Genomic DNA, 57,493 nt, shown 5'->3' with positions numbered 1-57,493 from the left:
CCATTTTCTCGCATTTTTTCCGCCGAAGGTGGGGTAAATGCGCTCCTGGCCTCACGCTGGTTTCAGCAGGCCATCCAGCGCCTTGATCGGGCGGCGCTCGGCATCTTTTGTGACGCTTCCGCTCGGTGGCCGGATATGTTTGCTGACCTCGACCATCAGCACGCCACCGGCCATGATCGTCGGCAGCCGCTGCCCGGTTTTCTCGATCAGGCCGCCGGATTTCAGCCAGAAGCGGCGGAAGGACGGCGGCAGGTACAGAGCAGAACAATGGGTTTCCGGCAGGAAATGATGTGCCCGAAGCTGGTTTTCCAACTGAGACGCGGAATATGGGCGTCCGTACCCGAACGGCGTCCGGTCTGTCCGTGACCACAGGCCCGCACGGTTCGGCACCACAAACAGCGCCCTGCCCCCCGGCCCCAGCACCCGCCAGCATTCGTCCAGCAACTGGCTGGGCCGTTCCGAGGTTTCCAGACCGTGCATGACCACCAGCTTGTCCACGTGGCCGGTTTCAATGGGCCAAAGCGTCTCTTCCGTCAGGACGGACACGTTCGGCATCCCTGCGGGCCAAGGCATCACGCCCTGCGGCCCGGGCATCAGCCCGATCACCCTCCGCGCATCGGCCAGATAGGGCCGCAGCAACGGCACCGCAAAACCGAACCCCGCAACGGTCTGGCCCTTGGCCTCGGGCCACAGCTTGGTCAGCCGCACCCGGATCGCCGCCTGCGCCGCACGGCCCAGTGTGCTGCGGTAGTAAAAATTCCTCAGATCCTGCACATCAAGATGCATTGCGGACACCCGGTCAATCGGCTTAGCTGGGCGCAGTCTAGCAACGAAAGGGCAAAAGGCCATGCCTCTTGAGATCGTCACTATCCCCTGTCTCAGCGATAATTATGCCTTTCTGGCGCATGATGCCGGCAGCGGCGACACCGCTCTGATCGACGCGCCCGAGGCCGGGCCGATTCTGTCAGAGCTGGACAAGCGCGGCTGGAAGTTAAGCCACATTCTGCTGACCCACCACCATTTCGACCATATCGACGGCGTGCCCGCGATTCTGGACCGGCACCCGGCCACCGTGATCGGTGCCGCAGCCGACGCGCACCGCCTGCCGCCGCTGGATCAGCAGGTGAAAGACGGCGAAACATTCGAAATCGGGGGCGAGCCGGTTCAGGTGCTGGACGTGTCGGGCCATACAATCGGTCACGTGGCCTATTACATGCCGCAAAGCGCAGCGGTTTTCACCGCCGACAGCCTGATGGCCTTGGGCTGCGGTCGCCTGTTCGAAGGCACCGCGCCACAAATGTGGGCCTCTCTCAGCAAACTTGCCGCCCTGCCGGACGAAACAATCGTGTATTCTGGCCACGAATACACACAATCCAACGCCAAATTCGCCATCACCGTCGATCCCGACAACGCTGCGCTGCAGAAACGCAGTGACGATATCGACCGCGCCCGGGCCGCCGGACAGCCCACGGTTCCGTCCTCTCTGGCGCTGGAAAAGGCCACGAACCCGTTTTTGCGCGCCAAAGACACGGCGATTCAGGCGCATTTGGGGATGGAAAATGCTGACCCAGCGTCAGTTTTTGCAGAAATTCGCGCTCGAAAAGACCGGTTTTAATGCTTAAATGCCCCTCTTCACGGTCACGGTCACAGGAAATTAGACTGTCAAGAGGAAGAAAACCCTTGAAGCCGCGCCACGATCAACCAAACTCTAATAGTATGAGGACATGGTTGGGATGGGGTTCCGGCCAAAAACCCACCCCCTTCTGACCCAAGACAGAGGAGCACCAGCGTGCCTTCATTCTCGAGCACATTGGAACAAGCCATCCACGCGGCCCTGGCGGCTGCGAATGAACGGCGACATGAGTTTGCTACGCTAGAGCATCTGCTGCTGGCGCTGCTGGAGGAACCCGACGCGATCCGGGTCATGAAAGCCTGCAGTGTCGATCTGGACGAATTGCGCAGCACTTTGGTCGAATTCATCGACGAAGACCTGTCAAATCTGGTCACCGATATCGACGGGTCCGAAGCGGTGCCGACAGCCGCCTTCCAGCGGGTCATTCAGCGCGCCGCGATCCACGTGCAAAGCTCGGGCCGGACCGAAGTGACCGGGGCCAACGTACTGGTCGCCATTTTTGCCGAACGCGAAAGCAACGCCGCCTATTTCCTGCAGGAACAGGACATGACCCGCTACGACGCGGTGAACTTTATCGCCCATGGCGTGGCCAAGGACCCGGCTTATGGCGAAAACCGCTCAGTCTCGGGTGCTGATCAGGTTGAAGAAGAGGTTCAGGCAAGTGCGGGCGAAGGCGAGCAAAAGGAAAGCGCGCTTGGGAAATACTGCATTGATCTGAACGCAAAATCCCGTGCGGGCGAAGTTGACCCGCTGATCGGCCGCGCCGATGAGGTTGAGCGTTGCATTCAGGTTCTCTGCCGCCGCCGCAAGAACAACCCGCTGCTGGTGGGCGATCCGGGCGTGGGCAAAACCGCCATCGCCGAAGGTCTGGCGCATAAGATCGTGGCTGGTGAGGCCCCGGATGTGCTGGCCAATACCACGATTTACTCGCTGGATATGGGCGCGCTGCTGGCCGGAACCCGCTATCGCGGCGATTTCGAGGAACGTCTGAAAGCCGTCGTGACCGAGTTGGAGGATCACCCCGACGCAGTGCTGTTCATCGACGAGATTCACACCGTGATCGGCGCGGGCGCAACCTCGGGCGGGGCGATGGATGCGTCGAACCTGCTGAAACCCGCCTTGCAGGGCGGCAAGCTGCGCACAATGGGATCGACCACGTACAAGGAATTCCGCCAGCATTTCGAAAAAGACCGCGCGCTGAGCCGCCGGTTCCAGAAGATCGACGTGAACGAGCCCTCGGTCGAGGACAGCGTGAAAATCCTGCGCGGCCTCAAGCCATATTTCGAAGAGCATCATGAGATCAAATATACCGCCGACGCGATCAAAACGGCGGTGGAACTGTCGGCCCGCTATATCAACGACCGCAAGCTGCCTGACAAGGCCATAGACGTGATCGATGAGGCCGGCGCGGCCCAGCATCTGGTCGCGGAAAGCAAACGCCGCAAGACCATCGGCGTGAAAGAGATTGAGGCCGTCGTCGCCAAGATCGCCCGCATTCCGCCCAAGAACGTCACCAAGGACGATGCTGAGGTTCTGAAAGACCTTGAAGCCTCGCTGAAACGGGTGGTGTTCGGTCAGGACCTGGCGATCGAGGCCTTGTCCAGCGCAATCAAACTGGCGCGGGCCGGTCTGCGTGAGCCTGAAAAGCCCATCGGCAACTACCTGTTCGCCGGTCCGACCGGTGTGGGCAAGACCGAGGTGGCGAAGCAACTGGCGGATACGCTGGGTGTGGAGCTGCTGCGCTTCGACATGTCGGAATACATGGAGAAACACGCTGTGTCCCGTCTGATCGGCGCACCTCCGGGCTATGTCGGGTTCGATCAGGGCGGCCTGCTGACCGATGGCGTCGACCAGCATCCGCATTGCGTGCTGCTGCTGGACGAGATCGAAAAAGCGCATCCGGACGTGTTCAACATCCTGCTGCAGGTGATGGACCACGGCGAGTTGACCGATCACAATGGTCGCACGGTGAACTTCCGAAACGTGGTGCTGATCATGACCTCGAACGCAGGCGCGCAGGAACAGGCCAAGGCCGCCATCGGCTTCGGCCGTGACCGTCGCGAGGGCGAGGATACCGCTGCGATTGAACGCATGTTCACGCCGGAATTCCGCAACCGTCTGGACGCCGTGATCTCCTTCGCGCCGCTGCCGAAAGAGGTCATCCTGCAAGTGGTCGAAAAGTTCGTTCTGCAGCTTGAGGCGCAACTGCTGGATCGCGGTGTGACCATCGATCTGACCCCGAAAGCCGCCGAATGGCTGGCAGACAAGGGCTATGACGACAAGATGGGTGCCCGTCCGCTGGGCCGCGTCATACAAGAGCACATCAAGAAGCCGCTGGCCGAGGAGTTGCTGTTCGGCAAGCTGGCCAAAGGCGGTGTGGTGAGCGTTTCGGTCAAGAAGGGCGAGTTGAACCTGGAAATTCTTGGGCCGGATCAACGGCGCATTCCGGGTGACAAGCCTCCGCTTCTGACTGCGGACTAGGTGTATCACCGAACTGATATCGAAAGCCCGCTGTAACCTCAGCGGGCTTTTTTCATGTGTTGACGTTTAGCGCCCGACCATGTCCTCCATTGGCCGCCAACCATGTTTCGGCTGCCTGTCCCGCACATTGAACTGAAACCAGTTGCCGCCGCCACCGGGACCCTGATCATGTTTCCGATCAATCGGCAAACCGGCCAAAGCGCAGTACAGCAACGTCCCCACGCCACCATGCCCCACAAACAAAACATCCCCCTGCCCCGGTTCAGACAGGCACTCTGACACCGCCTTCAAAATACGCGCCTGCGCATCGACGGCCCTTTCCCATCCGCGCACGCTGTCATCGGGATTGGCGAAAAACTGATCGACCACAGTTTCAAATTCCTCCGGCGGCAAAAACCCCGTCGCGCTGCGGTCGTTTTCGTGCATGTCCGGGCGGATTTCCAATTCCACGCCCAAAGCATCAGCCAGCGGAGCAGCCGTTTCGAGGGCCTTCGTCTCGGCGCTGCTGACGATCCGCATTGTCCGCTCCAGCTCGCCCGGACGACACGCGAGATGATCAACCCGGGACCGTCCGGTTTCGTTCAGCGACCAGTTCGGTATGTCCACGGTCGGGTCAATCACCACCTGCGGATGGCTAAGGTATCGGGCGAAGCGCTGCTCAGCCGCCACAGCCCTATCTTTCAGTCAGTTTCAGTTCGATCCGCCGGTTCTGCGCCCGCGCCTCGGGCGTGTCTGCGGGATTGACCGGCTGGAACTCTCCGAACCCGTTGGCCGCGAGGCGACTGGGCGGAATCCCCAAAGCATCGACCATGTAGCGCACCACCGACAAGGCGCGGCCCTGGCTGAGTTCCCAATTGTCCCGGTACCGCCCCGATCCGGCCAGCGGCACGTTATCGGTATGCCCGTCGACCCGGATCACCCAGTTCAGACCGGGCGGAATTTCCGCCGCCACGGTGCGCAGGATGTCGGCAACCTTGGCGACCTCCTGACGACCCTCGGATGACAGGATCGCCGAGCCCGTTGCAAACAGCACCTCGGACGAGAACACGAACCGGTCGCCTTCGATCCGCACGCCCTCCTGATCGCCCAGCACGTCGCGCAGCCTGCCGAAGAATTCCGAGCGGTAGCGCTGCAAATCCTCGGCCTGCGCCGCCAGTTCCTGATTTTGCCCGGCCAGCGCTTCGGCCTCGGCCTCAAGACGCTTGCGCTCGGCCTCTTCCAGCAGGCGCCGGCGGCGCTCTTCCGAGGCGGCGCGGGCCAGAGCGGCGTTCAGGTCCTGACCCAAGGTCTGGATCTGCACCTCGGCGGCGGCATTGCGTTCTTCGAAATCATCCAGCAGGGCTTGCAGCGATCCCAATTGCCCGCGCAGGGCCGCGACCTGCTGGTTCAGCAAGGCGGCCTCACGCTGCGCCTCTTCCGAGATCGCCTTTTCGTCCGACAGCGTGTCGCGGGCGACGGCCAGCAACGCCTCGCGTTGGGCGGCCAGCGCCTGTTGTTCATCCGCATCTGCCTGAGCCTGCGACTGAGCCTCTAGCGCGGCCTGCAACTGCGCTTTCAATTCCTCGGCGTTCAACTCTCCGAACTGACGTTCCAGCTCGGCCTTGGCGGCCTGAGCGGCGGCCAGCAGGGTCAGGGTCTCTTCCGCCTCCTGCCGCTGCGCTTCCAAGGCCAGCGTCATTGCGGTCAGTTCCGCATCCGCATCCTGCAGACGGTTGCGCAGGTTTTCGGCAGCGGCGGCTTCTGCCAGCCGGGCGGCCTCTTCATCCGTCAACTGTTGTTCCAGATCGGCGATCTGAGCGGCGCGATCCTCGCCACTTTGCTCCAGATCAGCCACCAAGGCTTCCAGCGCTTCGCGACGGGCGGCGGCCAGACGAGCCGCCTCGGCCTGTGCATCAATTTCATCGCGGCTTTGCGCGAGCGCCAGGTTCAGCGCTTCCTGCTCGGTCAGCAGCTTTTCCCGTTGGGTTTCCAAAGCGGCGATGTCACCGAAAGCCCGTTCCTGATCGGCCAGCAAAGCGGCCACCTGCGCCTCGAAATCAGTGATGCGGGTCTGCGCCTGATCCAACGCGGCGGCCTGACGGTCCCGTTCGGTGGTCAAAGAAGAAATCAGCGCCTGCGCCTGCGCCAGATCGTCCTCGGCCTGCGACAGCGTGGTGTTCAGCGCCCCAAGCCGCGCCTGCAACCGGCTGTTTTCCCGCTCTTCCAGCCCAAGCGCCCCGGCAAGGGCCGCGATCTCATCGGCGAGGGTAGTCAGTTCATCCTCCTGCCCCGAGATGGTTTCGCGCAGCACGAACTGGATCACCATGAAGATAGTCAGCACGAAGGTCAGCACCATCAGCAGCCCCGTCATCGCATCCACGAAACCGGGCCAGACCGAGCCCTGGAAGCGTTGACCGGTGCGGCGGGACAGGGCCATGGGTTACTCTCCGTCCGGCGAGCTGCGCACCGCGCCGCGCGGCAGGGTCATGGCCTTGACCAGCAGTTCGATATCCTTGCGGAACTCGTTCATGCTCTCCTGCCGGCCGGCAGAGATTTCTTCGAGGATGCGCAGCAGTTGTACGTCCATTGACCGCAGGCGCATGCGGCTTTCAGCATCGATCCCTTCGCCTGCCCCATGATCGCGCATGTGATCCAGCAGAGCGTCCTGCCCCAAGGCCACCCGTTCCAGCGCGGCGGTGACGCCTTCGGTCTCGGACTGCCTTGTGTTCATCTGGCCGATCGCATCAACCAACTGGCCCAGCTTGGCCGAAACCTCGGCCCGGTCCAGTTCCTGCGCCGAAAACAGGTCCTGCAAGGCATCCATCTGTTCCGACATCGCGTCCAGAACCGGGGTCAGAACCTCAATCTCGGGCCCTGCGCCATCCTCGACACCGGCAAAGCCAACGCGGGTGATGGACGAAAGCCATTCTTCGAGCTCGCGGTAGAACCGATTCTGACCGTGCCCGGCGAACAGTTCCAACAGACCCACGATCAACGAGCCCGCCAGACCCAGCAGTGACGAGCCAAATGCCACGCCCATACCCTGCAACTGCGCCTCAAGACCCGTCATCAGACGGTTGAAGACGGCCAGACCTTCCTCACCCTCCTGCGGGTTCAGGCTGCGGATCGTGTCGACGATGGCGGGAACCGTGGTGGCCAGCCCGAAGAACGTGCCCAAAAGGCCCAGATAAATCAGGACATTGGTGATGTAGCGCGTGATCTCACGCTCTTCTTCGACCCGTTCGGCCACGGAATCGAGAATAGACCGGGTCGAACTGCTGCTGATTTGCGACCGCGCGCCCCGCTCTCGCAGCAGCGAGGCCAAAGGGGCCAGAAGCTGCGGCGTTCTCGCGTCTTCGCGCACGACGCCGCCGACAAAGGCCTCGATCCAGCGCACAGACCCCATTAACTGCGCGACCTGATAGAAACAGGCAAACACACCAATGACGAAGACCAGCAGGATGAACCCGTTCAGGTAAGGATTGGCGTAGAAAACCGGCAGCACGTAGGGCAGCGCCATAAAGACCCCAAGCCCTGCAAGGCCAATTGCGATCAACATCATCACAATCTGACGAATGGGATGCGAGAAATGGGGTCTTACGCCCTGTCGTGCCTGCGCCATGCGCGTGGTTCCCGGTACTTGCCTGCTCTGGCCCGAATCTAGCGAAGTTCCGCCGGTGACGCCAAGGGTTTATGCGGTAAGGGCGCGCACCCGTTGCGACAACCACTCAAGATCGGGATCGCGCAGCCCGATCTCGGCCAGATGTTCGGCTGTATTGTACAGGTACTCGGTGTTCGGCCCGCGCCCGCCAACCGCGTGCGCAATGATCTGTGCCTGCTCTTCCAACGGCATGCCACCGCAATACTGTACGTGGTGGGCATCGATGACATAGGTAACGGCATTCACCACCTCACTGCCCTGCAGTTCCACATCCAGCATCCGTTCCAGATAGGCCGACGAGATCAACTCGCGCTCGCGCAGTTCGTGCAGCGTGCGGTCCTCGTGCCCGGCTTCGACCGCCAGGGCCAAACCCTTGCAATGCGCGCCTTCCTGTTCATCCAGCGCCAGCACAAGGCCCGGTTTTTCCTCGGTTCCGCGATGGTGGATGGAGCTCATGCAAAATGATCTTGCATAGCCGTGCAGCGTCGCTTGTTCGCTGCGCGCCACCGGGAAACCCGGATTCCACAGCAGCGATCCATATCCGAAAACCCACATCGTCATTGCACTGGTCCTTGCCCGTTTAGGCCTATAAACATCAATTTCAGGGCAGGAAAAAGGGCCATTCCTCATGCGCCGTCTGATACGCGTGTTCATTTTTGCAGGTGTCGCATGGAGCGCCTATTGGTTCATCGCCGGATATGGCCTGCGCAATGCGATCACCGGGTGGTTCGATCAGCAGCAGCAACTGGGCTGGCAGGCAGATTTTTCGGACGTCGCCACCGCAGGCTATCCCACGCATCACACGACCCGGCTGAGCAACCCGGCCCTTGCGGACCCGGTCAACGGCACCGCCTGGAGCGCCGACTGGATCGAGTTTCAAAGCCCCGCCATCTGGCCCGGGCGGCAGGTGCTGCGCTTTGCCGACACGCCGCAGCGGCTGTCTTATTTCGACCAGACCGCGACCATTATGGCCGAAGATCTGACCGCCGAGTTGCAACTGCAGCCCGGCGTCGCGCTTGTCGTGGAAAAGCTGGCCCTGACCGCTGGCCCCTGGTCCGTCACCGAAGACACCGGCGCCGTCGCGGCTGGTGAGACCTTTGGCCTTGTGATGGCGCAGACCGACCGGCCCGAGGCCTATGCCATCACCGCCGAAATGGACGGCTTCACGCCCGGGGAAGATTTGCGCAAACTGATGCGCTCGGCCACGACCCTGCCGCAGGCTTTCGAGGCGCTGGAACTGGATATGGTCGCAACCTTCGACAAGCCCTGGGACCGCAGCGCGCTGGAACGGGGCCGTCCGCAGCCGGTCGCCATCGATCTTGATCTGGCCGAGGTCAAATGGGGCGAGTTGCGCCTGTTTGCAACTGGACATCTGGACGTGGATGCGCAGGGCATCCCAACCGGCGAGATTGCGGTAAAGGCTGAAAACTGGCGTGACATGATCGCGATGGCCAACGCCGCCGGTGCATTGCCCGATCAGGCGGTGAACCCGGTGACAACGGCACTGAACTTTCTGGCAGGTCTTGGCGGCAACCCGAACGCGCTGGACGTGCAATTGAATTTCCGCGACGGATTTGTCGCCCTGGGTCCGATCCCGCTGGGCCCCGCCCCGCGCCTGATCCTGCGCTAGCGGCAGTAGGGTCCGGTGCGATAGCGCGCCGTATCCAGATGGAAATGGTCGCGGTGGTAACGATCCGAATTGGGGCCCAACACAGTGCCGAACGGCCCGCAGGCCCCGCGCCAGATCTTCTTGAGCTGCTTTTGTGACGGGTTCTTGCGCCAGCCGTCATAGACGGTGACAACCTCTCCGTCCGCCATCACGAAGCCCGAGATATCAATGGCGCGGCCCTTGCCATGTTCAGACACCCGGGCGCCCTTGCGGTTGTTGCGGGTCCGGCAGGCGTAATGCGCCGCCACCTGTAGCTGCACCACCGGCCCGCGCCGCTTGAAAGTCGGTTTCACCGATTTGTCGACCCATTTGTTCAGCGCAATCGCCGTTCCGCAGTCCATCGTCGACGGTCGGCTCAGCTGCACCCCCGAGACCGAGGTGATCTGCACCGCATCCTTGACCCCGCACGCCTTGATCCGGCCCGGCACTTTGCCGACCGCTTTGCCCTGAATGTCGATATCTCCGCAAACCGACCCCTTGCGCAATTTGCGCTTCTTGAACAACACCTGCTGTTCCAGTGATTTGGGCCGCATGTATGGCGTCAGAGAGGTATCGGGGCCGAGCAGCGGCAAATCCGCCGGGCGCGCGGCAACAGCCTGAATTTGCGGCGAGATCGGGCGGGTTTCCGGCCTGATCTTTGCAATGGCGACTGCTGGCTCTGCCGTGGGCAGCGCTGCCGAAGCCAGCGCCATATCCGAATATGCCGCCGGACGCGCGGCGGGGATCAGAGACTGTTCCAGAGGCGCGGCCTGACCTGTTGCGGCGCAGACCACCGCCAAACCGATCAGAATTCGCCCCCAAAGCCCTGTCATCAGTTTGATTTCCCCCGTCCGAAATCGGGGGCATCCGTATCCTGCCCCGCGTCGATGATGCCGCGCCGGATCGCGCGGGTACGGGTGAAATAGTCGAAAAGATGCTCGCCGTCACCTGTTCGGATGGCGCGCTGCAGGGCAAAAAGTTCCTCGGTGAAGCGCCCGAGGATTTCCAGCGTCGCGTCCTTGTTGGTCAGAAACACGTCGCGCCACATGGTCGGGTCAGACGCGGCGATGCGGGTGAAATCGCGGAAACCGGCGGCCGAGTACTTGATCACCTCGGTATCCGTCACCCGGCGCAGGTCATCGGCCACACCAACCATCGTGTAAGCGATCAGGTGCGGCGCATGAGAGGTCACGGCCAGAACCAGATCGTGGTGATCCGCGTCCATCTCATCGACATAAGACCCCATGCCCTCCCACAGCGCGCGCAGGCGGGAAATGGCGTCGGGGTCCGAGCCTTCGACCGGGACCAGCAGGCACCAGCGGTTGTCGAACAGTTCGGCAAAACCGGATTCCGGCCCCGAATGCTCGGTCCCCGCTAGCGGGTGCGCGGGGATGAAATGCACACCTTCAGGGATGTGCGGAGAGACGTCCTGAATGACATGCCGCTTGACCGAGCCAACATCCGTAACCGTCGCGCCGGGCTTCAGCGCCGCCGAAATCTGGCTGGCGACCGCGCCCATCGCGCCAACTGGCACACACAGTACCACCAGATCGGCCCCTTCGACCGCCTCTTGCGCCGTGTCGCAGACCCGGTCGCACAGCCCGATGCGGCGGGCGGTGTCGCGGGTGGCCTGAGACCGGGCATAGCCGGAGACCTCGCCCGCCAGACCGGCGCGTTTGATGGCCCAGAACATGGAAGAGGCGATCAGGCCCAGCCCGATCAGCGCCACACGGTCGTAAATCTGGCTCATGCGGCGCCCCCTTTGAACGCGGTAATGGCTGCAACCACGCGGCGGCAGGCCTCTTCATCGCCCACGGTGATCCGAAGGGCATTCGGCAGGTTGTAGCCCGCGACCCGGCGCACAATCAAACCCTGGGTTTTCAAGTAATCGTCGCAGGCCTCGGCCTCGGCCTGATCGGCAAACCGCGCGAGGATGAAATTTGTGCAGGACGCATCCGAAGGCACGCCGATCTTGGCCAGCTCCTCTGCCAGCCAGACCCGCAGGCGAGCATTCTCGGACTGGCAGAAGGACAGGAATTCCACATCGTTCACCGCCGCCTCAGCCGCCGCCAAAGCGGTAAGCGACAGGTTGAACGGCTGGCGCACACGGTTCAGCACGTCGATAATCGGTCGTTGCGCATAACCCCAGCCCACCCGCATGCCGCCCAGACCGTAAACCTTTGAGAACGTCCGGGTCATGATGACGTTGTCGTGCCGGTCGACCAGAGCCGCGCCGCCATCGAACCCATCGACAAATTCCGCATAAGCGCCGTCCAGCACCATCAGAGAGGTTTCCGGCAACGCCTGCGCCAGTCGCTCCAGTTCCTCATCCGAGATCATCGTCGAGGTCGGATTGCCCGGGTTGGTGACAAACACAATCCGCGTCTTGCCCGTCACCGCGTTCAGGATGGCGTCCACATCGACCTTGCGGTCGCGCTCGGCCACCATGATCGGCGTTGCTCCGGCCATCCGCGCGATGATCGGGTACATGGAAAACCCGTGCTCGGTATGGATGACCTCATCCCCCGGCCCGGCATAGGCCTGGGCGACGAATTGCAGCACCTCGTCACTGCCGACGCCACAGACGAGCCGCGCCGGATCAAGCCCGTGCCGCGCCCCGATTGCCGCACGCAGGCTGGCATGATCGGTGCCGGGATAGCGATGCAGGTTGGCCACGCTGTCGCGCGCTGCCTCAATCGCCTTGGGGCTTGGACCAAACGGGTTTTCGTTCGAGCTGAGCTTGATCACGTGCTTCACACCCGCCACATGCGACTGGCCGCCCTGATACAGCGCGATGTCCATAATGCCGGGTTGCGGGGTGATCTTTGTCATGAAAGGCTCCGTTGATTGCGCCCCTCATACCTGCCTCAACGCCTTGAGAAAAGCGGCAATTCCGTCAGGCGGGATTGAAGCGGGACGTTGCCGTGTTCGGTGAGGATTTCCGGGCCATATGTGCAGCCTGACCAGCACCAAAAAAAGAAAAGGCCGCACCCAAACGGCGCGGCCTTTCCAAATTCGAAACGTCGGCGAAGATCAGTTCTTCGCGTAGAATTCGACAACCAGGTTCGGCTCCATCATGACCGGGTAAGGCACATCGCTCAGGCCCGGGGCGCGCACGAAAGTGGCGGTCATTTTCGAGTGATCGGCGTCGATGTAATCAGGCACATCACGCTCGGCCAGAGCAACGGCTTCCAGAACAACAGCCAGTTGCTTGGACTTGTCGCGCACTTCAATCACGTCGCCTTCTTTGACGCGGTAGCTGGGGATGTTGACCCGCTTGCCGTTCACTTTGACGTGGCCGTGGTTCACGAACTGACGCGCGGCAAAGACGGTTGCTACAAATTTGGCGCGGTAGACGACGGCGTCCAGACGGCGTTCCAGCAGACCGATCAGGTTTTCACCGGTGTCGCCGTTCACACGCACGGCTTCGGCGTAGATGCGGCGGAACTGCTTCTCGGTCAGGTCGCCATAGTAGCCTTTCAGCTTCTGCTTGGCGCGCAGCTGCAGACCGAAGTCCGACAGTTTGCCCTTGCGGCGCTGGCCGTGCTGGCCGGGGCCGTATTCACGACGGTTGATCGGGGATTTCGGACGACCCCAGATGTTTTCGCCCATCCGGCGGTCGATTTTGTACTTGGCAGACGTGCGTTTGGTCACGGCTGTTCTCCTTCGTTATGTAGAGCACTCCCTTGGTAAGGGAGAGGTCGAGTGAAGGGCGTTGTCCTCTTGAGGTTCCCCCCATGACAGGCATCCCCTTGCGGGGGCCACCAACACCAATGAAGCCGCGCTTATATCCGCCGAAATTGCAGAGTCAACAGGCTACGCCCACGACCGTTGAATTTTGTAAAAACATGCCGGGCAACCGGATGCCGCTTATTTGCCATCCCGACAAACGCGGGACTTACCGTGACGGAAAGGCAACAACCGTCGAGGGACGCTCGATGCTTGCCATTTGCGGCAGCTCGATTTCGGTGATCTCGCTGATCCAGAAATCCTGATGTCGCGGCGGGCAGGTCCCTTCAAAAACCAAAGTCGGGGCGCTGTCTTCCGCATCGACGACCATGTCCGCACTGAACCGCTGCGCGCCGTTCGACAGAACAACGGTTCCAACAACCTGACCGGACAGATCGCAGCCCCCCGAGGCCTGACCGCTTGTGCAGGCCACGACTCCACCTGCAATCCCGGCCTGCTCAAGGCTCTGGCCGGCAACGGCACCAAGCGCCACCGCCTGCCCCCGCCAGGACCACGCCGCCCCAACGACCAAAAAGGCCAGAGGCGCAGCCTCGAGCCCGTCAAGTTCCGTTTGTTTCCAAGATATGGCTACACGACCGTTTGATCCGGTTCTCATTTGCCTGCTCGCACCCTTAAGACTACCCACCACTTAATCACATTGTAGTATCAGCCCTGATTCCGGCGGAAAAGAGACCGAAATGCAGCAATCAGATGAATGTTGCAGAACGGAATCAGGGGGCTGAGCCGGTTCGGTGCTAACGTATTGAAAACCGGCCCTTTGCCTGTTTTTCGACCTACAGCACTAACCGCATTTCGAATGCCCGCAACTGCGGCAGGTCATGCATCCTTCGATCATGACCATGTCAAACTGGCCACAGGACGGGCAGGCTTTGCCACGTGGCGCATCCATGTTGACCACCTGCGCCTGCGGGTCGGATTTCAGGCCCATGCCCTCGCCTTCCAGAAAGCCGATGCTGATCATGTGCTGCTCGATCACGCCGCCGATCGCGGCCAGAATCGACGGGATGTATTTACCCTTCACCCAGGCCCCGCCGCGCGGGTCGAACACAGCTTTCAGTTCCTCGACCACAAAGGACACATCCCCGCCCCGCCGAAACACGGCCGAGATCATCCGGGTCAGCGCCAGCGTCCAGGCGTAATGCTCCATGTTCTTCGAGTTGATGAACACCTCGAACGGGCGGCGGCGGCCTCCGTGGACGATGTCGTTGATCGTCAGATAGATCGCGTGTTCACTGTCGGGCCATTTCAGCTTGTAGGTCGATCCCTCCAGCGCCTGCGGGCGGTCCAGTGGTTCGGACATATACACGACCTCACCACCATCGACCTGATGCGGCGCATCGGCGCTTTCGCCCGGTGCCTTGTCGTCGCTTTCCGAGACTGTCAGGACGGAACCGGTCACGTCATTCGGGCGATAGGTGGTGCAGCCTTTGCAGCCCTGATCCCAGGCCTGCATGTAGACATCCTTGAAGGCGTCAAAGCTGATATCCTCTGGGCAGTTGATCGTCTTGGAAATCGAACTGTCGATCCATTTCTGCGCCGCCGCCTGCATCTTGACGTGATCGGACGGAGACAGCGTCTGCGCGTTGACGAAATAGTCGGGCAATTCGGTGTCACCGAACTTGTCGCGCCACATCTGCACCGCGTAGTCCACCACCTCTTCCTCGGTGCGCGAGCCGTCCTTTTGCAGCACCTTGCGGGTATAGGCATAGGCAAAGACCGGCTCGATCCCCGAAGACACGTTGCCTGCGTACAGGGAGATCGTCCCGGTCGGCGCGATCGAGGTCAGCAGCGCGTTGCGGATACCGTGTTCGCGGATCGCGTCGCGCACATCGTCATCCATCTGCTGCATGGTGCCGCTGGCCAGATATTTCTCGGCATCGAACAAGGGGAACGCGCCTTTTTCCTTCGCCAAGTCGACCGACGCCAGATACGCGGCGCGGGCGATCGCGTGCAACCAGCGCTCGGTCTGACGCGCCGCCTCGTCCGAGCCATAGCGCAGGCCCAGCATCAGCAGCGCGTCGGCCAGACCGGTGACACCCAACCCGATGCGGCGCTTGTCCTGCGCTTCGGCCTCTTGCTCGACCAGCGGGAATTTCGAGGCATCCACCACGTTGTCCATCATGCGAACCGAGGTCGCGACCAGCTCTTGCAGCGCGGCCTCATCCAGATGGGCCGCGTCCTCGAACGGTTCGGCGACAAGACGCGCCAGATTGATCGAGCCCAGCAGGCAGGCACCATAAGGCGGCAAGGGCTGCTCGCCGCAGGGATTGGTTGCCGCGATGGTCTCGACATAGCTCAGGTTGTTGGCCTGATTGATCCGGTCGATGAAAATCACGCCCGGTTCGGCATAATCGTAAGTGGCCTGCATGATCTTGTTCCACAGATCGCGGGCCTGCACGGTGTGATAGACCTTGTCGCCGAACACCAGTTCCCACGGGCCGTCGGTCTTGACGGCCTCCATAAACGGGTCGGTGACCAGCACCGACATGTTGAACATGCGCAGGCGGGCGGGGTCGGACTTGGCGGTGATGAACTGTTCGATATCCGGGTGATCGCAGCGCATCGTCGCCATCATCGCCCCCCGACGCGAGCCTGCGGACATGATCGTCCGGCACATGGCGTCCCACACATCCATGAAAGACAACGGTCCCGAAGCATCCGCCGCAACCCCTTTCACATCCGCGCCACGGGGCCGAATGGTCGAGAAATCATAGCCGATGCCGCCCCCCTGCTGCATGGTCAGCGCGGCCTCTTTCAGCATGTCGAAGATGCCGCCCATGCTGTCGGGCACGGTGCCCATGACGAAGCAGTTGAACAACGTCACCTGCCGCGCGGTCCCTGCACCTGCGGTGATGCGACCGGCGGGCAGGTATTTGAAATCCTCCAGCGCCGCGTAGAACTTTTCTTCCCAATGGGCCGGATCATCCTCGATCCGCGCCAGATCGCGGGCGATGCGCCGCCAGCTGTCCTCGACCGTCTGGTCGATAGGCGTGCCATCCGCCTGTTTGAAACGGTATTTCATATCCCAGATCTGCTCGGCGATGGGGGCGGCAAAGCGGCTCATTGGTGATTCCCTGTGCTAAATGAGGTTGCAAGCCTATCACCCACTACACCTTGATGAAAGTGAATACCGAGCTACAATATCAAGCAGTGCTTTGGGACGACTCTGTGGGAAAGCTGTGGATAAGTACGTAAACCTCATCAAACTGTCTGTCGGATCGGAAAGCGTCGACACGCTGATCGCGTGGCAGGACAGCTATCGCCAACGGTTCGAGGATGGGCTGCCGCGTCACGTCACCCGCATGTGGCCCAAGCGCGAGGCCGAGATTCTGAACGGCGGTTCGATCTATTGGGTGGTCAAAGGCGTGATCCAATGCCGTCAGCGCATTCTGCGGCTCGATGAGGTGCGCGGCGATGACGGCATCCGCCGCTGCGCCATCGTGCTCGACCCCGAAGTGCACCGCACCCAGAACGCCCTGAAACGCCCGTTCCAGGGCTGGCGCTATCTGAAACCCGAGGACACCCCCGCCGATCTGCCCAAATCCCGCGAACAGGACGATGCCCTGCCCGACGATCTGAACCGCGCGCTGGCGGATATCGGCGTGCTTTAACCCAGCCGATCCAGCAGCGCGTTCAGAACCGCCTTGGTCTCGGGGTCACATTTGGCGACCCGGCTGCGCCACAGCGTGGCCTGAGATTGCAGGATCAGCCCGTCCGACAGGATTTTCAGGTGGTTCGCCCTCAGGGTCTCTCCCGTAGACGTGATATCGGCAATCGCCTCGGCGGTTTCGTTCATCACCGTGCCTTCGGTCGCGCCCTGGCTGTCGACCAGCGTGTAATCCGCCACGCCCGCATCGGTCAGGAACTCGCGCACCAGGCGGTGATACTTGGTAGCGATCCGCAGCCGGTGGCCGTGGGTCTTGCGGAACGCCGCCGCCGCCGCATCCAGATCGTCCAGCGTATCCACATCGACCCAGCAGGTCGGCGTGGCAATGATCAGGTCGGCCTTGCCGAATCCAAGCTGCGAGATCTCTTCGACCTGCTGTTCCCAGCGCGGCAGTTTCTCGTGCACCAGATCGATGCCGGTGACGCCCAGATGAATGCGCCCGGCAGCCAGTTCGCGCGGGATTTCTCCGGCCGACAGCAGGATCAGCGAAACGCCGTCGATCCCTTCGACCTTGCCCGCATATTCCCGGTCCGACCCGCTGCGCGACAGGGTGATGCCGCGTTTGGCGAACCACGCGAATGTCTTGTCCATCAACCGGCCCTTGGAGGGCACGCCAAGTTTCAGGCTCATCGCAGGTCCCCTTCCACGTCCAGCATCAGGTCGGGGCGGATCACGCCGCCAATGGCGGGAATTTCCGCCCCATTGCCCAACTGCCGCGTCAGCGCGTCATAGCGCCCGCCGGTGGCGATGGGGGGCAGATCGGGGCGGCCTTCGGCATAAAAGCCAAAGACGAAGCCGTCATAATATTCCATTGAGGTCCGGCCATAGGCGGCCTCGAAATCCAGCGTATCCACATCGACGCCGCGCGCCTGCAGGGCCGCGATCCGCGCTTCGAGCCGGTCCAGCGCCGGGGTGATCTGCGGCAGATCGACGGCCACGTCCCGCAGTTGTTCCAGGGCAAAAGGCATGGTTTCGCGCACGTTCAGCAGCGTTTCCAGCCCGGCCAGTTCGTTGTCCGAAATCGGAGGCGTCTCGCGATCTTCGCGCAACGCCTCGATCCGCGCCTCAATCTCCGCAGCACGCCGTTTACCGGTCATGGGCGCGTCGAACTGCATGGGGTCGAGGGCATCCAGCAGTTTTGTCCGGTGCTCGGGCTCGGGCTTTCGCCCGGCGAAGCGATCCAGCAGGATACGGAACCGGCGCGGACGCCACAGATGACGCATCAGCGCCGCCTTGCGCCGATCTGTCGTCCGCAGGCCCTGTACTGCGGCGGTCAGGATGCCGATATCGCCGGTTGCCGCCCGCAGGGGCAGCCCGCGCAGTTGCAGCGCGAACAGAGAAAACACCTCGGCATCCGCTCCGGCGGGATCGTTGCGGTCAAAGACCTCATACCCGACCTGAATGTACTCGTTGGCGCGGTCGGGGTCGTGTTCCTGCCGCCGGAACACCTCGCCGGAATAGGTGTAACGCGCGGGCTCGGCGCCTTCGCGCATGTGCATCTGCACCACGGGCAGGGTGAAGTCGGGGCGCAGCATCTGCTCGCCGCGCAACGCGTCCGAGGTCACATAGGCGCGGGCACGGATATCCTCGCCATAGAGGTCCAGCAGCATGTCCGCCGGTTGCAACAGCGGCGGGTCCACGACCTGCGCGCCTGCGGCCTCGAACCGGACACGCATCATCGCGGCGCGGGCCTGTATCTGGGAACGGTTGGCCATGGCTCAGTCCTGACTGTCCAGAATCTCTTGCACCTTGGCGACCAGATCACCGCGCGGCACCTGGAACTGACTGGGGCGTTCTTTCCATTCCTCCAGCGTGGCGCTTTCGGCGATCTTCGCGCCCAGGATCAGGTCCTTGATCTGCACGATGCCACCCGCCTTTTCGTCACCGCCTTCAATGACCGCAATCGGCGCGTTCCGCTTGTCCGCGTATTTCAGCTGATTGCCGAAATTCTTGGGGTTGCCCAGATAGACCTCGGCCCGGATACCCGCATTGCGCAGCTCGGCCACCATCGCCTGATAGTCGGCCATCCGGTCGCGGTCCATGACCGTCACCACCACGGGACCTGTCGCCTGCGCAGCGATCCGGCCCTTTTCGCGCAGGGCGGCCAGCAGGCGATCGACGCCGATCGAGATACCTGTCGCGGGCACTTCCTGCCCGGTGAAGCGCTTGACCAGATCGTCATAGCGACCGCCGCCCGAGACCGATCCGAACTGACGTTTGCGGCCTTTCTCGTCGAAAATCTCGAATGTCAGTTCTGCCTCATAGACCGGCCCGGTGTAATAGCCGAGGCCCCGCACGACCGAGGGGTCGATCTCGATCCGGTCCGCCCCGTAGCCGCCCGCATCCAGCAGCGCGCCGATCTGTTCCAGCTCGGCAATCCCATCCGCGCCGATCTTGCTGTCGCCCACAGCGGCGCGCAGGTTGGCCAGCGTTCCGGCGGTATCTGCGGCTTTCGAGGTCAGGAAGGCGATCACCGGTTCGGCCTGATCGTCGCTCAGACCCACACCATCGATAAACGCGCCCGAGGCATCCAGACGGCCCTTGGTCAACAACTCGCGCACGCCAGCCTCACCCACCTTATCGAACTTGTCGATGGTGCGCAGAACGTTGTCGCGGGCGGCGGCGTCTTCGCCTAGGCCCATCGCCTCGAGCACGCCATTCAGAACCTTGCGGTTGTTGACCCGCACCAGATAGTCGCCGCGCGGGATGCCGACGGTCTCAAGCGTATCCGACAGCATCGCGCAGATCTCGGCATCCGCCGCCATGCTGGCCGTGCCCACCGTATCCGCATCACACTGATAAAACTGGCGATACCGCCCCGGCCCCGGCTTTTCGTTGCGCCAGACCGGCCCCATCGCATAGCGGCGATAGGGCGTCGGCAGATCGTTGCGGTGCTGCGCATAGACCCGGGCCAGAGGCGCGGTCAGGTCATAGCGCAGGGCCATCCAATCACCGTTGCCGCCTTCGTCGAACTCCTGCCACGCGAACACGCCTTCGTTGGGGCGATCCACATCGGGAAGGAACTTGCCCAGCGCCTCGACGGTCTCGAGCGCGCTGCTCTCCAGGGCGTCAAAGCCATACCGATGATAGACGCCCGCAATCGTCCGCAGCATCTCGGTGCGCTGCGTGACTTCCTCGCCGAAATAGTCGCGGAATCCCTTTGGCGTTACGGCCTTGGGGCGGGGCTGTTTCTTGGGCTTGGCCATCTGGGCGTCCTTCGCGGTCATCTTCCGCGCGCGGTCTATCCCATGGCCCGCATCGGGGCAAGGCGCGCTTTCGCTGGCCTTGCCGTCACAGGGTCGCTATGACCGGCATATCAAGGAGTCCCACATGCAGCATCTGGAAGAACAGATCGCCCACCTGACCCGCACGGTCGAGGATCTGAACGCAGTCGTCACCCGGCAACAGGACGAGATCGACCGCCTGACCCGCCGCGTCGAAATGCTGTTCCAGCGCGAGGCTGAACGGGCGCAGGATGGATCGGGCGGGATTGTCTATGGCGACGAACGCCCGCCACATTACTGAGCGTTTACAACCCCAGCGTCACCTTCACCGCGTTGTCGACCACGCCGCCCAACAGGGCGTTTTTGTCGGCAGCGCAGCCTTCGGACAGAGCGGCGATAAAGGTTTCGCGCAACTGGGCTTTTTCCTCGTCCGTGGTCGCGTGATCGTCGATATTGATCTGACGGTTATAAAGCGACAGGGCGGTCATCTTTTCAACAACGGTCACGACAAAGGCTTCGTCCCCATCCGCCTCTTCCGCGATCGAGGCGCATGTGTAGTGCATCAACGGCAAAGCGTCCTGAACCATTTGTTCAGCGGCCTCGTCAGCCGCGACCGCAACCGGCAAGGATAGGCACAGGGATGCGAATACAGTCTTTAATGGCTTCATCATCGCGCTCACTTCCAGTTATGTCCGATAATCGCCCCGGCCACGCCGCCGATTGCCGCGCCCTTTCCATCGCCGATCAGGGCTCCGACACCAGCGCCGATCAGCGCACCTTCAATGGTCTTCTTCTTTTTGTCATCCGCCAATCCGGCCGATGCCAAAGCAAGCGATGCCGCTGCCGCCATCGCAACCGTCCTGAACCCGAGACCTGAAATCGTCATGTGAACGCCCTCCCGTGGCCAATGCCCAAACAATCCTTCTGCGCCCAGCCTAGCGGGGCGCTAACTGTCTGGCAACAAAGCCCGGCGTCAGATTTCTTCGACCGAGATCACACCTTCCAGAGATTTGATCGCCCCCTTGATCTGCGGGTTGATCGGGAAGTCATGGCCCAGATCCATCTCGACCTCGCCGGGCAGCCCCGGTGCGATCAGCAACAGCTGGATCGGACCGCGTGCGGCGTTCTTGGCCGCATCCGCCGCGTCGGCAAGCACCTTGGCGACGGTGGGCAGGGCCTGCGCCTCGTCCAGAAAGATGCGCAGACCGGTTGCCCCCGCATCGGCCACAACCGAATCCACCGGTCCGACCGACCGGCCCAGCAGTTTAAGCTGATCGGCCTCCATCGTCGCCTCGGCGGTCAGCACCACCTGCGCGCCGGTTTCCAGAAACTCGCGGCTTTTCTCCAGCGTTTCCGAGAACAGCGTGACCTCATACGCACCTGTCGGGTCCGAGAGTTGGGCAAAGGCAAACCGGTTGCCGCGCGCCGATTTCCGCTCCTGCCGCCCGGCAACAACGCCCGCCATTTTCGCAATCAGCGGACCCGAGCGGGCCTTTTCCGTCACTTCATCCAGCGTCAGCACTTGTTTGCGTTTCAGCGCGGGCATGTAGTCGTCCAACGGGTGGCCGGAGAGGTAGAAGCCGATGGCCTTGAACTCTTCGCTCAGCCGTTCTGCAGGCAGCCAGTCGGGACTGGGCGACAGGCGCGGTTCGGGCAGATCATCGCCCGCCTCGCCAAACAGCGACACCTGGTTCGAGTTCTTCTGGTCATGAATGGCCGCCGAATACTGCACTAACGGGTCAAGGCTTTCGAACACACGGCGGCGGTTCTTGTCGAGCTCGTCAAAGGCCCCAGCCCTCGCCAGCATCTCAAGCGGGCGTTTGCCGACCTTCTTCAGATCGACCCGGCGGGCGAAGTCGAACAGGTTGACAAAGGGCTTGTCGCTTTTTTCATCCTGCGCGCCCCCGGCGCGACGCCCCTCGACCACCAGATTCATCGCCTCGACACCGACGTTTTTCAACGCGCCCAGCGCGTAGACCAGTTCGCCATTCACCACGTCAAACGTCGCCTGAGACCGGTTCACGCAAGGCGGCACATAGGGCAATTCCAGCCCCTTGCGGACCTCTTCAAAGTAGACGGCCAGCTTGTCGGTCAGGTGGATATCGCAATTCATTACACCCGCCATGAACTCGACCGGGTGGTTCGCCTTCAGCCAGCCGGTCTGATAGCTGACCACCGCATAGGCGGCGGCGTGGGATTTGTTGAAGCCGTAATTGGCGAACTTGTCCAGCAGGTTCCAGACCTCGGTCGCCTTGGCCTCGTCCACATTGTTCTCAGCCGAACCTTTGAGGAATTTGGGCCGCTCGGCGTCCATCGCCTCCTGAATTTTCTTACCCATCGCGCGGCGCAGCAGGTCGGCACCGCCCAAGGAGTACCCCGCCATTTCCTGCGCGATCTGCATCACCTGTTCCTGATAGACGATGATACCCTGGGTTTCGTCCAGAATATGGTCGATGGACGGGTGCAGCGTGTCCCGCTTGCTCAGCCCGTTCTTGACCTCGCAGAACTTGGGGATGTTTTCCATCGGGCCGGGACGGTAGAGCGCGACGAGGGCGATGATATCCTCGATACAGTCCGGCTTCATCCGCTTGAGCGCATCCATCATGCCCGAGGATTCCACCTGGAACACCGCCACCGTCTTGGCCGCTGAATAGAGCTTATACGTTGCCTCGTCATCCAGCGGGATGGCGTTGATCTGGTTCTCGGCCCCGTCGGCAGGTTCATAAAGTTCGGTGCCATCGGCGGCGACGTGCAAAGGCCGCCCGGACTTGAAGATCAGGTCCATCGCATTCTGAATCACGGTCAGTGTCTTCAGACCCAGAAAGTCGAACTTCACCAGCCCGGCCTGTTCCACCCATTTCATGTTGAACTGGGTCGCGGGCATGTCGGACCGGGGATCTTGATAGATCGGCACCAGCGCATCCAGAGGCCGGTCCCCGATCACCACCCCCGCCGCGTGGGTCGAGGCGTTCCGCAACAGCCCTTCGACCTGTTGGCCATAGGTCAGCAGCCGGTCCACTACCTCTTCGTTCCGGGCCTCTTCGCGCAGGCGGGGTTCGTCTTTCAGCGCTTTCTCGATAGAGACGGGTTTGACCCCTTCCACCGGGATCATCTTGGACAGGCGATCCACCTGTCCATAGGGCATCTGCAACACCCGCCCGATATCGCGCACGGCAGCTTTCGACAGCAACGCACCAAAGGTGATGATCTGCCCCACCTTGTCGCGCCCGTATTTTTGCTGGACGTAGCGGATCACTTCCTCACGCCGGTCCATGCAGAAGTCGATATCGAAGTCGGGCATCGAGACCCGTTCAGGATTCAAAAACCGTTCGAACAGCAGCGAATAGCGCAGCGGGTCAAGGTCGGTGATCGTCAGCGCATAGGCCACCAAGGAGCCCGCGCCCGAACCCCGCCCCGGCCCCACCGGGATGTCATGATCCTTGGCCCATTGGATAAAGTCGGCAACGATCAGGAAATAGCCCGGAAAGCCCATGCCTTCGATGATGCCCAACTCAAACTCCAGCCGTTCCTTATACTCCTCAATCGGTACGGCATGAGGGATTACCATCAAACGCCTCTGTAAACCTTGAGTGGCCATCCGGCGCAGTTCAGCGACCTCATCATCGGCAAACTTCGGCAGGATCGGGTCGCGGCGATAGGCCATAAAGGCGCAGCGTTTGGCGATTTCCACCGTGTTCTCGATGGCCTCGGGCAGATCGGCGAACAGGGTCACCATTTCCTGCTGCGACTTGAAATAATGCTGCGCGGTCAGGCGGCGGCGGTCGTCCTGCTGATCGACATAAGCGCCTTCTGCGATACAGATCAGAGCGTCATGCGCCTCGTACATGTCCGAGGTCGGGAAATAGACGTCATTGGTGGCGACCAAAGGCAGGTTCTTGGCATAGGCCATCTCGACATGGCCACGCTCGGTCAGGCGTTCGGCCTCGGGCTGGCCATCCTCGCCCGGATGGCGCTGCAGTTCGATGTAAAGACGATCGGGGAACATCCCGGCCAGCCGGTCCACCAGAACCTCAGCCGCCGGGCGCTGGCCCTGCTGCAACAGCATCCCCACCGGTCCATCCGGCCCGCCGGTCAGGCAGATCAGCCCGTCCGAGCGCGCGGCCAACTCGTCCAGCGTGACCTGCGGCAACTGCCCGCTCTTGTCTACATAAAGGCAGGAGCTGAGCTTCATCAGGTTCTCATACCCAGCCTCGGACTGCGCCAGCAGCACCAAGGGCGCGGGCGCTTTCGGCTTTTCCCCCGGCTGTGCCTGCACATAGGTCAGATCGACCTGACAGCCCATTATCGGCTGAATACCGGCCCCGCTGGCGGTCACGGAAAATTCCAGCGCCGAGAACATCGAATTTGTGTCCGTCACGGCAACGGCGGGCATCTCGGCCTTCTCGCACAGCCCCGGCAGCTTTTTCAGCCGCACAGCGCCTTCCAGCAATGAATATTCGGTGTGAACGCGGAGGTGAATGAATCGAGGAGTACTGCTCATGACCGCTACGCTATCCCAGCCAGCGGCGCTGCAAAAGCGGGAACCGCTGTCCTGAGAAGCTAAATAATTCACCTCTGATTATTCGGCTTTTCCAGAAGGTGCTTCGGGGGGCACCGAGCGCACAGGGCAGAAAACGGTTTTATTTCAACGGGCTGAAGACTCAACACATACGCAACTTGACCGCCAGCAGGGCCTAATGATGTATCGCCCAGGCAGTTTTTCTTGCCAGATCAGCCGCGCTGTTTCTAACATCGAACGGCAAGCTACTCGCCCGCCACTCTTTCTACGTCGCATCGAAGGAGGGCCAGAGGGGCGCAACCGGGTAAGGCGACGGGTTTCTCGAATGAATATCACGTTTCTTCTGAACGGAGAGACAGTGGAACTGGCGGATGTCGATCCGACAGCGACCCTGCTGGACTGGCTGCGCGAGGATCGCGGCCTGACCGGTACCAAGGAAGGCTGCAACGAAGGCGATTGCGGGGCCTGTACCGTCATGGTGACGGATGAGGATGGCCACAAAGCGCTGAATTCCTGCATCCTCTTCCTGCCCCAGCTGCATGGCAAGGCGATCCGCACCGTCGAAGGGGCCAGCGGCCCGAATGGCGAGGCGCATCCGGTCCAGCAGGCGATGGTGGACCTGCACGGGTCGCAATGCGGCTTCTGCACCCCCGGTTTCGTCATGTCGATGGTGGCAAGCCACGCAAATGGCGCAACCGATCACGACACCCAGCTTGCCGGCAACCTGTGCCGCTGTACGGGTTACGCGCCGATCATTCGGGCGGCGCAGGTTGTCGAGGATCAGCCCGTGCCGGTCTGGGTCAAGGACGCGCCTGTTGCTGCACAAAACACCTCGCCCATGCTGCCCGGATCATCCGACGCTTTGGCCGCGGCTTATGCCCAGAACCCGGACGCCACCCTGATCGCCGGTGCGACGGATGTGGGCCTCTGGGTCACCAAACAGCTGCGCGATCTGGACCCGGTGATCTTCCTGAACCGCTGCGATGACCTGAAACAAATCACGATCACCGACAGCGAAATCCGTTTCGGCGCGATGGTCGACATGAACCGGATGGGCGAGGCGCTGGCCGATCTGCATCCCTCCTACGCTGAAATGATCCACCGCTATGCCAGCGTTCAGGTGCGCCACGCGGCCACCGTGGGCGGCAATATCGCCAACGGCTCGCCGATCGGGGACAACCCGCCCGCGCTGATTGCTCTGGATGCGACCCTGCATCTGCGCAGAGGCGATGAGCGCCGGTCCATCCCGTTGGAAGAATTCTTTATCGACTACGGTAAACAGGACCGCGCGCCCGGTGAGTTTGTCGAGGCCGTCAGCTTCCCCCGTCAACCGGACAGGCTAAAGACCTACAAGCTCAGCAAGCGGTTCGATCAGGATATCTCGGCCGTCTGCGGCTGTTTCAATATCACCGTTTCAGAGGGCACCGTCACGCAGGCGCGTATCGCGTTTGGCGGCATGGCCGGCATTCCGAAACGGGCAACCCATGTCGAGGCCGCGCTGATCGGCAAACCCTGGACGCGCGAGACGATTGACGCCGCGCTGCCTGCCTTTGCCGACGATTATTCACCACTCACGGACATGCGCGCCTCGGCAACCTATCGTCTGGAAACCGCCAAAGCGATTCTGGAACGGTATTTCCTGGAAGATCAGGGTGAAGTGACCAATGTGCTGGAGGTGTCGGCATGAGCGTGACCAAATCCCTCCCCCATGACACTGCCCCTCTGCATGTGGCAGGCGCGGCGCGCTATGTGGATGATATTCCGACGCCCAAAGGCACGCTGCATCTGGCCTTTGGCCTCAGCCCGATTGCCAAGGGTACGATCACCGCGATGGACCTGTCGGCGGTGAAAGAGGCCCAAGGCGTTGTCATGGTGATGACCGCCGGGGACCTGCCCTTTGCCAACGACGTTTCGCCCTCAATCCACGATGAACCACTCCTGTCGGACGGCGCGGTGCATTATATCGGCCAGCCGGTGTTTCTGGTCATCGCCACCAGTCATCTGGCCGCGCGCAAGGCCGCGCGTCTGGGCAAGATCGACTATGCCGAAGACACCCCGATCCTGACGGTCGAAGAGGCGCTGGCCGCCGACAGCCGGTTCGAGGACGGCCCGCGTATCTACGCCAAGGGCGATGCCGATGCGGCCATCGCCAATGCCGCCCATGTGATCGAAGGGTCTTTCGAACTCGGCGGGCAGGAGCATTTCTATCTCGAAGGTCAGGCCGCTTTGGCCGTGCCGAATGAAGGCGCGGATATGCTGGTGCATAGCTCGACCCAGCACCCGACCGAGATCCAGCACAAGGTGGCCGACGCTCTGGGCGTTCCCATGCACGCTATCCGGGTCGAGACCCGCCGCATGGGCGGAGGGTTCGGTGGCAAGGAGAGTCAGGGCAACGCGCTGGCCGTCGGTTGTGCTGTCGCCGCGCGCGCCACCGGCAAGGCCTGCAAGATGCGCTATGACCGCGACGATGACATGATCATCACCGGCAAGCGCCATGCCTTCCGCATCGCGTACAAGGCCGGGTTCGGTGAGAACGGCCATATCCAAGGCGTCTCGTTCCACCACTACGCCATCTGCGGCTGGGCACAGGACCTGTCCCTGCCTGTCGCGGACCGCGCCATGCTGCATTCGGACAACGCCTATCTGCTGCCCAATGCCCGGATCGAGAGTCACCGGCTAAAGACCAACACCCAATCCGCCACCGCCTATCGCGGCTTTGGCGGCCCGCAGGGAATGGTCGGGATCGAACGGGTGATGGACCACGCCGCCTATGAAATGGGGCTGGACCCGGTCGAGCTGCGCCGCCGGAACTACTATGAACCGGCGCATGCGGTAGCCGAGACCGAACCGGCGGAGAAACCGCTCGGCCACCCCGATCCGCATGAGGACCTGACCAGCCGCGGCGCGGTTGAGATGGGTGACGCCCCGGTGCGCCCTCTGCCCGCCGGTGGCAACACCACGCCCTATGGCATGGAGGTCAGCGATTTCGAACTGCACGGCATGACCGAGGCGTTGCTGAAATCCAGCGACTACGCCGCGCGCAAGGCCGCGATTCAGAAGTGGAACGCCGAGAACGGCGTGATCAAGAAGGGCATCGCCTTTTCTCCGGTCAAATTCGGCATCTCCTTCACGCTGACTCACCTCAATCAGGCAGGCGCACTGGTGCATGTGTATCAGGACGGCTCGGTCCACCTGAACCATGGCGGGACCGAGATGGGTCAGGGTCTGTTCCAGAAGGTAGCGCAGGTTGCAGCCGCGCGCTTTGGTATCCCGCTGGAGATGGTTAAGATCACCGCTACCGATACCGCCAAGGTCCCTAACACCTCGGCCACGGCGGCATCTTCGGGCAGTGACCTGAATGGCATGGCTGTGAAAGCGGCCTGCGATACGATCCGCGACCGGATGGCCGATTATCTGGCGGAACGGCATCAGGCCGATCCCTCCACCGTGACATTCTCGGACGGGCAGGTTTCGGTTGGCGCAGAACGCTACAGCTTCGCTGAGGCAGCGGCGATGGTCTATCAGGGCCGTGTCAGCCTGTCGGCCACGGGTTTCTACAAAACCCCCAAAGTCAAATGGGACCGGATCAAGGGCCGGGGCCGTCCATTTTTCTACTTCGCTTATGGCGCCGCGGTCACCGAGGTCGCCGTGGACACCCTGACCGGCGAGAACCGCATCCTGCGCACGGATATTCTGCATGACGCCGGAACCTCGCTGAACCCGGTGCTGGATATCGGGCAGGTCGAAGGCGGCTATGTACAGGGCGCGGGCTGGCTGACGACCGAGGAACTGGTCTGGGACGGAAAGGGCAACCTGCGCACGCATGCGCCCTCGACCTACAAGATCCCGGCCTGCTCGGACCGGCCCGACATTTTCAACGTGGCGCTTTGGGACGGTGCGAACCGCGAGGACACGATCTATCGCTCGAAAGCGGTGGGTGAGCCGCCCTTCATGCTGGGCATATCCGCCTGGCTGGCCCTGTCGGATGCGGTGGCCGCCTGCGGCGACAGCTATCCGGCGCTGGATGCGCCCGCCACAGCCGAAGAGGTCTGGCGCGGCGTCCAAAGGATGAAGGGAGGCATCTGATGGGATTTGACCTGGAGGCTTTGAGGGAGGCGGTCAAAACCCACGGGCGTGTGGTCCGGGTGGTCATCGCCGGGATCAAGGGATCGTCCCCGCGCGAAGTGGGCGCTGCGATGCTGGTCTGGCCAGAAGAAAACGGCTTCGGGCAAAGCGGTACCATCGGCGGTGGCACGCTGGAATTTCAGGCGGCACAGGCCGCGCGGGCGCAAACCGCCCCTGCCCGCCTGTCCCACCACGCGCTTGGCCCGGAGATGGGGCAATGCTGCGGCGGTGCGGTGTCTCTGCTGAGCGAAGTCTATGACCTCGACGCCGTGAACGCGCTGGACGACCGGGTGATCGCGCGTTCCGCAACAGACCGGGATATGCCCCTGTCGGTCAAGCGCCTGCTGGCCGCCGCGCGCGGTCAGGGCATCGCGCCGGAAACACAGTTGGTCGATGGCTGGATGATCGAGCCGGTGCACAAGCCTGCACGAGACCTCTGGATTTGGGGCGCGGGGCATGTGGGCCGCGCGTTGGTTGAAGTTCTGTCACCCCTGCCCGATCTGGCCATCACATGGGTGGATACCGGGCCCGAGCGGTTTCCGCAGGATGTTCCGGCGGGCGTCACCGTTGTTCCCGCGACCAAACCGGCAGAGCTGGTCCGCCACGCGCCGCGTGATGCGGAGCATCTGGTGCTGACTTATTCACACAATCTGGACCTGGAACTGTGCAACAGCCTGCTTTTGCATGATTTCCGCTTTGCGGGGCTGATCGGCTCGGCTACGAAATGGGCGCGATTCCGGTCCCGGCTGGCTGCGTTGGGGCATGCGCCCGAACGGATCAGCCGGATCACCTGCCCGATCGGGGACCCGTCCCTGGGCAAACACCCGCAAATGATCGCAGTTGGTGTCGCGGCGCAGCTTTTGCGCCCTGCCCGGCAGAACGAAGGAAAGAAGGACCTGAGCGCGTGACCACTCCACTTTTAAGCTTGCAAGGGCTGACCAAGGCCTATCCCGGCGTCGTGGCCAATGATCAGGTGTCTTTCGACATCGGCGAAGGCGAGGTTCACGCCCTGCTGGGCGAGAACGGCGCGGGAAAATCCACGCTGGTCAAGATGATCTATGGGCTGGTGAAGCCCGACAGCGGCACCATGCTGCTGCGCGGCCAGCCGTTTGCTCCGCCAGAACCTCGTGCGGCGCGGGCCGATGGGATCGCGATGGTGTTCCAGCATTTCTCGCTGTTCGACGCGCTGAACGTGGCTGAGAATATTGCGCTGGGGATGGAAAACCCGCCGCCGATGGGCGATCTTGCCTCGCGCATCCGCGAAGTGTCCGAGACCTATGGCCTGCCGCTGGACCCCTATCGCACCGTTGGCGACCTGTCCGCGGGTGAACGTCAGCGGGTCGAGATCATCCGCTGCCTGCTGCAGGACCCTAAACTGCTGATCATGGACGAGCCGACCAGCGTGCTGACCCCGCAGGAGGTTGATATCCTGTTCGAGACGCTGAACAAATTGCGGTCCGAGGGCACCTCGATCCTCTATATCTCGCACAAGCTGGAAGAGATTCGCACGCTCTGCGATCACGCCACAATCCTGCGGCTGGGCAAGAATGTCGGCGAATGTGTTCCCGCTGAAACCTCAGCGCGCGACATGGCCGAGATGATGGTGGGCTCGACCCTGCAGACACCGGAACGCTCGGGCCGTGACTTCGGCGAGGTGGCGCTGGATGTCAGCGGTTTGTCGGTGCCTTCGCCCTCGGAATTTGGCACTGCGCTGAAGAACGTCCACATGACGGTTCGCAAAGGCGAGGTTCTGGGCATCGGCGGCGTTGCCGGGAACGGGCAGGATGAACTGCTGGGCGTTCTGTCGGGCGAAATTCCGACTGCTGCGGATGCGATTAAGTTCAACGGCCAAGCCATTGGCAGGCTGGGGCCGACAGCCCGGCGCAAAATGGGGGTGCTGACCGCGCCCGAGGAACGGCTGGGCCATGCTGCCGCCCCGGATATGAGCCTTACAGAGAATGCCCTGCTCACCGGTTCGGTGCGGGAAGGGCTGGAGAATAACGGGTTCCTGAAGTGGGCCGAGACCAAGAGTTTTGCCGAGAAGATCATCGAAGCCTTTGATGTACGCACGCCGGGGCCAGAGAACGCGGCGCGGTCGCTTTCGGGCGGCAACCTGCAGAAATTCGTCATTGGACGCGAGGTATTGCAGAACCCGGATGTGCTGGTGGTCAACCAGCCGACCTGGGGCGTGGATGCGGCCGCCGCAGCCTCAATCCGGCAGGCCATTCTGGACCTGGCGGCCAAGGGGACGGCAGTGATCTGTATTTCACAGGACCTCGATGAGTTGATGGAAATCTCGGACAGCTTCGCCGCACTGAACGAAGGGCGGCTGAGCGCGCCGCGCACAACCACGGGCCTGACGGTTGATGAGATCGGTCTGATGATGGGTGGTGCCCATGGAATGGAGGTGGCGCATGTGTGATCCGTGGCGTCGCCTTCGGCGAGAGTATTTAAAAAAAGATGAAGACAGGCGGGGGATGAGCAGATGATTGTGTTGGAGAAACGGCCGCAGCCGTCCAAGGCGTGGTCTTACGCCACACCTCTGGTCGCGGTGATCGCGACGATGGTGTTTGGCGGCATTCTGTTCGCCATTCTGGGCAAGAACCCGGTCGAGGCCATCGGAACCATTTTCTGGGAGCCCCTGTTCGGCGAATTTTCCTTTTATTACCGCCCGCAATTGCTGGTGAAGGGCGCGCCTCTGGTGCTGATCGCCATCGGCCTGTCGCTGGGGTTCCGCGCCGGTATCTGGAATATCGGGGCCGAGGGGCAATACATCATGGGCGCGATCTTTGGCGCTGGTGCCGGCTTGGCCTTTTACCCGCTGGATGCGTTTTACATCTTTCCGATCATGGTGATCGCGGGCGCGTTTGGCGGCTGGCTTTGGGCGATGATCCCGGCCTTTCTGAAGGTGCGGTTCGGGACGAATGAGATTCTGGTGTCTTTGATGCTGGTCTATGTCGCCGAACAGATGCTGGCCTCGGTCTCGTTGGGTCTGCTAAAGAACCCCGAGGGCTTCGGGTTCCCCGGGTCGCGCAACCTGCAATCCTATGAAAGCGCGCATAATGCCGAACTGATCGCCGGGTCGGGGATGCACTGGGGTGTGGTGACAGCGCTGATCGCGGTGATCTTTGCCTATGTGCTGCTGAACCGGCATATGCTGGGCTTTCACATCCGCCTGACAGGCGAAGCGCCGCGTGCGGCGAAATTCGCTGGTGTGAATCCGGCGCGTCTGATCCTGTTCTGTCTGGGTCTGTCCGGCGCGCTGGCTGGTCTGGCGGGGATGTTCGAGGTGTCCGGGCCCGCGGGCGTGGTCAGCATCGACTTTAACGTGGGCTATGGCTTTACCGCAATCATTGTGGCCTTTCTGGGCCGCCTGCATCCGGTGGGCATCCTGTTGGCCGGTGGCCTGATGGCGCTGACCTATATTGGCGGTGAAATCGCGCAGTCCCAGCTGGGCCTGCCCGCCGCTGCCATTCAGGTGTTTCAGGGCATGCTCCTGTTCTTCCTGCTGGCTTTCGATCTTCTGACAAACTACCGCATCCGTGCGGCTCGTAGCGAGGTAGCGTGATATGGACCTTGGTGAAATCAATCCCGTCCTTCTGGTCGCCTCGCTGATGGTGGCTGCAACCCCCCTGCTGCTGGCCGCGATCGGCGAGCTGGTCGTCGAAAAGGCGGGCGTTCTGAACCTCGGCGTCGAGGGGATGATGATTGTCGGCGCGATCAGCGGCTTTGCGATCTCGGTCGAGACCGGATCCCCCTGGCTGGGCTTTATCGCGGCCGCCATTGGCGGCGCGGTGCTGTCGCTGCTGTTCGTGCTGCTGACGCAGGTGGCGCTGGCCAATCAGGTGGCAAGCGGTCTGGCCCTGACGCTGTTTGGTCTGGGATTCAGTGCGCTGATGGGCCAGAGCTATGTGGGCATCAAACCTCCGGACATGGGAGAGATCCACATCCCGGTGATCAGCGACATCCCGGTCATTGGCCCGATCCTGTTCCAGCATGACCCGATCCTCTATGTCGGTATCGCGCTGACCGCCGCTGTCTGGGCTGTGCTGAAATACACCCGCGTCGGTCTGATCCTCCGGGCGGTGGGCGAAAACCACGATGCAGCGCATGCACTGGGGTACAAGGTGATCAAAATCCGCTTCATGGCGATCCTGTTCGGCGGTGCCTGTGCAGGCCTGGGTGGCGGCTATATCAGCCTGATCCGCGTGCCTCAATGGACCGATGGCATGACCGCCGGAATTGGCTGGATCGCCCTTGCGCTGGTGGTCTTTGCCAGCTGGAAGCCATGGCGTGTCCTGCTGGGTGCCTATTTGTTCGGCGGCATCACCGTATTGCAGCTTAATTTGCAGGCAGCGGGCGTTGCCATTCCTGTCGAGTATCTGGCAATGTCGCCCTACATCATCACGATCCTTGTGCTTGTGATCCTTTCGGCCGACAAGAGCAGCGCACCTGCCGCATTGGGCCGAACCTTTCATGCCTCGCACTAGAGGCCAACTGTACCAACTTGGGGAGTAACTACATGAAATTCAGATCACTTCTGACGACAGCCGCGATTGCGCTTGGTCTTGCGACCGGCGCCCTCGCCCAGGACAAGACCAAGGTCGGTTTTATTTATGTCGGCTCGATCAATGACGGCGGATGGAACCAGCACCACCATCACTCGGCCAAAGAAATGCAGGAACATTTCGGCGACCAGGTCGAACTGGTGTTTCAGGAAAACGTGGCCGAAGGGCCCGATGCCGAACGCGCCATGACGCAAATGGCGCTGGAAGGGGCCGACCTGATTTTCTCGACCTCGTTCGGCTTCATGGATCCGACGATCAACGTGGCCAAAAAATTCCCGAACGTGAAGTTCGAACACGCCACCGGTTACAAACGGGCAGACAATGTGTCCACCTATTCCGCCCGCTTCTATGAAGGCCGCGCGGTCCAGGGCCACATTGCGGGCAAAATGACCGAGTCCAACATCGTGGGCTATATCGGCTCCTACCCGATCCCCGAAGTGATCCGGGGCATCAACTCGGCCTACCTGCACGCCAAAAAGGTAAACCCTGAAGTCGATTTCAAGGTTATCTGGATTTACACCTGGCTCGATCCGTCAAAAGAAGCCGATGCCGCCACCGTTCTGATCGAGCAGGGCGCTGACGTGATCCTGCAGCACACGGACTCGACCGCACCTTTGGCGGCGATGCAGGAAGCTGGCAACGTCATCGGCTTCGGTCAGGCTGCGGACATGGCGGAATATGCGCCACATCCCCGTGTCAGCTCGATCATCGACAACTGGACTCCGTATTACATCGCTCGCACCGAAGCCGTCATGAATGGCAATTGGGAGAGCATTGACACCTGGGACGGCATCCAGAAAGGCATGGTCGGGATCGGCGAGATTTCCAGTGCCGTACCCGAAGATGTCAAGGCCGAGGCCCTGGCAATGAAAGAAGCCATTGCGTCCGGCGAATACCATCCCTTCACCGGTCCTATCAAAAAGCAGGACGGCAGCGACTGGCTGGGAGACGGCGAAGTGGCGGATGACGGCACTCTGGCCGGTCTGAACTTCTTTGTCGAAGGGCTGGAAGGCGAGATTCCGCAGTAATCGGGCTGACAACTTGAAACAAAAAAGTGGCTCGCGCATCGCGCGGGCCCCTTTTTTGCAGAATAGTCCGGTCTGAAATTCTGATATTTCAAGTATTCCAAAATATTCCAGTTGGCTCCGTTATGCCGATCCGGCAGAAAAGCTACCAACAAGTCGTGTCACACATCAAAGGAGCACGACATGAAAAAGCCGAACCACAATGCAGACATCAAAAACCCCAACAAGGGCTCGCCGGGACAGAACAAGACCCATGCGAAAGCCCAAGGTCATCGCGGTGGACAACTGAACCCGAACCGCAAAACGATCAGTACCAAAAAGTCATGACTTTCGGCCGGGCGCTTTCAGGTGCCCGGCCCACTTAAGGATAAGAAATGAGCGCCAAAAGAAGCAACGAGTTTTACGCTGACACTGAAAAACTGATCCGAATCGCATCGGAACACGGGATGCGGCAGACGACAATTGCCTCTCTGTGTAACGTGAGCCAGTCCACTGTCAGTAAGTGGAAGAGCGGGGAACTTCTTGCTAAACGCAAGGATATTGCGCCCTTGCTGAAGAAATTCGGTGAACACCTGCGGCGCACACCGTTCAAACTCTATCAGACTGCAGCCACCCAAGAAGAGCCTAGAAAGTTTGTCCGCGTCGAAGGCAAGTTGATTTTGCGCGAGAAGTTTCGGGGCGTTCCGCAGAATGATGTAACGCAGACGCTGCGCGCCTCGATCCATCGTCAGGGCGCTGATCAGTTTGCTCTGGTTATAGAGACCACACTAGCTCCTTACCCGGAACGCAATAAAATTACGGGCCCGATGCCTCTGATCACGGATCGGCTGGCTGCATGGTTTCTGAACGACACCATTGATGAGGCTGTGTACATTGCGAACCTGAACAAGCTACGAGACCTGGCACTGCGACTCGCAAGTGGCGACAACACCAAACTCTTCCCGTCACTCAAACAACTACCATATCTCGTGACCGAGGCACTGCTCTCCCATGGGTACAAACTGGATGACCTTGTGGAGTTTAGACTCGCAGAGTAATCTGCAACTCCACAACCAAACCGCCCGAAAGGGCAAATTCCGGCAGCGCCTGAAACACAGTCCCTGCGTCAGGTTTGTGAGCTAAACAGCACGCCGCGCGATCCGGCCTTTTGCCGCCGCGCCGCGCACGAACCGTCAAGGTCCGAACGAGACGACCCGAGCCCGAGCCTAACACGCGACGGCAGGCTCTTCACTAAGGGGTATGGGGTGGGTAGCCATCAAGCCGTGGGTCCGACCCACCGCTTGATGGCGAATTTCGGCTTCAATGCCCGCTCAGCACCAGCGTATTCACCGGCATCAGGATCAGGCGCAGGCGCAGGCCTGCGGCGTGGACCACGCCAATCGTATCGACCACATGCAGGAATGCGCTTTCCCAGAAGCCCAGGTCTTCGTGTTCGAGCCGTTCGTGGTTGTCGGTGTAGACATTCGCCAGACAATTGCTGCCCGGCGGGACCTTGTCGGCCATGCCCTTATAGAGCGGCTCCATATAGACGAGGATCGAGCCGGGAACCGTGTTGTTCTGCACATCCCGCAACTCGTCCGAAGGCCGGAACTGGCCCGAGGGGATCACGTCCTGCACCTCGACCACGACCATCGGGATCACGGTGAAGGGCTTGGTCATGCACCCAAGCTCTCCGATCATGCCGGGCTTGATGACCTGTGCGGAAAGCTGGTTGAACGCCGCCTGAAACCGGTCGCGGCCAAGGTTCGAGGGCACCAGAATACCGGCGGGGCGCAGCAGCGGGCTGACATAGTCGCCCACCTGCAGGCCGAACTGTTCGATCCGGCCGGTCACTCCGGCATTGATCACCGTCTTGTCCAACTCGGTCAGGGCCGCATCCAGTTGCGCGTTGGCACTGGCCAGTTGCGCGGGGATCAGTTCTTCGATCTGCTGCACGACCGCAGCGCGTTGCGACTGGGCCGCAACCACCTGCGCCTCACGCTCTTCGACAAGGTTCTCAAGCCGCTCGATCTCGGCCAGACGCACCGCGCTTGAGCCTTCGTCGCGCAGGGTGGTGTTGCGCTCCAGATCCTCAAGCGACTGATCCAGCGCCGCACGGGCACCGGCTATACCGGCTTCCGCCTCGGCCAGATCCGTCTCGGCCACTTTCAGCGAGGCCTGAACCTGCGCAATCTGGGCATGCGCAGCCTCGACCTGAGCGGTCTGGGTGAAATCCTCGATCCGGAAAATCGGCTGGCCCGCTGTGACCTGTTCGTTGTTGCGGACATACACCTCGGACACCCGCCCACCAAGCTGGGGCAGGATCGTCACGGTCCGGAAATAGGATGCGGCGGTGCTGCTGGACGGGTGGAAATAGAACAATGTGGTGATCACGGTCAGCGCCAGAATGGCACAGGTCGTCAGACCCCACCGCAGCTCGTACCACATGGTGAACAGGGTGATCTCGTGCCCGATCCGCTTGCCCTGAACGAAGCGGCGGAACAGGTAATCGGGCAGCACGGTAATAAGCGCGCACATCAGTGTTTCAAGCATGACTTACTGCTCCTGCGGCGCGGTGGGTTCGGGGTCGGGCAGGTCCGCAGGCGGTTCCGGTGCGCGTTGCGGTGCCAGAGATCGGATCGCATCGGCTATCCCGCGCAGCGGGGCGGCAAAGTCGGGGAACTGGAACCCTGCTACCAGAATGGCCGCAACCCAGAACAGCCCGTTATGAGTAAACAGGGCCAAAAGCGCCAGTATCCCAACCAGTTGGAACTGGGGATGGTTGGATTCATGCGCGATCTTTTCCGGGATCGAATGCAGGGTGAAATACCCCACCCCGATCAGCACGATCACGATGACCGTGAATATGAGCATGAATGTAAAAAGAAAATCGCTTCCGTCCGCCTGGGTCACATAGGACGGAATATGTCCTGTGGCCATCGGGTGTAAATCTGCGGTGCTCACCCTGCCCTCCTGCTTATGATGCATCAATGTTTGGATGGGTTGATAGGCAAATTCAAGCCTGCTTATAGTCTGGCACACGCTTATCAGAAGCTTCAGGATTGTTGCGCGGTGCCGATGTTTTTCCATTTCCCATCCGATTTTGCCGGGGCAAAGCCCGCTGCCGGGGCGGAATGACATGATTGATTTTCTTGTCATTGGCGGCGGCATCGCGGGCCTGAGCGCCGGTGCGCGCCTGTCGGAGCATGGCCGCGTGGCCGTGCTCGAGGCGGAAGACGCGCTTGGCTACCACGCCTCGGGCCGGTCTGCGGCGTTGTTTGAGAAAAACTATGGTCCGGAATCGGTGGTGGAACTGAACAAGGCCGGTGCCGAATTCCTGAGGTCGGAAAACGGCGGCTATCTCAGCCCGCGCGGGCTGATGCTGGTTGGCACCAAAGAGCAGGCCGAGGTTTTTGCAAAAGATGCCACAGATCTGAACCTGCAAAACATCACGCCGGATCAGGCGATTGCCCGGATTCCGATCCTGAACCCGGAACGTCTTGGCTTTGCCGCCGTTAGCGAGGCGGCCTTTGACATCGACACAGACCGGCTGCTGCAGGATTTCGCCCGGACGATCCGCCGGAATGGCGGTCAGGTTCTGACCAGGCGCAAGGTCAGCGCAATCCGTAAGGCCGCGCATTGGGTGGTCGATGCCGATGAGAGTTATGAGGCCCGTTACCTGATCAACGCCGCCGGGGCGTGGGTCGACGAAATCGCTGCCATGGCGGGTATCCAGCCGATTGGGATCACACCGCGCCGCCGGTCCATGGCCCGCATCCCTGCCCCGGGCGGGCATGACACGGCCAAATGGCCAATGATGCTGGGCGCGGACGAGACCTGGTACGCCAAGCCGGATGCCGGAAAACTGCTGGTGTCCCCGTCCGAGGCGGACCCGGTGCCGCCTCAGGACGCTTATGCCGACGACATGGTTCTGGCCGAAGGTCTGGCCCGGTACGAGGACGTCGTTACCGAACCGGTAACACGGGTCGAGGTCACCTGGGCCGGTCTGCGCAGCTTTGCCCCGGATGGAACTCTGGTACTGGGGCCGGACCCGGCTGAGCCCACATTCGTCTGGTCGGCGGGACAAGGCGGCTACGGGTTCCAGACCTCGCCGGCGGCCTCTGCACTGGTGGCGGCGCTGGTCACCGGAGATACGACAGAGCTCGCCCCCGACGTGGTTGCCGCGTTGCGTCCGGACAGGTTACGGGCATGAACAAGCGGCCTTTGCCTAATCGCGCGGGCAGCGCTGTTCGGGCCGAGGGCGCGCGTCTGGTCGCACCAGCTGCCACGCGAAACTGCGACGCGCTGTGCGATTTGCTGGACAGGACTGCCCCCGCCATTGGCAAGGCGCTGGAAATCGCCAGCGGAACCGGCCAGCACGTGGCCGCCTTTGCCCGGCGGTTGCCGGACCTCTCGTGGCAACCGACCGAGATTGATACGGAACGCCGGGCCAGTATCGACGCCTATTCGGCGGGATTGCCCAATGTCGCCAAAGCGGTTGAGCTGAATGCCCTGGTTCCGGGCTGGCACACTGATCTGGGTGGGCAGGATCTGATTGTCCTGATCAACCTGATCCATCTGATTTCCTGGCCGGAAACCGAACTCCTGATTGACGAGGCCGCCAAAGCGCTGCGCCCGAAGGGGCGTTTCATACTCTATGGGCCTTTCATGCGAAACGGCGCGCTGACGAGCGAGGGTGACATCCGGTTTCACGCAGCCTTGATCCAACAGGACGCCAGCATCGGATACAAGAATGACGGCCAAATTTCCGAGCATTTGGGGCAGTCAGGTTTGCGGGTTCTGGATGTGATCGAGATGCCCGCGAACAACCTTGCCTTCATCGCGGAAAAGCCTGCCGGATGATCCAAACAACAAAGCCCGCCGAAGCGGGCTTTGACTTTGGTCCTGCTGGCAAGGTTGGCCGAATGATCAGCCGTCCTTGCGGATGGTCTCGTTCTTCGGGTCATAGGGGCTGTCGCAGGTCACGACCGCATCCCACAGCTTGTCCTGCATCTTGACCTTCAGCCTGGTGCCCTCGACCGCCAGATCAGGCTTCACATAGCCCATGCCGATGGATTTCCCGAAGGCCACCGAATACCCGCCCGAGGTCAGACGGCCCACGCGCTCGCCTTCGGGCGTATACAGCGCCTCGCGGCCCCAGGGGTCGGCATCGTCCGGTCCGTCGATCAGCAGGGTGCAGCATTTGACGCGCACGCCGGTCTCTTCCAGCTTGGCTTTGCCGTAGAAATCCTTGGACAGATCGACAAAGCGCGGCAGGTCGGCTTCCAGCGGGGTCGCGTCGCGGCCCAGTTCGTTGCCGAAGGCGCGATAGGATTTCTCTTGCCGCAGCCAGTTCTGGGCGCGGGCGCCGACCAGCTTCATCCCGTGTTTCTCACCGGCTTTTTCCAGCAGATCGAACAGATAGTTCTGCATCTCTACGGGATGGTGCAGTTCCCAGCCCAACTCACCGGTATAAGCCACGCGGATCGCATTGACCGGGCACATGCCCAGTTCGATCTGGCGGGCCGACAGCCACGGGAAGCGCTTGTTGGACAATGCGGTGTCCGGATCGGCATCCTTGATGACCTCTTTCAGCACGTCCCGCGATTTGGGTCCGGCGATGGCAAAAACGCCCCACTGGGTAGTCACATCCTGGATCTCGATGTAACCGAACTCCTCCATCTTGTCCTCGGCCGCCTTGCGCAGATAGTCGGCGTCATACTCGGTCCAGGCACCGGCAGAGACGAGGTAATAGTTGTTCTCGCCATTGCGGACGATGGTGTATTCGGTGCGGGTGGTGCCGTGCGCGGTCAGCGCGTAGGTCAGGTTGATGCGACCAACTTTGGGCAGCTTGTTGCAGGTGAACCAGTCAAGGAATGCAGTCGCACCGGGGCCTTTGACCACATGCTTGGTGAAGGCCGATGCGTCGATCAGACCGACGCCCTCGCGGATCGCTTTGGCTTCTTCGACGGCGTATTGCCACCAGCCGCCACGGCGGAAGCTGCGCGCCTCTTTGTCGAAATTGTCAGGTGCATCCAGCGGGCCGAAATAGTTCGGACGTTCCCAACCATTGACCCAACCGAACTGCGCGCCGCGCGCCTTTTGGCGGTCATAAGCCGGAACGGTGCGCAGCGGACGGCAGGCTTCACGCTCTTCGTCGGGGTGGTGCAGGATATAGACGTGCTCGTAGCATTCTTCGTTCTTGCGGGCCGCAAATTCGGTGGTCATCCAGTTGGACGAATACCGTTTGGGGTCCAGCGAGGCCATGTCAATTTCAGCTTCGCCATCGACCATCATCTGCGCCAGATAATAGCCGGTGCCACCCGCAGCGGTGATGCCGAACGAGAAGCCCTCGGCCAGCCACATGTTGCGCAGACCCGGAGCGGGACCAACCAGCGGGTTGCCATCAGGCGTGTAGCAGATCGGGCCGTTGAAATCGTCCTTCAGGCCAGATTCGGCGCAGGAGGGCACGCGTTCGGCCATCGCCATATATTGCTCGGCGATCCGGTCCAGATCCAGCGGAAACAGGTCGGCGCGGAAGCTGTCGGGTACGCCGTATTCGAACCGCGCAGGGGCACCGTGTTCGTAGATGCCCAAAATCCAGCCGCCACGTTCCTCGCGCGCATAGGATTCGTTGTCGGCGTCGCGCACAACGGGGTGTTCGGGGTTGCCAGCCTCACGCCATTTGACCAGCTCGGGGTCCTTGTCCATGACGATGAAAGTGTGCTCGACCGGGATCGCCGGCATCTTGATGCCCAGCATCTTGGCGGTGCGCTGCGCGTGGTTGCCGCTGGCGGTCACCACATGCTCGGCACTGATGACGACCTGCTCGTCCGAAGGCACAAGGTTGCCGCCCTGCTCGACCATCTTGGTGCAGGTGACTTCCCAGTGGGTGCCGGTCCAATGGAAGGCATCGGCCTGCATCTTGCGGACGATATCGACGCCGCGCTGACGGGCGCCCTTGGCCATCGCCTGCGTCACATCGGCCGGGTTAATGTAACCGTCCTCGGTGTGGTAGATCGCGCCTTTCAGATCGCCGGTTTCGATCAGCGGCCAGCGTTCCTTGATCTGGTCGGGCGTCAGCCATTCGTATTTGACGTCACAGGTCTCGGCCGTCGAGGCATAGAGCATGTATTCGTCCATGCGGTCTTGCGTCTGCGCCATGCGCAGGTTGCCAACCACGGCGAAACCCGCGTTCAGGCCGGTTTCCTCTTCCAGCGTCTTGTAGAAATCGACCGAGTATTTGTGGATATGGGTCGTCGCATAGGACATGTTGAACAGCGGCAGCAGACCCGCCGCGTGCCAGGTCGAGCCAGAGGTCAACTCATCCCGTTCGATCAGCATCACATCGTCCCAGCCCGCCTTGGCCAGGTGATAGGCAATCGAGGTCCCGATGGCGCCGCCGCCAACAACCAGTGCTTTGACTTGGGTTTTCATAGCCGGGTGTCTCCCCTTGAATTAAGTTGACACCATATGGCGCACTTCGGACAGCAAACGCGACATTCATCCGACCAGTGAGATGAAAAAAACGACCCGCATGTGAAATGCAGGTCGCAAATCCGCCCGTTTCCGTGGCTGATTCAGCCGCCCGAGCGGCAGCGTGTGCTGATCCCGGTCTTGGCGCAGGTCAGTCTGGACGGACCCGATGCGCCTGCATCGGTGACCGTTTCCGCGCCCGGCTGCGCCATGATCAGAGCCAGCGCGTTTCGATACGTCGTCTGCAGGACAGTGTCGTAGTCCGGCACCTCGCCCCCTGTTGCGTCAAGCGTGGCGCCGGGCGCGATACCTTTGACGAAACCGTTGATCAACGCGATATGGTCGTCCGAATTCAGCGTGCGTTCGATCGCCAGGTCGGCGCGGGCCTGAATCATCGCCCGGCGCAAGGCGATCATCTGCCCGGCGATCTCGGGTTGTTGCGCGGGTGGGATTTGCACCGCCTGCCCGATGGTCGGAACGGGGTGTTTCAGCGCGTTGTTCAGCCCGTCGAAATCGAGGTCCCCGAGCAGGGCAAGAACAGCCTCGTCCGATGCGGCGGCGCGGGCACGTATCCGGATTTCGTCGTCGAATCCGACCCAGCCGTCGAATGTGCGAAAGGCCGTCTGGGCTGGCACCTGCAACTGGCCGAAACCGATGCCGCCGACGACCGCGTAGCCAAGGTAGTCAGGCTGAGGTGCAACCTCGCCGTCTGAAATCTCGGCCATTCCGGCCATGACACCTTTGGTTTTCTGCAACTCGGGGCGGGCGGCCTCCAGCCAGATGACATCCGTGCCGTTGTCATAGACCCATCCAACCGCGTCATGCTGACGGTCGAGGTTGCCCCAGACCGATGCGCCACCCCCGGCTGATGGCGCGCTGCGCGACCAGCCTTGGGGGGCTGTAGGCAGAAATGCCAGGGTCTCAGCCGCTGCGACCTGACCGGAAAACCCCATGCGGGACGAGACTGACGCGGCATAGTCCTGCACGCTCAACCCGCCCTCGGTCGTTTTCGCCTGCTGCATGTAATCCAGACCGGCAACCACAAGGCCGCAGACAACGGCGAAGCCAGCAAGGTATTTGGCGCTCATGACATCATCCCTTCCAGTTCCGGTTGGATTCACCAGAAAATCTGGACGATTTCGGGGCGGAATACTGACCTGAGTTGGAAGGGTCTCTAAAGGATCTTGCCCGGGTTCATGATGTTGTCGGGGTCCAGCGCCGCTTTGATCGCGGCCATGTACTGCGTGGCGGCCCCGAGTTCCTTGATCAGATAGGGGCGTTTGCCCTGCCCGATGCCGTGTTCCCCGGTGCAGGTGCCCTCCATCGAGATGGCAAGATCGTTGAGCCACCCGATAAATTCATCCGCCCGCGCGATCTCATCGGCATTGTCCATGTCGATCAGCGGCAGGGTGTGAAAGTTACCATCGCCCACATGCCCAACAATCGGGGCAATCAGGCCCAGCGCCGCGGCCTTGTCCTGTGCGGCACCCACCGCCTCGGCCAGACGCGAAATCGGCACGCACACATCGGTCGAAACGCCTTGCGCGCCGGGGCGCAATTGCAAACTGGCCCAATACATGTCGTGGCGCGCCTGCCAGAGCTTGTTGCGTTCCTCTGTGGTCGAGGTCGCGGCGAAATCGGTGCCGCCGAACTCTCCGGCGATCTGTCCGAAGGTTTCAGCCTGTTCCGCCGTACCGGCTTCCGAGCCGTGGAATTCAAGCAGCAACAGGGGCGTTTCGGGCAAGGTCAGGCCGGAATAGGCGTTGGCGGCCTTGACCGACAACTGGTCCAGCAATTCGATCCGTGCCACCGGAATACCGTATTGGATGGTCATCATCACAGCCCGGCAGGCGGCATCGACGGTCGGGAAGGAACAGCGGGCGGAACTGATCGCCTCGGGGATGCCATGCAGGCGTAGGGTCAGTTCGGTGATGATCCCCAGCGTGCCCTCTGCCCCGATCAGCAGCCGTGCCAGATCATACCCGGCGGAAGATTTGCGCGCACGGTTGCCGGTGCGGATGATCTGCCCGTCGGGCATTACCGCCTCAAGGCTCAGCACATTGTCCTTCATCGTGCCATACCGCACCGCGTTGGTCCCCGAGGCGCGCGTGGCCGCCATACCGCCCAGCGACGCATTGGCCCCCGGATCGATTGGAAAGAACAGGCCCTGATCGCGCAGATGGGTGTTCAGGTCCTGGCGTGTCACACCCGGCTGCACGACGCAATCCAGATCCTCGGCATGCACCGCCAGCACCCGGTTCATCTGCGTCAGGTCCACCGAGACCCCGCCCGCTGGCGCATTCACATGCCCTTCCAGCGAGGTGCCGGTCCCGAAGGGGATCACCGGCACTTTATGCGCGGCGCAGGTTTTGACAATCTCGGCGACATCGTCCGTCGTATGCGGAAACACCACCGCGTCCGGGTTCTGGTTGGTGATCCAGGTGGTGGTATGGCCATGCTGTTCCCGGATCGCAGCGCCAGTTTGCAGCCGGTCGCCGAACCGTTGTTTCAGAATGCCGATCGCGGTTTCAATCCCGGCGTCGTTTCGCGGCAAGTCGGTTGCCTGAACCATTGTCTCCTCCCCGGGCAGAGCCGTCAGTGGGCCGTTTCGTACATGGCTATAAGGCGCGCCGGATCAGGGCAATATCAAACCCGGCTCCCCGCCCTTGATGTCGGGTCTAGTCGCGGTCAGTTTGATAGAGCACCATTCCGGGAAATGCAGGCAACCACGCCTCGCGCCGGATCACCCAGCTTTCGTAACTCGGTTGCAGCTGGTTTGGCTCGTCCAGCGTGCCAAGATGCACCTCGACCTCATCCCCGGACCGGGCAAATACGGGCGACCCGCACGTGGGGCAAAAGAACCGTCCGGCATAGCTGTGGGGTTCACCGGTGACGGTCACCCTGTCCTTCGGAAAAACGGCAGCGGCGTAGAACAAGGCACCATGATGCTTGCGGCAGTCCAGGCAATGGCACATGCCAACCCGCAGGGGCTGTCCGGTTGCCGACAGCCGCACGGCCCCACACCGGCATCCGCCCTCATACCTCTGCATAACGCCCCCCTGCGCCCTCGACGAAGGCGCGATCAGCCTACAACATCGCGGGAACGACCTGATCGGGCGGCCTGTGGCCATCCTCGAAAGTCTTGATGTTGATGATCACCTTCTCGCCCATCTCAATCCGCCCTTCCAGGGTTGCCGAGCCCATATGGGGCAGCAGCACCACATTTGGCAGGTTCCGCAGGCGCGGATTGACGTTGATGCCGTTCTCGTAGACATCCAGCCCCGCCCCGGCGATGTCACCGGACCGGATCAGCCTGGTCAGCGCGTTTTCATCCACCACTTCCCCCCGCGAAGTGTTCACGATCACCGCCGAGGGCTTCATCAGCTTCAGACGGCGGGCGTTCATCAGGTGGAACGTCGACGGCGTCGACGGGCAGTTGACCGAAATCACATCCATCCGCGCCACCATCTGGTCCAGGCTTTCCCAATAGGTCGCCTCGAGCTCCTGCTCGGTCTCGGGGCGCAGCCTGCGGCGGTTGTGGTAATGCACCTGCATCCCGAACGCCGCGGCCCGGCGCGCAACGGCCTGCCCGATGCGGCCCATTCCAAGGATGCCCAACCGGCGTCCGCCGATCCTGCCGCCCAAAAAGGCGGTGGGGGCCCAGCCGGTCCAGTCCCCTTTTTGCATCACGCCCAACCCTTCGGGGATGCGCCGGGTAACGGCCAGGATCAGAGCCATGGTCATATCGGCGGTGTCGTCGGTCAGAACACCCGGCGTGTTGGACACCAGCACGCCGCGCTGCCGTGCCGTCGCCACGTCGATATTGTCGACACCGGCCCCATAATTGGCGATCAGCCGCAGGTTTTCGCCGGCCTGCCCCAGCAGACCGCCATCAATCGTATCCGTGACCGTGGGCACCAGCACATCGGCCTCTTTGACCGCTGCGACCAGTTCATCGCGGGTCATCGGGGTATCATCCGTGCGCAAACGGACATCGAACAGTTCGCTCAACCGGGTTTCCACCGCCTCGGGCAACCGTCGCGTAACGACAACACTCAGACGTTCTCTTGGCACCTCTGCCCTCCCACTGCTTTGCAAACCTTCGCGCGCCATGGCATCGTGGCGCAGGATACGGCGGGGCACAAGAACCCCATGGGCATTGAGACGACCTTTTTTCGCAAGCAGATCAACAGGCACAAGAGCAGACAGTCAGTGAGTGGTCTTTTACCGGTAAAGCGCCTTTGTTTGGCGATCCTGACCGCGTTCCTGTTTGCGCAGGGGCCGGGCGCGGTCGCGGCACAGGACAAGCGCGGCCCGGTGACCAACCTGCCGCTGCCCCGCTATGTCTCGATGAAAGCCGCCGAGGGCAACGTGCGCCGCGGGCCATCCCTGACCCATCGAATCGACTGGGTGTTCAAGCGGCGCGGCATGCCGCTGCAGATCACGGCGGAATACGGCAACTGGCGCAAGGTTCAGGACCGCGACGGTGCCGGAGGGTGGGTCCATTACGCCCTGCTTTCAGGCGTGCGCACGGTTCTGATCGAATCCGAGATGCTGCCGGTCTACGCGCGGCCCGACCCGGACTCGCCGGTCAATGCGCATTTCGAAACCGGAGTGGTGGCGCGTCTGGGCACATGCTCGCTGGATTGGTGCAAAATCTCGGCGGGCGGCTATCGCGGCTGGACCCTGAAAGCCAACCTGTGGGGCGTCGATCCGTCGGAAATCCGCGAATAGCTGCTGGCTACGCCTCGGACGGGGCTTCGCCGCCCCGCGCGCCCAGTTCCTGATCCAGCAGCAACAGGTTCCACCGATCGCCGTTGGCCGCCCTGGTTTTGTCGAGGATCTGCCCGAACAGATCCTCTTCTTCGGTCTGCTCGTCCAGAAACCAGTTGAGCATGTTCTGCGTGCTGAATTCCCTGACGTTGTGGGCCAGCTCGAACAGCGCATTGATCTGGGAGGTCACGGCTTCCTCGTTACGCAGCGCGGTTTCCAGCGCCTCGGCCGGTGACCCGTAGTCCGATTTCGGCTGATCGATGCCCGATACCTCGATTCGCCCCCCGCGCTTTGCCATGAAGTCGAACAGGCGCATCGCATGGGTCACCTCTTCTGCCGACTGTTCGCGAAACCATTGGGCGAAGCCCGGCAATTCCTGAGCTTCAAAGTAAGCGGCCATCGCCAGATAGGTGTGAGAGGCAGCAAGCTCGCTGTTGATCTGACGGTTCAGGGCCTCAGCCACGTCCGGGTTCAGTTTCATCGGCAGCTCCCAAAGCACAAGGTTCTCTGACCTGAACGCTAGATAATTTGGCGGCGCCACACAATGAGGTTTATCACTTCCCGATGTTTTACAGGACGTTGGCTGCCGCGTGCCGCGCAATAATGGCATTCATACCGGGACAGAGCGAATTTGCCTTAGCCGCGTCCTTACCACCGGGTCGTTCCAAACTTGCCAATGCAGTGCAGGGAGTTATGGCTTGCAAGACGGCATTATCCCTTTCAGCCACCAAGCCCATTTTGCGCTGAACATCCTGCGAGCGCTCGGCGAAAAGCCACAACAGATTGCTTTGCCATCCTCCGAGCAAGGTCGTCTCAACCTCGACGGGTCGCAGCCCAAAAATAATTTCGAGACCGCCTCAGATTTTTCCCCAAAAGCCCTTGAACCCTGCCAACAACAATCGTAGATAGCCGCTCACCGTTGGGGTGTAGCCAAGTGGTAAGGCAGCGGTTTTTGGTACCGTGTATCGTAGGTTCGAATCCTACCACCCCAGCCACCCACTCCCCCATATCCAGACCGTGCAAGATGTACCCTGAATAGTCGCGGGTTATCTGCGGGTTAGCGTCGTGGCGCAATCGCGCAGACCGTGGACCGTTCCGGCACACAGCCGCAAATCTCCGAAAGTCTGCGCTCGGCATTTTCGCGGTAGCAGGTGTAGGTTTGGTGGATCAGAGAGTCGCGAGAAGCGCGCGCTGGTCCTGCCAGTCTGATGGCAGGGTTCGCGATTTGCACCAGTCAGACGTAAAGCCGAGGGGCTGTTTGCCCGTCAGAACGTCGTGAATGATATCTGGCGCGAGGAAGGCAAGATCAATCATGTGCTGGACGCGTCGTTTGGAGATGCCGTCGTTTCTAGCGATATCGCCACAGGTATCGCCCGCCTTGATCCGCTCCAGCCAGTGATGTGCGAGCGCAATGTTCCGTATCAAAGCCTCGTCTTTCCCAACTGGAGTTTCGGCCAGAATAATCTTCGTCTCAACGCCACGCTTCCGTAGCTGGAAAGGCGCTTCGAGCTGGAGCGCAATTGCGTCCATTGCATCGATGTCGATATCCAGAGCAACCGCGACGGCTTTGGGATCGAGCTTGAGCATGACTTTGCCCGGCGCAATGTCGATTCGTCCCACGAGCGGCAGGATCTTTTTGCGATCCGGCTCCGAGGTCAGGTCCGTCAGCTTGTTGAGAACCCGGGCGATCTTACCGGCGTCGGACTGTGGGCAGAGGCGCCCTGCAAATGTCGGGCTGGTGAGATGGTGGCGCGCAAGATTGCCGACTTGGGCCTCGAGATGATCCGCCGGCAGGCGCCAGCCATCAAGGTTCTCCTCCCCGCTGCGTGCGATCAACCGGTGCGAGACATAGTAGCGCAAACGGGTACGCTTTTTTGTTCGTGAATGCGACGGCGTCAGACGATCTCCGGTTTCATCGAAGATCTTCCCGCAGAGCAGCGACACGCGGCGCGGCGTCTTTCTCAAGCGTATTCGGGAAGCCATCCCTTGCAGCCTGAGCTGAACCGCGTCCCATCGGTCGGGGGCAATGATCGCGTCATGCTGACCCTCATGCACTTGATCTTTGTGTCGGATGCGCCCTGCATAGACCGGGTTCGTCAGGATGTGATGGATATGCCCGCGGTCGAAGGCGCCGCCACCACGGATCTCACCAGAAGACAGTGTTCTGCGCCGGGTGCGAAGTAACAAAGCGTCGGACTTCACCTTTACCTGCCGGATCGTCCCGTGTTGTTCGTAAAGCGCGTAGAGCGTTCGGATCGTCTCGGCTTCGCACTCGTTGACCTTCAGCGTCCGGCCATCCGGATCATACCCCATCGGCACCTGCCCACCCATCCAGAGACCGCGGCGCTTGGAGGCGGCAATCTTGTCCCGGATCCGTTCCGCGGTCACTTCGCGCTCGAACTGCGCGAAGCTGAGTAGCATGTTCAACGTCAGACGTCCCATGCTTGTCGCCGTATTGAAGGACTGCGTGACCGAGACGAAAGAGGCGCCGGCGGTATCAAGGATATCGACGATCTTGGCGAAGTCGGCCAGCGACCGGGTCAGGCGGTCAATCTTGTAGACGACGATCTGGTCGATCTTCCCATCCCGGATATCCGCCAATAGCTGCTGCAAGGCCAGGCGTTCCAGCGATCCGCCGGAGAGACCGCCGTCATCATACTGTTCTCGCACCAAAACCCAGCCTTCATGTTTCTGGCTGGCGATATAAGCAGCACAGGCCTCCCGCTGGGCATGCAGCGAGTTGAACTCCTGTTCCAGTCCATCTTCCGAGCTTTTGCGGGTGTATATAGCGCAACGGATCTTCTTCATGTGCCGCCCCGTACCTTGCGGGTCAAACCGAAAAAGCGCGGACCCGACCATGTCGTGCCGGTGATATGCATTGCGATGGCCGAGAGCGACGGCCAGTCTTTACCATCCATGTGATATCCGCGCTCGGTCACCTCGACTTGGTAGGTCCGTCCGTTCCATTCCCGCACAAGGTACGCGCCGGATCGAAGGTCGCCGCTGCTGACATGTGCAATCCCTTTGCCTTCTGCGATCTTTCGCAGCTTGCGTCGTGTCACCGCCGGTAGACCGCCCGAAGAGCGGCACTGCTCTTCATAAGCCAACGCCTTGCGCATGAACGCTACGGAAAGGTATGGCGGCGGAGGAGTCCCGAAAGCTTCCTGCCAATCGGCAATCGCCAGCGGTCGATCCGGATCCGGCTTACCGGGCATCGGTCTTTTCGGCGCCTGCAGTCTTGCCAGTTTGGGCGGGCATGGCCGAGATCCGGTAGCGCTTGGGCTTGCCATCATATGGCTTCTCGCCCAGAACCTCGTAGCCGGCCTTGCGCAGCCCGGTCAGCGCCGCCCGCGTTGTGTGCGTCTGCCAGCCGAGCTTGTCGCTGATCATAGCCGCATCCGCCCCGGCTTTCCGGGTCAGCATCTGAATAAGTCTTCTTTCTTGGTTTTTGGCTTAGATGATTTTGCCATTTGCACTTCTCCTTTTGGTTCACGCAGGCTGAAAGGAACCCTGCTACCGAGGAGAGCCCGGGGACCCGGGCGCAAAAGGCGCGGCGTAGTGTTGGGTGCGTCGCGACATGGACAGTACCTCTCTATTCGGACCGCAAGTCCAGTGGAAGAATGGCCGCTTAACGCAGAAAGCCGTTATCGGATAAAAATAGTCAGATCACCGCATCGAGCCCAAAATGCTCCAGATCCACGAACATAGGAATACAAAAAACTGCAAGTAATCGGCATTCTATACAGCTAAGTGAGCTAAGAGACGGTATGTGCATAAGTCCGAAGTGTTAAATGCGGTGCGTCAGGCATGTCAGGGCAAAACGGAACCACTATAATGCCGTTAAACAGATACCGCGGACCTTAGTTGTTCTTTGCCAATTTGGCATTTGGAGCCGCGTAGATGAGGGGTGCCTCGCTCGAGAACCAAGAATTCATCGCCTAGCGAATAAGCAAACTCAAAAAACTGCTCGACCAAGATTATGGCCATTTCGCCTTGATCGCGTAGCAGCCCAACGACTTCCCCGATCTGTTTGATAATGTTTGGTTGAATACCTTCGGTCGGCTCGTCCAAAAGCAATATCTTTGGCTTCGTGATCAACGCGCGCGCAATTGCAAGCTGTTGCTGTTGACCACCAGACAAGTCGCCCCCGCGCCGAGAAAGGAACTCATTTAAGATCGGAAAAAGCTCGAAGATATAGCCGGGTATCGTGTGATCGCTGCGGGGCAGGCAGGCGAAGCCGGTTTCGAGGTTTTCGCGAACCGTTAAAAACGGAAAGATCTCGCGCCCTTGCGGTACGTAAGCCACTCCTTTTCTGGCAAGCTCAAAGGAAGTGACATTGCCGATTTTTTCGCCGTTCAGCACATAGTCGCCACCGCTGCGGGGATGCGAGCCGGACATCGCTTTCAACAGGCTTGTTTTTCCAACGCCATTGGTGCCCATGACACAGGTCACCTGACCCTGACGCGCGGTGATGTCGACACCGTTCAAGATCTGGCTGCCTCCATAGTGAAGGGTCAGATCGGAGATGTTTAGAAGTTCAGCGGCCAAGATAAACCTCAATTACTTTTTCGTTCCGGGTGACATGGTCCAACGATCCTTCGGCCAGAACTGACCCCTCATGCAGAACAGTTACTTTGCAGTGGAGGCGGCTGACGAACTCCATATCGTGTTCCACGACGACCACGGCTCGGGTTTTGGCCGCTGCAACAAGGATGTCGGTCGTATGTTTGCGCTCTGCCGGGGTCATCCCGGCCGCAGGCTCATCCACCAGCAGCAATTGCGGATCCTGGGCCAGCAGCATCCCGATCTCGAGCCATTGCTTTTGCCCGTGGCTGAGTTCACCGGCCTTGCGGTCCAAGGCGCTCTGCAGTCCGATTTCCTCGGCAAGGGCGGCGACTTTGTCATGATCTTTCCGACGCGCCCGAAACCGCAATACAGCCAGCGGCGCGCGTTTGTTTTTTTGGGCGAGCATCAGGTTTTCGCGGACGCTTTGATCTTCGAATACGGTCGGGCGTTGGAACTTTCGTCCCACTCCGGCCTGGGCGATCTGGCTTTCGCTCATCGAAAGCAATGAGACCGACATTTCGCCCCAGAGAACATGACCGTCGTCCGGCTTGGTTTTGCCTGTGATGATGTCCATGAACGTGGTCTTTCCAGCCCCGTTCGGGCCGATGACCGCCCGCATTTCGGCTGGGCCGATCTGGAACGTCAGATTGTTGATGGCCTTGAAACCGTCGAAGGAGACGGAAACGCCAGAGACTTCCAGAAGCGTGCTCATTCGTTCGCCTCCTTTTCGCGCAGCGATCCAAGGTCTGGCCCCAGGTTGGCACCATGGCGATCAGGCGCGCGTTGTTTAGTAAACTTGTCGATCAGCCCCCCTATGCCACGGGGCGCAAACAGCGTGACCGCGACAAACGAAAACCCAAGCAGGATAGTCCACCAATCGACCCATTGGATCGTATAGAAACCAAGCGAGATGTCTGGAGCCTGGCCTCCCGTGAACCAGGTTGATAGCAACGAGACAAAGGCCGCGCCGATCACTGCTCCGTACAGCCGTCCACGCCCGCCGATCGCCACCCAAACGGCTAAGTAGATTGACGCAATGGGCGCTATCTCGGCCGGGTTTATGATGCCCGCTTGTGGGTAGTACAAGGCGCCCGCGATACCGCAGATCACGGCGGTGAAGGTGAAGATGAAAAGCTTGTAGGCTTCGACCGAATATCCAAGGAACCGAACCCGGCTTTCATCGTCGCGAATGGCGCGAATGACCGATCCGAATTTACCGGATACCACCCATGCGCAGACGAGGTAGCCGAGCCCAAGCGCCAGCGCCGATGCCCAAAAAAATAGTATTGAAACCGTTGATTGCGGCACCGAGTCCAACCCTGGCAGGTTCTGTAGCCCCGACAAGCCGTTGTTCCCGCGCAACCCGCTGTCGTTCTGGAACAGGTACAGGGACAGCGCCAGCGTCATCGCCTGCGTCAGGATCGACAGGTAAACCCCAGTCACCCGACTGCGGAACGCCAGCCACCCAAAAACAAGCGCCAGCAGACCGGGCACCAGTACGACACCGGCCAGTTGCAGCGGCAGGGAATGTGCGAAAGCCCAGATCGGGGGGAACTCTGATGCGCCGACAACGCCGAAAATCTGGGTGGCGATACCATCCGAAATTTCTTGTGCTGTCGGCGGCAAGGCAGAGGTCGCGAGGCTGTCGACAACGATAATCTCGGTGCGGGCGTACATCAGCCACATGCCGATGGCGTAGCCGCCAATTCCAAAGAACGCCATGTGCCCCAGCGACAGGATACCTGTGTATCCCCACACCAGATCCATCGCGAGCGCTGCAAGACACAGGCACAGCGTTTTGCCCAGCGTCTTGATAAAACTGGTGGAAATCAGCCCGATGCCAAACCCTTCGCCCAAAACGGTGATGACCGCCGTAAACAGGGTCAGGATGATCAGAAAGATCGCGACAGAGGGATAGCGCAGCACCAGCGGCTTGCGTATCGGCTCGGCCGTAGAGGTCATGTCAACCATATCACGCTTCCGCCGCCCGACCTTTAAGCGCAATAATGCCGCGAGGTCGGAATTGAATGAACAGGATGATGAAAAGGATCATGTAGGTCTGCGCCGCCAGGGTATTGGACGGATTGAACCACTCGATCCCCTTTTGCAGCGTTCCGACCATCGTCGCGCCCAGCAGCGTGCCCCAGATGTTGCCAACGCCACCAACGACCACCGTCATAAAGCTCTGCACAATGAAGTCAGATCCCATCTCGGACGTGACTTTGGCGTAAAGCCCGATGGCCACGCCGGCGATGCCCGCGATGCCCGAACCCAAGCCGAACGTCAGCATGTTGATCCGATCCGGGTTAATTCCCATTGAGGACGCCATGCGGGGGTTCTGGGTTACGGCACGCACCTCTAAGCCCAGCCTTGTTCGGTTCATGACGATAAGGAACAGCGCCAGAAACAGCAGTGCCAGAAAGAAGATCGCAATGCGGATGTAGCTGATCGATACGATGTCGTTCAGCACCATCGAGCCGTCCAACCATGCCGGAGCCGTCAGAGGACGCGCCTGCGTGCCAAAGATGTTCTTGGCCAGTTGCTGCAATGCAACAGAAACGCCGAAGGTTGCCAGCAACGTCTCTAGCGGCCGGTGATACAGCCACCGAATGACCAGTCGCTCCAGCAGAACTCCGGCCCCGAATGTCACGAGAAATGCGCAGGGAATTGCCACAAGGATCGAAAGCGTCAGGTCAGGAATTAACAACTGCACCACATAGCCGGTGTAGGCTCCCATCATGATGAACTCACCATGGGCCATGTTGATCACGCCCATGACCCCGAAGGTGATTGCAAGACCAATTGCTGCAAGGAAGTAGATCGAGGCCAAAGACAGCGCATCCAACACCAGATCGGCTGTCTGGTTCAAAGCAACTTGTGTTTCGATGTTGTCCAAAGCAGCCTGCGCAGCAAGGGCGATGGGTAGGGGCGCCGAGACGTAAACCTTGAAAAACTTATGGTTTTGAACGGCTTCAGCAACGTCAGCTTGTGCCACCAGTGGGGCCGCAAGGCCTTGCTGAGCCAACACCTGATACGCGGCTTCTCGTGCGGCGTCCTCGTCAAGGCTCGCGACCTGAACACCAGCAACGGTATCGCCGTTTATGTTGGCGATCAGAGTCTGCTTAATTGTTACCGCATCTACCGGTTCCGGTGCCAACCCATTCGCGACAAGTAAGCCATAGGCTTGGTCCTGCGTTAGCTCGTCTGATCCAACCTCAATGCGAACCGCGCCATCCGGGATTTCGTCTGCGACCTTGATTTTAGAGGAAACCAGCGGATTGAGCGTTGCCCGGACATCGACCCCCAGATCGCCGGCAAACCTGTCAATTGCAGCAAGCCTTGCGGCTTCATCCTCATCAAAGCGAATGGTCAGCAAGCGCTCCAACCGGTCTTTGCGCGCCTTGAGGTTGGCATCTTGTTCCGTTTCGATGGAAGCACGCAGTGCGGACAGATGCGACGCTTCGGCATCTCGCTCAATTGCTGTCAATGCGGCGTCGCGGTTCTTGGGATTGGGATCGTTCAGCTGAAACTGCACCAGCGCAGACGCGATCAACCCGCGAATTCCAGAATTGGGCTTGAGTTGTTTGTATTCCTTCCTGTCGACAACCCCGATCTCGGCCCCGCCAGATACATCGAAAATCTGCAACCCACCGTCGGCCTTTGAGGCAAAGACAAAAAGACCGGTTTCTTTGTTGAACCACATGTCCTTGGCTTGCCAACGTTCCAGAACGGTCTGCGCTTCCGGCAGTCCACTTTGCGCTAACGCACCAATCGCTGGGCCAATCGTTTTGCGAGAGGATTTCTGAATTACGTCCGCATGGGACTGCAAAACCTGTTGCACAGGGGCGTCTGCGGATTGCGCTTGCAAAAACGTAGGCACCGAAAGAACCAGCAGGGCAAGTACTGCCCGCCTGAACGGAAGCGTCATTGAGGAAGACCTTTGTATTGAGTCTCGGGGCGCAACTCGCGCGCCCCGAGGAGTTCGGGTTAAGACCTTAGTAGTTGGACTTGATCTGCACGCAGCTTTCGGTTTCGGTGTTGTACATACCGCAACCAAGCTCTTTCCAATCCGACACGAGAACGGCGGATTCAGGCAGATAGTCGGTCCAGGCGTCGCCCGGAACTTCTTCGGTCTGGCTGATGATGTCGAATTGACCGTCTTCCTGGATTTCGCCGATCAGGACCGGTTTGGCCAAGTGATGGTTCGGTAGCATTACGGCCGTACCACCTGTTAGGTTCGGGAACTCCTGCCCGTACATGGCGGTCCGAACGGCGTCGACACCCGTGGTTTCAACTTCCGTTGCCGCGTTTACCCACATGTTGAAGCCGATGTAATGGGCCTCCATCGGGTCGTTGGTCACACGCTCGTCACCCATTCGTGCTTTCCAAGCTTCGACCCACGCTTCGTTTGCATCGCTTTCGGCCGATTGGAAATAGTTCCAGGCCGCCAGATGACCGACAAGGTTGCTGGTATCAAGACCAGCCAGTTCTTCTTCACCAACCGAGAAGGCCACAACCGGAATGTCGTCAGCCGAGATACCTGCGGCTGCAAGTTCCTTATAAAAACCGACGTTCGCGTCGCCATTGATCGTCGATATCACGCCAACTTTCTTGCCGTCCGCGCCAAGCGCAACCACGTCGGCCACGATTTTGGACCAGTCCGAATGACCAAAGGGTGTGTAGTTGACGAAGATATCCTCTTCCGCGATACCCTTCTGCTTCAGATAGCTTTCGAGGATGTTGTTCGTGGTCCGCGGATAGACGTAATCGGTTCCCAGCAGCGCGAATTTCTCAACTTCCAGCTCGTCCAGGAAATAATCAGTGGCCGGGATTGCCTGCTGGTTTGGCGCTGCTCCGGTGTAGAATACGTTTTTCGAGCTTTCTTCGCCTTCGTACTGAACCGGATAGAACAGTAGGCCATTCAGTTCTTCGATTACGGGCAGGACGGATTTACGGGAAACAGAAGTCCAGTTGCCAAAGATCACGTCAACTTCGTGCACTGTCAGCAATTCGCGCGCCTTTTCGGCAAACAGCGGCCAATCCGAGGCTGGGTCTACAACGACAGCTTCAAGCTCGCACCCCAGAAGACCACCGGCTTCGTTTTGCTGTTCGACCAGCATTTCCATCGTGTCTTTCAGCGTGGTTTCCGAAATGGCCATCGTACCGGACAACGAATGAAGGACGCCAACCTTGATCGGGCAATCGGCCAGTGCAGGCAGAGAGCTGGCCAACAGGACTGCAGCGGTTGTGGTGAGAAGTTTGGTGTGCATCAGCATTTCCTCTTGTGCGATGCGCAGCAGGGTTGTTCGGGGCGCCGAAACGTCCCATATACCCCCCACGCATAATTGCGGTGTGCGAGGGCGTCTTCAGGTTCCTAGGCCGGGCACCTTCGCACATGTTCCGAGCCGTCTTGCGGCACAACACAGTGCTAAGGCAGTTTTCTGCAGCTCTCAGAGACTCAAAGCCCGAGTTCTTGGATTGATTGATGGTACTGCCTAATTTTGCGGCAGCGCAGCGTGTCACGCTCAATAATGCGGCGATGCAGCGAAGCAGTCTTCAAGCGCCGCCTAGGATCAACAGGTTGCATTGATCCAAATACTGATTGGCAGCTCGGCGCGCCGCACTTGCTTTCACCTCATCCGAAGCAAAGGTCGCGGTTTGCAGCAAGCGTGCGTGCGCGTGTTTGGAATTCACCCTGTGGCCCAGGACAAATTCTGCGTTGTCCGCTGTCGTAGTCGCTTCCAGCAACGAGACAAATCCGCCGCGCCGCAGTTCATAGTCCTGAGCTTTTGGATCGTTCAAAAGCCACGCGTGTTCCATTTCAGCCGAGAAGCGCCCTGCGCAACCTGCAAAGGACTTTACGATCCCACTTTCTGCATAGAGCAATCCGGAAGACACCAGGATGCACAGATTTGAAAGCAAAAATGTTCTCAAAGTGCTCATAAAATAACCATCATCAATGGAAGTACGCCCGTCAAGGCAGCACTCTGAAATCAACTGTGTTCAGTTTAGGGCTTACTTGAAATAAGGTACCCCGCCTTTTTCGAGCTCAGGTTTGATTTATCACACCGGTTCCGCAATGTACGGCCAAGCTCGCACCAACCTTCTGAAGAGGCCGAGCTGACGCTCACTATCGGCTTCAAATAGCTAAAGCGTCGCATCAGTTGGAAGTTTCAATGTCTGAACTGAGACCCGCTTGAAACTCTCGATCCGCTAACCAAGACCAAGATTGAGTCCGCTCATGCAGTCGTTCACTCAATCTAAACGTGCTGCAATGTAGCTAACGACGGCTTTGTCCCGCAGAGCAGTCGCTCTCAGCGAGCAAGTTGAATGGCCGCTTCGATGATCTGTTCTCAGTCCACGCGGATGAATTCGTGTTCGATATAATCCACACCCGGCGGATAGATCCGAAGCCGCAG

The 57,493-nt window shown here is 60.8% G+C and carries 52 protein-coding genes and 1 tRNA gene; 19 read left to right on the top strand and 34 right to left on the bottom strand.

From position 1 onward, the window contains the following. Positions 1–51 precede the first annotated feature (51 nt). A complete protein-coding gene (locus ACR0K1_RS21270) occupies positions 52–786 on the bottom strand; it encodes a methyltransferase domain-containing protein (RefSeq protein ID WP_480851813.1) in 735 nt (244 codons plus the stop codon). Positions 787–847: 61 nt separating this feature from the next. On the opposite strand from ACR0K1_RS21270, the gene gloB reads away from it, so the two are divergent. After that, a complete protein-coding gene (gene gloB / locus ACR0K1_RS21265; RefSeq protein ID WP_480612539.1) occupies positions 848–1,615 on the top strand; it encodes a hydroxyacylglutathione hydrolase in 768 nt (255 codons plus the stop codon). A 174-nt stretch (positions 1,616–1,789) separates the two neighbouring features. After that, on the top strand, positions 1,790–4,114 hold the full coding sequence (gene clpA, locus ACR0K1_RS21260; protein WP_480851812.1) for an ATP-dependent Clp protease ATP-binding subunit ClpA: 2,325 nt from the start codon (positions 1,790–1,792) through the stop codon (positions 4,112–4,114). 66 nt (positions 4,115–4,180) lie between these two features. Here clpA and ACR0K1_RS21255 read toward each other — a convergent pair whose 3' ends face one another. From ACR0K1_RS21255 to ACR0K1_RS21240, 4 genes are all read right to left on the bottom strand, one after another. Beyond that, a complete protein-coding gene (locus ACR0K1_RS21255) occupies positions 4,181–4,783 on the bottom strand; it encodes a histidine phosphatase family protein (protein WP_480851811.1) in 603 nt (200 codons plus the stop codon). Between the two features lie 4 nt (positions 4,784–4,787). After that, complete coding sequence (locus ACR0K1_RS21250; RefSeq protein WP_480612542.1) at positions 4,788–6,530, bottom strand: peptidoglycan -binding protein; 1,743 nt, start codon at positions 6,528–6,530, stop codon at positions 4,788–4,790. A 3-nt stretch (positions 6,531–6,533) separates the two neighbouring features. Further along, a complete protein-coding gene (locus tag ACR0K1_RS21245) occupies positions 6,534–7,715 on the bottom strand; it encodes a biopolymer transporter ExbB (RefSeq protein WP_480612543.1) in 1,182 nt (393 codons plus the stop codon). Positions 7,716–7,784: 69 nt separating this feature from the next. Further along, entirely contained in the window at positions 7,785–8,315 is a 531-nt protein-coding gene (locus ACR0K1_RS21240; RefSeq protein ID WP_480612544.1) for a gamma-glutamylcyclotransferase, read from the bottom strand. Positions 8,316–8,382: 67 nt separating this feature from the next. On the opposite strand from ACR0K1_RS21240, the gene ACR0K1_RS21235 reads away from it, so the two are divergent. Continuing rightward, positions 8,383–9,384: a DUF2125 domain-containing protein gene (locus tag ACR0K1_RS21235; protein WP_480851810.1), complete on the top strand. Its 1,002-nt coding sequence runs from the start codon at positions 8,383–8,385 to the stop codon at positions 9,382–9,384. Here ACR0K1_RS21235 and ACR0K1_RS21230 read toward each other — a convergent pair. From ACR0K1_RS21230 to ACR0K1_RS21205, 6 genes are all read right to left on the bottom strand, one after another. Then, positions 9,381–10,235 (bottom strand): extensin-like domain-containing protein, encoded by an 855-nt coding sequence (locus ACR0K1_RS21230; protein ID WP_480612546.1) that lies wholly within the window; start codon positions 10,233–10,235, stop codon positions 9,381–9,383. The genes ACR0K1_RS21235 and ACR0K1_RS21230 overlap by 4 nt on opposite strands. Then, positions 10,235–11,152 carry a prephenate/arogenate dehydrogenase family protein gene (locus ACR0K1_RS21225; protein ID WP_480612547.1) on the bottom strand — a complete coding sequence of 306 codons (918 nt, stop codon included), beginning with the start codon at positions 11,150–11,152 and terminating at the stop codon, positions 10,235–10,237. The genes ACR0K1_RS21230 and ACR0K1_RS21225 overlap by 1 nt, the downstream gene beginning before the upstream one ends. Further along, entirely contained in the window at positions 11,149–12,234 is a 1,086-nt protein-coding gene (hisC, locus tag ACR0K1_RS21220; RefSeq protein WP_480612548.1) for a histidinol-phosphate transaminase, read from the bottom strand. The genes ACR0K1_RS21225 and hisC overlap by 4 nt, the downstream gene beginning before the upstream one ends. 201 nt (positions 12,235–12,435) lie before the next feature. Continuing rightward, positions 12,436–13,056, bottom strand: a complete 621-nt coding sequence (rpsD, locus tag ACR0K1_RS21215) for a 30S ribosomal protein S4 (protein ID WP_480612549.1) — start codon at positions 13,054–13,056, stop codon at positions 12,436–12,438. 244 nt (positions 13,057–13,300) lie between these two features. After that, entirely contained in the window at positions 13,301–13,747 is a 447-nt protein-coding gene (locus ACR0K1_RS21210) for a hypothetical protein (RefSeq protein ID WP_480851809.1), read from the bottom strand. 186 nt (positions 13,748–13,933) lie between these two features. After that, positions 13,934–16,216 (bottom strand): adenosylcobalamin-dependent ribonucleoside-diphosphate reductase, encoded by a 2,283-nt coding sequence (locus ACR0K1_RS21205; RefSeq protein ID WP_480612551.1) that lies wholly within the window; start codon positions 16,214–16,216, stop codon positions 13,934–13,936. Between the two features lie 115 nt (positions 16,217–16,331). Between ACR0K1_RS21205 and ACR0K1_RS21200 the strand changes: the two genes are divergently transcribed. Continuing rightward, the gene (locus ACR0K1_RS21200) at positions 16,332–16,763 is read left to right on the top strand and encodes a DUF1489 family protein (protein ID WP_480851808.1); all 432 of its coding nucleotides are present in this window, start codon (positions 16,332–16,334) and stop codon (positions 16,761–16,763) included. Here ACR0K1_RS21200 and hisG read toward each other — a convergent pair. The 3 genes from hisG to hisS are packed head-to-tail and all read right to left on the bottom strand — an operon-like array spanning position 16,760 to position 20,025. Then, a complete protein-coding gene (hisG, locus tag ACR0K1_RS21195; RefSeq protein ID WP_480612553.1) occupies positions 16,760–17,449 on the bottom strand; it encodes an ATP phosphoribosyltransferase in 690 nt (229 codons plus the stop codon). The two genes, ACR0K1_RS21200 and hisG, sit on opposite strands and share 4 nt — an antisense overlap. After that, positions 17,446–18,534 (bottom strand): ATP phosphoribosyltransferase regulatory subunit, encoded by a 1,089-nt coding sequence (locus tag ACR0K1_RS21190; protein WP_480612554.1) that lies wholly within the window; start codon positions 18,532–18,534, stop codon positions 17,446–17,448. The genes hisG and ACR0K1_RS21190 overlap by 4 nt, the downstream gene beginning before the upstream one ends. A 3-nt stretch (positions 18,535–18,537) precedes the next feature. Continuing rightward, positions 18,538–20,025: a histidine--tRNA ligase gene (hisS, locus tag ACR0K1_RS21185; protein ID WP_480851820.1), complete on the bottom strand. Its 1,488-nt coding sequence runs from the start codon at positions 20,023–20,025 to the stop codon at positions 18,538–18,540. Positions 20,026–20,149: 124 nt separating this feature from the next. Here hisS and ACR0K1_RS21180 point away from each other — a divergent pair, with 124 nt between their 5' ends. Then, a complete protein-coding gene (locus tag ACR0K1_RS21180; protein ID WP_480612757.1) occupies positions 20,150–20,344 on the top strand; it encodes a SlyX family protein in 195 nt (64 codons plus the stop codon). 4 nt (positions 20,345–20,348) lie between these two features. Here ACR0K1_RS21180 and ACR0K1_RS21175 read toward each other — a convergent pair whose 3' ends face one another. The 3 genes from ACR0K1_RS21175 to dnaE form a co-directional block, all read right to left on the bottom strand. Continuing rightward, positions 20,349–20,711 (bottom strand): hypothetical protein, encoded by a 363-nt coding sequence (locus tag ACR0K1_RS21175; protein WP_480612556.1) that lies wholly within the window; start codon positions 20,709–20,711, stop codon positions 20,349–20,351. 8 nt (positions 20,712–20,719) lie between these two features. Then, positions 20,720–20,929 carry a YMGG-like glycine zipper-containing protein gene (locus ACR0K1_RS21170; protein ID WP_480612557.1) on the bottom strand — a complete coding sequence of 70 codons (210 nt, stop codon included), beginning with the start codon at positions 20,927–20,929 and terminating at the stop codon, positions 20,720–20,722. A gap of 87 nt (positions 20,930–21,016) precedes the next feature. Beyond that, on the bottom strand, positions 21,017–24,544 hold the full coding sequence (gene dnaE / locus ACR0K1_RS21165; RefSeq protein WP_480851807.1) for a DNA polymerase III subunit alpha: 3,528 nt from the start codon (positions 24,542–24,544) through the stop codon (positions 21,017–21,019). Between the two features lie 343 nt (positions 24,545–24,887). Between dnaE and xdhA the strand changes: the two genes are divergently transcribed. From xdhA to ACR0K1_RS21120, 9 genes are all read left to right on the top strand, one after another. After that, positions 24,888–26,249: a xanthine dehydrogenase small subunit gene (gene xdhA / locus ACR0K1_RS21160; RefSeq protein ID WP_480851806.1), complete on the top strand. Its 1,362-nt coding sequence runs from the start codon at positions 24,888–24,890 to the stop codon at positions 26,247–26,249. Beyond that, positions 26,246–28,648: a xanthine dehydrogenase molybdopterin binding subunit gene (gene xdhB, locus ACR0K1_RS21155; protein WP_480851805.1), complete on the top strand. Its 2,403-nt coding sequence runs from the start codon at positions 26,246–26,248 to the stop codon at positions 28,646–28,648. The genes xdhA and xdhB overlap by 4 nt, the downstream gene beginning before the upstream one ends. Next, positions 28,648–29,595, top strand: coding sequence for a xanthine dehydrogenase accessory protein XdhC (gene xdhC, locus ACR0K1_RS21150; RefSeq protein WP_480851804.1), 948 nt, complete (start codon positions 28,648–28,650; stop codon positions 29,593–29,595). The genes xdhB and xdhC overlap by 1 nt, the downstream gene beginning before the upstream one ends. Further along, positions 29,592–31,109, top strand: a complete 1,518-nt coding sequence (locus tag ACR0K1_RS21145) for an ABC transporter ATP-binding protein (RefSeq protein WP_480851803.1) — start codon at positions 29,592–29,594, stop codon at positions 31,107–31,109. Before xdhC ends, ACR0K1_RS21145 begins: the two co-directional genes overlap by 4 nt. A 63-nt stretch (positions 31,110–31,172) precedes the next feature. Then, entirely contained in the window at positions 31,173–32,255 is a 1,083-nt protein-coding gene (locus ACR0K1_RS21140) for an ABC transporter permease (protein ID WP_480851802.1), read from the top strand. Between the two features lies 1 nt (position 32,256). Then, entirely contained in the window at positions 32,257–33,177 is a 921-nt protein-coding gene (locus ACR0K1_RS21135; protein ID WP_480612564.1) for an ABC transporter permease, read from the top strand. Between the two features lie 32 nt (positions 33,178–33,209). Next, positions 33,210–34,283 (top strand): BMP family ABC transporter substrate-binding protein, encoded by a 1,074-nt coding sequence (locus ACR0K1_RS21130; RefSeq protein WP_480612565.1) that lies wholly within the window; start codon positions 33,210–33,212, stop codon positions 34,281–34,283. 180 nt (positions 34,284–34,463) lie between these two features. Next, positions 34,464–34,607 carry a hypothetical protein gene (locus ACR0K1_RS21125; protein WP_480612566.1) on the top strand — a complete coding sequence of 48 codons (144 nt, stop codon included), beginning with the start codon at positions 34,464–34,466 and terminating at the stop codon, positions 34,605–34,607. Positions 34,608–34,654: 47 nt separating this feature from the next. Then, a complete protein-coding gene (locus ACR0K1_RS21120; protein ID WP_480851801.1) occupies positions 34,655–35,317 on the top strand; it encodes a helix-turn-helix domain-containing protein in 663 nt (220 codons plus the stop codon). Between the two features lie 262 nt (positions 35,318–35,579). Here ACR0K1_RS21120 and ACR0K1_RS21115 read toward each other — a convergent pair whose 3' ends face one another. Next, positions 35,580–36,812 (bottom strand): HlyD family secretion protein, encoded by a 1,233-nt coding sequence (locus ACR0K1_RS21115; RefSeq protein ID WP_480612568.1) that lies wholly within the window; start codon positions 36,810–36,812, stop codon positions 35,580–35,582. Between the two features lie 3 nt (positions 36,813–36,815). Beyond that, positions 36,816–37,223 (bottom strand): hypothetical protein, encoded by a 408-nt coding sequence (locus ACR0K1_RS21110; protein ID WP_480612569.1) that lies wholly within the window; start codon positions 37,221–37,223, stop codon positions 36,816–36,818. Positions 37,224–37,398: 175 nt separating this feature from the next. Between ACR0K1_RS21110 and ACR0K1_RS21105 the strand changes: the two genes are divergently transcribed. Both ACR0K1_RS21105 and ACR0K1_RS21100 read left to right on the top strand, forming a co-directional pair. Next, complete coding sequence (locus tag ACR0K1_RS21105; RefSeq protein WP_480851800.1) at positions 37,399–38,472, top strand: NAD(P)/FAD-dependent oxidoreductase; 1,074 nt, start codon at positions 37,399–37,401, stop codon at positions 38,470–38,472. Continuing rightward, positions 38,469–39,122, top strand: a complete 654-nt coding sequence (locus ACR0K1_RS21100; protein WP_480612571.1) for a DUF938 domain-containing protein — start codon at positions 38,469–38,471, stop codon at positions 39,120–39,122. The genes ACR0K1_RS21105 and ACR0K1_RS21100 overlap by 4 nt, the downstream gene beginning before the upstream one ends. 66 nt (positions 39,123–39,188) lie before the next feature. On the opposite strand, the gene ACR0K1_RS21095 is transcribed toward ACR0K1_RS21100, so the two are convergent. From ACR0K1_RS21095 to ACR0K1_RS21075, 5 genes are all read right to left on the bottom strand, one after another. Continuing rightward, on the bottom strand, positions 39,189–41,696 hold the full coding sequence (locus ACR0K1_RS21095; RefSeq protein WP_480851799.1) for a GcvT family protein: 2,508 nt from the start codon (positions 41,694–41,696) through the stop codon (positions 39,189–39,191). Positions 41,697–41,839: 143 nt separating this feature from the next. Further along, on the bottom strand, positions 41,840–42,823 hold the full coding sequence (locus ACR0K1_RS21090; RefSeq protein ID WP_480612573.1) for a hypothetical protein: 984 nt from the start codon (positions 42,821–42,823) through the stop codon (positions 41,840–41,842). An 86-nt stretch (positions 42,824–42,909) separates the two neighbouring features. Next, the gene (locus ACR0K1_RS21085) at positions 42,910–44,307 is read right to left on the bottom strand and encodes an FAD-binding oxidoreductase (protein WP_480851798.1); all 1,398 of its coding nucleotides are present in this window, start codon (positions 44,305–44,307) and stop codon (positions 42,910–42,912) included. A gap of 106 nt (positions 44,308–44,413) precedes the next feature. After that, positions 44,414–44,785 carry a GFA family protein gene (locus ACR0K1_RS21080; protein ID WP_480612575.1) on the bottom strand — a complete coding sequence of 124 codons (372 nt, stop codon included), beginning with the start codon at positions 44,783–44,785 and terminating at the stop codon, positions 44,414–44,416. A 37-nt stretch (positions 44,786–44,822) separates the two neighbouring features. Next, on the bottom strand, positions 44,823–45,809 hold the full coding sequence (locus ACR0K1_RS21075; protein WP_480612576.1) for a 2-hydroxyacid dehydrogenase: 987 nt from the start codon (positions 45,807–45,809) through the stop codon (positions 44,823–44,825). A 138-nt stretch (positions 45,810–45,947) separates the two neighbouring features. Here ACR0K1_RS21075 and ACR0K1_RS21070 point away from each other — a divergent pair, with 138 nt between their 5' ends. Then, positions 45,948–46,469 carry an SH3 domain-containing protein gene (locus ACR0K1_RS21070; protein ID WP_480851797.1) on the top strand — a complete coding sequence of 174 codons (522 nt, stop codon included), beginning with the start codon at positions 45,948–45,950 and terminating at the stop codon, positions 46,467–46,469. Between the two features lie 7 nt (positions 46,470–46,476). Here ACR0K1_RS21070 and ACR0K1_RS21065 read toward each other — a convergent pair whose 3' ends face one another. Beyond that, complete coding sequence (locus ACR0K1_RS21065) at positions 46,477–46,989, bottom strand: ferritin (protein WP_480612578.1); 513 nt, start codon at positions 46,987–46,989, stop codon at positions 46,477–46,479. Between the two features lie 217 nt (positions 46,990–47,206). On the opposite strand from ACR0K1_RS21065, the gene ACR0K1_RS21060 reads away from it, so the two are divergent. Continuing rightward, positions 47,207–47,413, top strand: a complete 207-nt coding sequence (locus tag ACR0K1_RS21060) for a hypothetical protein (RefSeq protein ID WP_480612579.1) — start codon at positions 47,207–47,209, stop codon at positions 47,411–47,413. Positions 47,414–47,428: 15 nt separating this feature from the next. Further along, positions 47,429–47,503, top strand: a tRNA-Gln gene (locus tag ACR0K1_RS21055). 172 nt (positions 47,504–47,675) lie between these two features. Here ACR0K1_RS21055 and ACR0K1_RS21050 read toward each other — a convergent pair. From ACR0K1_RS21050 to ACR0K1_RS21010, 9 genes are all read right to left on the bottom strand, one after another. Further along, positions 47,676–49,316, bottom strand: a complete 1,641-nt coding sequence (locus ACR0K1_RS21050; RefSeq protein WP_480851796.1) for a recombinase family protein — start codon at positions 49,314–49,316, stop codon at positions 47,676–47,678. After that, positions 49,313–49,723: a DUF2924 domain-containing protein gene (locus ACR0K1_RS21045; protein WP_480851795.1), complete on the bottom strand. Its 411-nt coding sequence runs from the start codon at positions 49,721–49,723 to the stop codon at positions 49,313–49,315. Before ACR0K1_RS21045 ends, ACR0K1_RS21050 begins: the two co-directional genes overlap by 4 nt. Next, positions 49,713–49,937 (bottom strand): DUF3489 domain-containing protein, encoded by a 225-nt coding sequence (locus tag ACR0K1_RS21040; protein WP_480612759.1) that lies wholly within the window; start codon positions 49,935–49,937, stop codon positions 49,713–49,715. The genes ACR0K1_RS21045 and ACR0K1_RS21040 overlap by 11 nt, the downstream gene beginning before the upstream one ends. Positions 49,938–50,348: 411 nt before the next feature. Then, entirely contained in the window at positions 50,349–51,056 is a 708-nt protein-coding gene (gene urtE, locus ACR0K1_RS21035) for an urea ABC transporter ATP-binding subunit UrtE (RefSeq protein WP_480612582.1), read from the bottom strand. Then, positions 51,046–51,786, bottom strand: a complete 741-nt coding sequence (gene urtD / locus ACR0K1_RS21030) for an urea ABC transporter ATP-binding protein UrtD (protein ID WP_480612583.1) — start codon at positions 51,784–51,786, stop codon at positions 51,046–51,048. Before urtD ends, urtE begins: the two co-directional genes overlap by 11 nt. Next, a complete protein-coding gene (urtC, locus tag ACR0K1_RS21025) occupies positions 51,783–53,036 on the bottom strand; it encodes an urea ABC transporter permease subunit UrtC (protein WP_480851819.1) in 1,254 nt (417 codons plus the stop codon). The genes urtD and urtC overlap by 4 nt, the downstream gene beginning before the upstream one ends. A gap of 10 nt (positions 53,037–53,046) precedes the next feature. After that, the gene (gene urtB / locus ACR0K1_RS21020) at positions 53,047–55,002 is read right to left on the bottom strand and encodes an urea ABC transporter permease subunit UrtB (protein WP_480851794.1); all 1,956 of its coding nucleotides are present in this window, start codon (positions 55,000–55,002) and stop codon (positions 53,047–53,049) included. Positions 55,003–55,069: 67 nt separating this feature from the next. Next, on the bottom strand, positions 55,070–56,344 hold the full coding sequence (gene urtA / locus ACR0K1_RS21015; RefSeq protein ID WP_480851793.1) for an urea ABC transporter substrate-binding protein: 1,275 nt from the start codon (positions 56,342–56,344) through the stop codon (positions 55,070–55,072). A 286-nt stretch (positions 56,345–56,630) separates the two neighbouring features. Beyond that, positions 56,631–57,017 carry a hypothetical protein gene (locus ACR0K1_RS21010; protein WP_480612586.1) on the bottom strand — a complete coding sequence of 129 codons (387 nt, stop codon included), beginning with the start codon at positions 57,015–57,017 and terminating at the stop codon, positions 56,631–56,633. Between the last annotated feature and the right edge of the window lie 476 nt (positions 57,018–57,493).

This window comes from Ruegeria sp. F5, assembly GCF_056533845.1.
This window is presented reverse-complemented; position numbering and strand designations above follow the sequence as displayed.

Bases quoted from the DNA above. Each gene is read 5' to 3' on its own strand.
- ACR0K1_RS21270 (WP_480851813.1), bottom strand. From the start codon at position 786: ATGCATCTTGATGTGCAGGATCTGAGGAATTTTTACTACCGCAGCACA.
- gloB (WP_480612539.1), top strand. From the start codon at position 848: ATGCCTCTTGAGATCGTCACTATCCCCTGTCTCAGCGATAATTATGCC.
- ACR0K1_RS21250 (WP_480612542.1), bottom strand. From the start codon at position 6,530: ATGGCCCTGTCCCGCCGCACCGGTCAACGCTTCCAGGGCTCGGTCTGG.
- ACR0K1_RS21245 (WP_480612543.1), bottom strand. From the start codon at position 7,715: ATGGCGCAGGCACGACAGGGCGTAAGACCCCATTTCTCGCATCCCATT.
- ACR0K1_RS21240 (WP_480612544.1), bottom strand. From the start codon at position 8,315: ATGACGATGTGGGTTTTCGGATATGGATCGCTGCTGTGGAATCCGGGT.
- ACR0K1_RS21235 (WP_480851810.1), top strand. From the start codon at position 8,383: ATGCGCCGTCTGATACGCGTGTTCATTTTTGCAGGTGTCGCATGGAGC.
- ACR0K1_RS21230 (WP_480612546.1), bottom strand. From the start codon at position 10,235: ATGACAGGGCTTTGGGGGCGAATTCTGATCGGTTTGGCGGTGGTCTGC.
- ACR0K1_RS21225 (WP_480612547.1), bottom strand. From the start codon at position 11,152: ATGAGCCAGATTTACGACCGTGTGGCGCTGATCGGGCTGGGCCTGATC.
- hisC (WP_480612548.1), bottom strand. From the start codon at position 12,234: ATGACAAAGATCACCCCGCAACCCGGCATTATGGACATCGCGCTGTAT.
- ACR0K1_RS21210 (WP_480851809.1), bottom strand. From the start codon at position 13,747: ATGAGAACCGGATCAAACGGTCGTGTAGCCATATCTTGGAAACAAACG.
- ACR0K1_RS21205 (WP_480612551.1), bottom strand. From the start codon at position 16,216: ATGAGCCGCTTTGCCGCCCCCATCGCCGAGCAGATCTGGGATATGAAA.
- hisG (WP_480612553.1), bottom strand. From the start codon at position 17,449: ATGAGCCTGAAACTTGGCGTGCCCTCCAAGGGCCGGTTGATGGACAAG.
- ACR0K1_RS21190 (WP_480612554.1), bottom strand. From the start codon at position 18,534: ATGGCCAACCGTTCCCAGATACAGGCCCGCGCCGCGATGATGCGTGTC.
- hisS (WP_480851820.1), bottom strand. From the start codon at position 20,025: ATGGCCAAGCCCAAGAAACAGCCCCGCCCCAAGGCCGTAACGCCAAAG.
- ACR0K1_RS21180 (WP_480612757.1), top strand. From the start codon at position 20,150: ATGCAGCATCTGGAAGAACAGATCGCCCACCTGACCCGCACGGTCGAG.
- ACR0K1_RS21175 (WP_480612556.1), bottom strand. From the start codon at position 20,711: ATGAAGCCATTAAAGACTGTATTCGCATCCCTGTGCCTATCCTTGCCG.
- ACR0K1_RS21170 (WP_480612557.1), bottom strand. From the start codon at position 20,929: ATGACGATTTCAGGTCTCGGGTTCAGGACGGTTGCGATGGCGGCAGCG.
- dnaE (WP_480851807.1), bottom strand. From the start codon at position 24,544: ATGAGCAGTACTCCTCGATTCATTCACCTCCGCGTTCACACCGAATAT.
- xdhA (WP_480851806.1), top strand. From the start codon at position 24,888: ATGAATATCACGTTTCTTCTGAACGGAGAGACAGTGGAACTGGCGGAT.
- xdhB (WP_480851805.1), top strand. From the start codon at position 26,246: ATGAGCGTGACCAAATCCCTCCCCCATGACACTGCCCCTCTGCATGTG.
- xdhC (WP_480851804.1), top strand. From the start codon at position 28,648: ATGGGATTTGACCTGGAGGCTTTGAGGGAGGCGGTCAAAACCCACGGG.
- ACR0K1_RS21140 (WP_480851802.1), top strand. From the start codon at position 31,173: ATGATTGTGTTGGAGAAACGGCCGCAGCCGTCCAAGGCGTGGTCTTAC.
- ACR0K1_RS21135 (WP_480612564.1), top strand. From the start codon at position 32,257: ATGGACCTTGGTGAAATCAATCCCGTCCTTCTGGTCGCCTCGCTGATG.
- ACR0K1_RS21130 (WP_480612565.1), top strand. From the start codon at position 33,210: ATGAAATTCAGATCACTTCTGACGACAGCCGCGATTGCGCTTGGTCTT.
- ACR0K1_RS21125 (WP_480612566.1), top strand. From the start codon at position 34,464: ATGAAAAAGCCGAACCACAATGCAGACATCAAAAACCCCAACAAGGGC.
- ACR0K1_RS21120 (WP_480851801.1), top strand. From the start codon at position 34,655: ATGAGCGCCAAAAGAAGCAACGAGTTTTACGCTGACACTGAAAAACTG.
- ACR0K1_RS21115 (WP_480612568.1), bottom strand. From the start codon at position 36,812: ATGCTTGAAACACTGATGTGCGCGCTTATTACCGTGCTGCCCGATTAC.
- ACR0K1_RS21105 (WP_480851800.1), top strand. From the start codon at position 37,399: ATGATTGATTTTCTTGTCATTGGCGGCGGCATCGCGGGCCTGAGCGCC.
- ACR0K1_RS21100 (WP_480612571.1), top strand. From the start codon at position 38,469: ATGAACAAGCGGCCTTTGCCTAATCGCGCGGGCAGCGCTGTTCGGGCC.
- ACR0K1_RS21095 (WP_480851799.1), bottom strand. From the start codon at position 41,696: ATGAAAACCCAAGTCAAAGCACTGGTTGTTGGCGGCGGCGCCATCGGG.
- ACR0K1_RS21090 (WP_480612573.1), bottom strand. From the start codon at position 42,823: ATGAGCGCCAAATACCTTGCTGGCTTCGCCGTTGTCTGCGGCCTTGTG.
- ACR0K1_RS21085 (WP_480851798.1), bottom strand. From the start codon at position 44,307: ATGGTTCAGGCAACCGACTTGCCGCGAAACGACGCCGGGATTGAAACC.
- ACR0K1_RS21080 (WP_480612575.1), bottom strand. From the start codon at position 44,785: ATGCAGAGGTATGAGGGCGGATGCCGGTGTGGGGCCGTGCGGCTGTCG.
- ACR0K1_RS21065 (WP_480612578.1), bottom strand. From the start codon at position 46,989: ATGAAACTGAACCCGGACGTGGCTGAGGCCCTGAACCGTCAGATCAAC.
- ACR0K1_RS21050 (WP_480851796.1), bottom strand. From the start codon at position 49,316: ATGAAGAAGATCCGTTGCGCTATATACACCCGCAAAAGCTCGGAAGAT.
- ACR0K1_RS21045 (WP_480851795.1), bottom strand. From the start codon at position 49,723: ATGCCCGGTAAGCCGGATCCGGATCGACCGCTGGCGATTGCCGATTGG.
- urtD (WP_480612583.1), bottom strand. From the start codon at position 51,786: ATGAGCACGCTTCTGGAAGTCTCTGGCGTTTCCGTCTCCTTCGACGGT.
- urtC (WP_480851819.1), bottom strand. From the start codon at position 53,036: ATGACCTCTACGGCCGAGCCGATACGCAAGCCGCTGGTGCTGCGCTAT.
- urtB (WP_480851794.1), bottom strand. From the start codon at position 55,002: ATGACGCTTCCGTTCAGGCGGGCAGTACTTGCCCTGCTGGTTCTTTCG.
- urtA (WP_480851793.1), bottom strand. From the start codon at position 56,344: ATGCACACCAAACTTCTCACCACAACCGCTGCAGTCCTGTTGGCCAGC.
- ACR0K1_RS21010 (WP_480612586.1), bottom strand. From the start codon at position 57,017: ATGAGCACTTTGAGAACATTTTTGCTTTCAAATCTGTGCATCCTGGTG.